Annotated in this window: 49 protein-coding genes (2 of these 49 only partly in view); 20 read left to right on the top strand and 29 right to left on the bottom strand. The window is 65.5% G+C overall.

Features of this window, described 5'->3' with window-relative positions:
* A protein-coding gene (locus AKN83_RS24450) for an OmpA family protein (RefSeq protein WP_050403099.1) crosses the window boundary here: on the bottom strand, nucleotides 1-8 show its 5' end (the start). The gene continues 1387 nt to the left of window position 1, outside the view; 8 of the gene's 1395 nt are visible here — the first part of the coding sequence; the start codon lies at nucleotides 6-8; its stop codon lies beyond the left edge, outside the window.
* Nucleotides 9-177: 169 nt separating this feature from the next.
* Between AKN83_RS24450 and AKN83_RS24445 the strand changes: the two genes are divergently transcribed.
* On the top strand, nucleotides 178-1236 hold the full coding sequence (locus AKN83_RS24445; RefSeq protein WP_050403098.1) for a polysaccharide deacetylase family protein: 1059 nt from the start codon (nucleotides 178-180) through the stop codon (nucleotides 1234-1236).
* A gap of 247 nt (nucleotides 1237-1483) precedes the next feature.
* Complete coding sequence (locus AKN83_RS24440; protein WP_050403133.1) at nucleotides 1484-2284, top strand: SDR family oxidoreductase; 801 nt, start codon at nucleotides 1484-1486, stop codon at nucleotides 2282-2284.
* A 249-nt stretch (nucleotides 2285-2533) separates the two neighbouring features.
* Here AKN83_RS24440 and boxB read toward each other — a convergent pair whose 3' ends face one another.
* The 4 genes from boxB to AKN83_RS24420 form a co-directional block, all read right to left on the bottom strand.
* Nucleotides 2534-3985 carry a benzoyl-CoA 2,3-epoxidase subunit BoxB gene (gene boxB, locus AKN83_RS24435; protein WP_050403097.1) on the bottom strand — a complete coding sequence of 484 codons (1452 nt, stop codon included), beginning with the start codon at nucleotides 3983-3985 and terminating at the stop codon, nucleotides 2534-2536.
* A 12-nt stretch (nucleotides 3986-3997) separates the two neighbouring features.
* Nucleotides 3998-5686 (bottom strand): 2,3-epoxybenzoyl-CoA dihydrolase, encoded by a 1689-nt coding sequence (gene boxC / locus AKN83_RS24430; RefSeq protein ID WP_050403096.1) that lies wholly within the window; start codon nucleotides 5684-5686, stop codon nucleotides 3998-4000.
* 164 nt (nucleotides 5687-5850) lie between these two features.
* Entirely contained in the window at nucleotides 5851-6657 is an 807-nt protein-coding gene (locus AKN83_RS24425) for an alpha/beta fold hydrolase (RefSeq protein WP_050403095.1), read from the bottom strand.
* 291 nt (nucleotides 6658-6948) lie between these two features.
* Entirely contained in the window at nucleotides 6949-8490 is a 1542-nt protein-coding gene (locus AKN83_RS24420; RefSeq protein ID WP_050403094.1) for a benzoate-CoA ligase family protein, read from the bottom strand.
* Nucleotides 8491-8630: 140 nt separating this feature from the next.
* Between AKN83_RS24420 and AKN83_RS24415 the strand changes: the two genes are divergently transcribed.
* Nucleotides 8631-9539, top strand: coding sequence for a helix-turn-helix transcriptional regulator (locus tag AKN83_RS24415; RefSeq protein WP_050403093.1), 909 nt, complete (start codon nucleotides 8631-8633; stop codon nucleotides 9537-9539).
* A 6-nt stretch (nucleotides 9540-9545) separates the two neighbouring features.
* Here the strand turns inward: AKN83_RS24415 and AKN83_RS24410 are convergent, their stop codons facing one another.
* Complete coding sequence (locus AKN83_RS24410; RefSeq protein ID WP_050403092.1) at nucleotides 9546-10331, bottom strand: IclR family transcriptional regulator domain-containing protein; 786 nt, start codon at nucleotides 10329-10331, stop codon at nucleotides 9546-9548.
* Nucleotides 10332-10442: 111 nt separating this feature from the next.
* Between AKN83_RS24410 and AKN83_RS24405 the strand changes: the two genes are divergently transcribed.
* Both AKN83_RS24405 and AKN83_RS24400 read left to right on the top strand, forming a co-directional pair.
* The gene (locus AKN83_RS24405; RefSeq protein WP_050403091.1) at nucleotides 10443-11801 is read left to right on the top strand and encodes an aromatic ring-hydroxylating dioxygenase subunit alpha; all 1359 of its coding nucleotides are present in this window, start codon (nucleotides 10443-10445) and stop codon (nucleotides 11799-11801) included.
* 124 nt (nucleotides 11802-11925) lie between these two features.
* Nucleotides 11926-13362, top strand: a complete 1437-nt coding sequence (locus AKN83_RS24400; protein WP_050403090.1) for a glutamine synthetase family protein — start codon at nucleotides 11926-11928, stop codon at nucleotides 13360-13362.
* 72 nt (nucleotides 13363-13434) lie between these two features.
* On the opposite strand, the gene AKN83_RS24395 is transcribed toward AKN83_RS24400, so the two are convergent.
* The 5 genes from AKN83_RS24395 to AKN83_RS24375 form a co-directional block, all read right to left on the bottom strand.
* On the bottom strand, nucleotides 13435-14163 hold the full coding sequence (locus tag AKN83_RS24395; protein ID WP_063695499.1) for an ABC transporter ATP-binding protein: 729 nt from the start codon (nucleotides 14161-14163) through the stop codon (nucleotides 13435-13437).
* Nucleotides 14156-14923: an ABC transporter ATP-binding protein gene (locus AKN83_RS24390; RefSeq protein ID WP_050403132.1), complete on the bottom strand. Its 768-nt coding sequence runs from the start codon at nucleotides 14921-14923 to the stop codon at nucleotides 14156-14158. Before AKN83_RS24390 ends, AKN83_RS24395 begins: the two co-directional genes overlap by 8 nt.
* A 4-nt stretch (nucleotides 14924-14927) precedes the next feature.
* The gene (locus tag AKN83_RS24385; RefSeq protein WP_050403089.1) at nucleotides 14928-15875 is read right to left on the bottom strand and encodes a branched-chain amino acid ABC transporter permease; all 948 of its coding nucleotides are present in this window, start codon (nucleotides 15873-15875) and stop codon (nucleotides 14928-14930) included.
* Nucleotides 15872-16789 (bottom strand): branched-chain amino acid ABC transporter permease, encoded by a 918-nt coding sequence (locus tag AKN83_RS24380; RefSeq protein WP_050403088.1) that lies wholly within the window; start codon nucleotides 16787-16789, stop codon nucleotides 15872-15874. The genes AKN83_RS24385 and AKN83_RS24380 overlap by 4 nt, the downstream gene beginning before the upstream one ends.
* Nucleotides 16790-16937: 148 nt before the next feature.
* Nucleotides 16938-18122 (bottom strand): ABC transporter substrate-binding protein, encoded by a 1185-nt coding sequence (locus tag AKN83_RS24375; RefSeq protein WP_050403087.1) that lies wholly within the window; start codon nucleotides 18120-18122, stop codon nucleotides 16938-16940.
* A gap of 207 nt (nucleotides 18123-18329) precedes the next feature.
* On the opposite strand from AKN83_RS24375, the gene AKN83_RS24370 reads away from it, so the two are divergent.
* On the top strand, nucleotides 18330-19046 hold the full coding sequence (locus tag AKN83_RS24370; RefSeq protein WP_172803603.1) for a DUF805 domain-containing protein: 717 nt from the start codon (nucleotides 18330-18332) through the stop codon (nucleotides 19044-19046).
* A gap of 81 nt (nucleotides 19047-19127) precedes the next feature.
* Here AKN83_RS24370 and AKN83_RS24365 read toward each other — a convergent pair whose 3' ends face one another.
* Together AKN83_RS24365 and AKN83_RS24360 are read right to left on the bottom strand one after the other, a co-directional pair.
* Nucleotides 19128-20024: an RNA polymerase sigma factor gene (locus tag AKN83_RS24365; RefSeq protein WP_050403085.1), complete on the bottom strand. Its 897-nt coding sequence runs from the start codon at nucleotides 20022-20024 to the stop codon at nucleotides 19128-19130.
* 20 nt (nucleotides 20025-20044) lie between these two features.
* A complete protein-coding gene (locus AKN83_RS24360; RefSeq protein ID WP_050403084.1) occupies nucleotides 20045-20353 on the bottom strand; it encodes a hypothetical protein in 309 nt (102 codons plus the stop codon).
* A 196-nt stretch (nucleotides 20354-20549) separates the two neighbouring features.
* Here AKN83_RS24360 and AKN83_RS24355 point away from each other — a divergent pair, with 196 nt between their 5' ends.
* Both AKN83_RS24355 and AKN83_RS24350 read left to right on the top strand, forming a co-directional pair.
* The gene (locus AKN83_RS24355) at nucleotides 20550-21944 is read left to right on the top strand and encodes a DHA2 family efflux MFS transporter permease subunit (protein ID WP_050403083.1); all 1395 of its coding nucleotides are present in this window, start codon (nucleotides 20550-20552) and stop codon (nucleotides 21942-21944) included.
* 115 nt (nucleotides 21945-22059) lie between these two features.
* Nucleotides 22060-23334 (top strand): NAD(P)/FAD-dependent oxidoreductase, encoded by a 1275-nt coding sequence (locus AKN83_RS24350; RefSeq protein WP_050403082.1) that lies wholly within the window; start codon nucleotides 22060-22062, stop codon nucleotides 23332-23334.
* A gap of 210 nt (nucleotides 23335-23544) precedes the next feature.
* Here the strand turns inward: AKN83_RS24350 and AKN83_RS24345 are convergent, their stop codons facing one another.
* Nucleotides 23545-24771, bottom strand: a complete 1227-nt coding sequence (locus AKN83_RS24345) for an ABC transporter substrate-binding protein (protein WP_050403081.1) — start codon at nucleotides 24769-24771, stop codon at nucleotides 23545-23547.
* Nucleotides 24772-24811: 40 nt separating this feature from the next.
* Nucleotides 24812-26014 (bottom strand): cytochrome P450, encoded by a 1203-nt coding sequence (locus AKN83_RS24340; protein ID WP_050403080.1) that lies wholly within the window; start codon nucleotides 26012-26014, stop codon nucleotides 24812-24814.
* 82 nt (nucleotides 26015-26096) lie between these two features.
* Between AKN83_RS24340 and AKN83_RS24335 the strand changes: the two genes are divergently transcribed.
* Nucleotides 26097-26621: a MarR family winged helix-turn-helix transcriptional regulator gene (locus AKN83_RS24335; RefSeq protein WP_050403079.1), complete on the top strand. Its 525-nt coding sequence runs from the start codon at nucleotides 26097-26099 to the stop codon at nucleotides 26619-26621.
* Nucleotides 26622-26930: 309 nt separating this feature from the next.
* Here AKN83_RS24335 and AKN83_RS24330 read toward each other — a convergent pair whose 3' ends face one another.
* Nucleotides 26931-28793 carry a feruloyl-CoA synthase gene (locus AKN83_RS24330; protein ID WP_050403078.1) on the bottom strand — a complete coding sequence of 621 codons (1863 nt, stop codon included), beginning with the start codon at nucleotides 28791-28793 and terminating at the stop codon, nucleotides 26931-26933.
* Between the two features lie 149 nt (nucleotides 28794-28942).
* Between AKN83_RS24330 and AKN83_RS24325 the strand changes: the two genes are divergently transcribed.
* Complete coding sequence (locus tag AKN83_RS24325; protein WP_430641572.1) at nucleotides 28943-29455, top strand: MarR family winged helix-turn-helix transcriptional regulator; 513 nt, start codon at nucleotides 28943-28945, stop codon at nucleotides 29453-29455.
* Nucleotides 29456-29639: 184 nt separating this feature from the next.
* Complete coding sequence (gene atzF / locus AKN83_RS24320; RefSeq protein WP_063695498.1) at nucleotides 29640-31460, top strand: allophanate hydrolase; 1821 nt, start codon at nucleotides 29640-29642, stop codon at nucleotides 31458-31460.
* A gap of 157 nt (nucleotides 31461-31617) precedes the next feature.
* Here the strand turns inward: atzF and AKN83_RS24315 are convergent, their stop codons facing one another.
* The 10 genes from AKN83_RS24315 to ugpB all read right to left on the bottom strand — a co-directional run bounded on the left by AKN83_RS24315 (nucleotide 31618) and on the right by ugpB (nucleotide 42864).
* Complete coding sequence (locus tag AKN83_RS24315; protein ID WP_050406017.1) at nucleotides 31618-32355, bottom strand: GntR family transcriptional regulator; 738 nt, start codon at nucleotides 32353-32355, stop codon at nucleotides 31618-31620.
* Nucleotides 32356-32383: 28 nt separating this feature from the next.
* Nucleotides 32384-32776, bottom strand: coding sequence for an oxalurate catabolism protein HpxZ (hpxZ, locus tag AKN83_RS24310; protein ID WP_050406016.1), 393 nt, complete (start codon nucleotides 32774-32776; stop codon nucleotides 32384-32386).
* Nucleotide 32777: 1 nt separating this feature from the next.
* Nucleotides 32778-34154, bottom strand: coding sequence for an AtzE family amidohydrolase (locus AKN83_RS24305; RefSeq protein ID WP_157113560.1), 1377 nt, complete (start codon nucleotides 34152-34154; stop codon nucleotides 32778-32780).
* 28 nt (nucleotides 34155-34182) lie between these two features.
* The gene (locus AKN83_RS24300) at nucleotides 34183-34362 is read right to left on the bottom strand and encodes a DUF4089 domain-containing protein (protein WP_050406014.1); all 180 of its coding nucleotides are present in this window, start codon (nucleotides 34360-34362) and stop codon (nucleotides 34183-34185) included.
* 19 nt (nucleotides 34363-34381) lie between these two features.
* On the bottom strand, nucleotides 34382-36184 hold the full coding sequence (locus tag AKN83_RS24295) for a dipeptide ABC transporter ATP-binding protein (protein WP_050406013.1): 1803 nt from the start codon (nucleotides 36182-36184) through the stop codon (nucleotides 34382-34384).
* 79 nt (nucleotides 36185-36263) lie between these two features.
* Nucleotides 36264-37163, bottom strand: a complete 900-nt coding sequence (locus tag AKN83_RS24290) for an ABC transporter permease (RefSeq protein ID WP_050406012.1) — start codon at nucleotides 37161-37163, stop codon at nucleotides 36264-36266.
* Nucleotides 37164-37167: 4 nt separating this feature from the next.
* Complete coding sequence (locus tag AKN83_RS24285; RefSeq protein WP_050406011.1) at nucleotides 37168-38181, bottom strand: ABC transporter permease; 1014 nt, start codon at nucleotides 38179-38181, stop codon at nucleotides 37168-37170.
* A gap of 304 nt (nucleotides 38182-38485) precedes the next feature.
* On the bottom strand, nucleotides 38486-40108 hold the full coding sequence (locus AKN83_RS24280) for an ABC transporter substrate-binding protein (protein ID WP_050406010.1): 1623 nt from the start codon (nucleotides 40106-40108) through the stop codon (nucleotides 38486-38488).
* 230 nt (nucleotides 40109-40338) lie between these two features.
* Entirely contained in the window at nucleotides 40339-41292 is a 954-nt protein-coding gene (locus AKN83_RS24275) for an aminoglycoside phosphotransferase family protein (RefSeq protein WP_050406009.1), read from the bottom strand.
* 252 nt (nucleotides 41293-41544) lie between these two features.
* Complete coding sequence (ugpB, locus tag AKN83_RS24270; protein WP_050406007.1) at nucleotides 41545-42864, bottom strand: sn-glycerol-3-phosphate ABC transporter substrate-binding protein UgpB; 1320 nt, start codon at nucleotides 42862-42864, stop codon at nucleotides 41545-41547.
* Between the two features lie 183 nt (nucleotides 42865-43047).
* On the opposite strand from ugpB, the gene AKN83_RS24265 reads away from it, so the two are divergent.
* From AKN83_RS24265 to AKN83_RS24240, 6 genes are all read left to right on the top strand, one after another.
* Complete coding sequence (locus AKN83_RS24265; RefSeq protein WP_050406006.1) at nucleotides 43048-44037, top strand: TRAP transporter substrate-binding protein; 990 nt, start codon at nucleotides 43048-43050, stop codon at nucleotides 44035-44037.
* Between the two features lie 34 nt (nucleotides 44038-44071).
* Nucleotides 44072-46126 (top strand): sensor histidine kinase, encoded by a 2055-nt coding sequence (locus AKN83_RS24260; protein WP_050406024.1) that lies wholly within the window; start codon nucleotides 44072-44074, stop codon nucleotides 46124-46126.
* Nucleotides 46096-47841, top strand: coding sequence for an ATP-binding response regulator (locus tag AKN83_RS24255; protein ID WP_050406005.1), 1746 nt, complete (start codon nucleotides 46096-46098; stop codon nucleotides 47839-47841). The genes AKN83_RS24260 and AKN83_RS24255 overlap by 31 nt, the downstream gene beginning before the upstream one ends.
* Nucleotides 47838-48575, top strand: a complete 738-nt coding sequence (locus tag AKN83_RS24250) for a response regulator (protein ID WP_050406003.1) — start codon at nucleotides 47838-47840, stop codon at nucleotides 48573-48575. Before AKN83_RS24255 ends, AKN83_RS24250 begins: the two co-directional genes overlap by 4 nt.
* A gap of 111 nt (nucleotides 48576-48686) precedes the next feature.
* On the top strand, nucleotides 48687-51725 hold the full coding sequence (polA, locus tag AKN83_RS24245) for a DNA polymerase I (protein ID WP_050406002.1): 3039 nt from the start codon (nucleotides 48687-48689) through the stop codon (nucleotides 51723-51725).
* A gap of 223 nt (nucleotides 51726-51948) precedes the next feature.
* The gene (locus tag AKN83_RS24240; protein WP_050406001.1) at nucleotides 51949-52584 is read left to right on the top strand and encodes a LysE family translocator; all 636 of its coding nucleotides are present in this window, start codon (nucleotides 51949-51951) and stop codon (nucleotides 52582-52584) included.
* 60 nt (nucleotides 52585-52644) lie between these two features.
* On the opposite strand, the gene AKN83_RS24235 is transcribed toward AKN83_RS24240, so the two are convergent.
* Nucleotides 52645-53271, bottom strand: coding sequence for a glutathione S-transferase family protein (locus tag AKN83_RS24235; RefSeq protein ID WP_050406000.1), 627 nt, complete (start codon nucleotides 53269-53271; stop codon nucleotides 52645-52647).
* 216 nt (nucleotides 53272-53487) lie between these two features.
* Here AKN83_RS24235 and pyrE point away from each other — a divergent pair, with 216 nt between their 5' ends.
* Both pyrE and AKN83_RS24225 read left to right on the top strand, forming a co-directional pair.
* Nucleotides 53488-54051 carry an orotate phosphoribosyltransferase gene (pyrE, locus tag AKN83_RS24230; RefSeq protein WP_050405999.1) on the top strand — a complete coding sequence of 188 codons (564 nt, stop codon included), beginning with the start codon at nucleotides 53488-53490 and terminating at the stop codon, nucleotides 54049-54051.
* Between the two features lie 332 nt (nucleotides 54052-54383).
* The gene (locus tag AKN83_RS24225) at nucleotides 54384-55166 is read left to right on the top strand and encodes a DUF2865 domain-containing protein (protein ID WP_172803609.1); all 783 of its coding nucleotides are present in this window, start codon (nucleotides 54384-54386) and stop codon (nucleotides 55164-55166) included.
* 13 nt (nucleotides 55167-55179) lie between these two features.
* On the opposite strand, the gene AKN83_RS24220 is transcribed toward AKN83_RS24225, so the two are convergent.
* Both AKN83_RS24220 and AKN83_RS41885 read right to left on the bottom strand, forming a co-directional pair.
* Nucleotides 55180-55611, bottom strand: coding sequence for a hypothetical protein (locus AKN83_RS24220; protein ID WP_050405996.1), 432 nt, complete (start codon nucleotides 55609-55611; stop codon nucleotides 55180-55182).
* Nucleotides 55612-56002: 391 nt separating this feature from the next.
* Complete coding sequence (locus tag AKN83_RS41885; RefSeq protein WP_172803608.1) at nucleotides 56003-56227, bottom strand: hypothetical protein; 225 nt, start codon at nucleotides 56225-56227, stop codon at nucleotides 56003-56005.
* Nucleotides 56228-56526: 299 nt separating this feature from the next.
* Between AKN83_RS41885 and AKN83_RS24210 the strand changes: the two genes are divergently transcribed.
* On the top strand, nucleotides 56527-57302 hold the 5' end (the start) of the coding sequence (locus AKN83_RS24210; protein WP_050405994.1) for a glycogen/starch/alpha-glucan phosphorylase. It continues 1735 nt past the right edge of the window; only the first 776 of its 2511 coding nucleotides appear in the window; the start codon lies at nucleotides 56527-56529; the stop codon falls past the right edge of the window.

Raw genomic sequence — 57302 nt, 5'->3', positions numbered from 1 at the left:
CCGTGCATTCAGCGTCCTGCGGGGTCGGGAAGCAGAGAGAAAACAAACCCTTGGCCGGCTGTCAAACCCCAAATCAAGAGCCATGGCGACGGCGCCATATTGGATCGGGATAACAGTTTCTTCAGTGGTCTTTCGCTAAGTTTGTGGCGGAATGCAAATCGGCCGGCCCGTGCCCTCATGAAACAACTCCGCAACACCGTGATCCGTGCCGGGATGGAGGCGTTGTATTTCTCGGGTGCGCATATCCTGCTGCGGCCGATCTTCGCCGGCGTCGGCGCCATCTTCATGCTGCACCACGTCCGCCCGCGCCGCGCCGACGCGTTCCAGCCCAACCATCATCTTGAGGTCACGCCGGACTTCCTGCGCGCGATGCTGACGCATCTGCGCGCGCTCGACGTCGACGTCGTCAGCATGGACGAGGCGCATCGCCGCCTCAGCGAACGGAATTTCGCGCGGCGCTTCGCCTGCTTCACCTGTGACGACGGCTACCGCGACAACCGCGATTACGCGCTGCCTGTGATGCGCGAGTTCGGCGCGCCGTTCACGGTCTTTGTCGCGAGCGATTTCGCCGAGGGCTGCGGTAAATTATGGTGGATCGCGCTGGAGCGGATCATCGCGGCAGCATCGGCGATCGAGGCGCCGATCGGCGGCGTCATGACGCAGATCGACACCGCGACGCCGCAAGCCAAGCGCGTAGCCTTCGGCCGCATGCACGACTGGCTACGTTCACTCCCGGGCGAGAAGGAGATGCAGGCCGAGATATCGGCGCTGTGCGTCCGCCACGGTGTCGACGAGGCCGGCATCGCGCGCGAGCTCTGCATGTCGTGGGACGAGTTGCGCGGCTTTGCCGACGATCCCTTGGTCACCATCGGCGCTCACACCATCACCCATTGCAATCTCGCCAAGCAGAGCGAGACGATCGCATCGTTCGAGCTCGCCACCAGCCGGGCGCGGATCGAGGACGCGCTGCAGCGTCCGGCGCTGCATCTCGCCTATCCCTATGGCGATCGGATCGCCGCCGGGCCGCGCGAATTCGCGCTCGCAAAGTCGATCGGCTTTCGGACCGCGGTGACGACGCGGCCGGGCATGCTGTTTCCCGAAAGCGCCGACCATCTGACCGCGTTGCAGCGGGTCTCGCTGAACGGCAATTACCAGGACGCGCGGCTCTTGCCGGTGCTGACATCCGGTGCCGCCACCGCGGTGTGGAACGGCTTTCGCCGCATCGACGCGGCGTAATACGCGCGCAGGAGATTCCGCTTCAGAATTTCAGTCTTCTCCTTCCCCCTGAAAGGGGGAAGGTCGCGATGGGGGTCAGCCACAAGCGACGATGTCTGGGGAGAGAGCCGATCCCCGCTTGCTCTGCGAGCAAAGCTACCTCCCCTTTTCAAGGGGAGGTAGCAGGCGCTCCGGTTACGCCCCCTCCCTCTCCTTGACTCGATCCCCGGCCGCGCCCAGAACCACAGGCAACGCAATGGAGGAACGCATGTTCAAGGATCTGTTCTCACTGAAAGGCCGCGTCGCACTGGTGACCGGGGGATCGCGCGGCATCGGCAAGATGATCGCAGCCGGCTTCCTGGCGCAAGGCGCCGCGAGGGTCTACATCACCGCGCGCAAGGCAGGTCCCTGCGAGGCCACCGCCCAGGAGCTCACCGCCGCCTATGACGGCGAATGCATCGCGCTGCCGATCGACATCTCGACCGTCGAGGGCTGCGACAAGCTCGCGAGCGAGATCATCAAGCGCGAGCCGAAGCTCGACATCCTGGTCAACAATGCCGGCGCGGCCTGGGGTGCGGACTTCGACGAATTCCCGGAGAGCGGCTGGGACAAGGTGATGAACCTCAACGTCAAGTCGATCTTCTTCCTGACCAAGGCGCTGGCCAAGCCGCTGCGCGCCGCAGCCTCCCCTGACAAGCCCGGCAAGGTGATCAACATCGCCTCGATCGACGGCATCTTCGTCAACCCGATGGAGACCTATTCCTACGCCGCGAGCAAGGCCGCGGTGATCCATCTGACGCGACGGATGGCGACCCGCCTGATCAAGGACAACATCAACGTCACCGCGATCGCGCCCGGCGCCTTCGCATCTGACATGAACCGCGCCGCGCGCGACCAGGCCGAAGCAGTGGCGAAACGCATTCCGGCGAAGCGCATCGGCACCGACGAGGATATGGCGGGCACCGCGATCTATCTTGCCTCGCGCGCCGGCGACTACGTCGTGGGCAACACCATCGCAGTCGATGGCGGCGTGGTCTACGCGACGGCGGGACTGGAGATCGCTGGGTAAGTACGGTATCGCGACAGTCGACCCTAGACGCCGTTCTAACGCCGTCATGCCCCTGCTAGACCGGGGCATCCAATACGCCGCGGCTCCTCAATCCTGCTCTGCTGCCTGGAATACTGGATCACCCGCTTTCGCCTTTCGCGGGTGATGACGGAATGAGCGCACGACGCAAAAAGAAAAGGGGCAAGCCAGGACCTTCTCGGCTTACCCCTTTTCGGCCCCTCCCGGAGGAGAGGAACTGCTAGATGGCGATCAGCTCTCGATTCTCACATATTCGAAATCGCCGGGTTTATTGTCGATGCCGACCTTGGGCGCCGAGATCCAGGAGGCGAACTCGCCGGGTTCGGTCACCGGCTTCATCAGCGAGGCAATGAAGTCGCCGTCCGCGGCCGAGGGCAGCCAGTCGTTCTTGCGCCTGGCCCAGGTGGCGTCGTCGATCAATAGACCGTCGGGCGTCGCATGGATGTCCTTGAACTCGCCGATCTGGCGGTGGAAGGCGGTGTGCGGCACCGCGAGCTTGTAGTCGATGCCGGCGGTGGAGATCACCTTGTTCCAGCGCAGCATGCCCTTGACGCAATCCTGCGTGTAGTCGTCGCGCAGCCGCATATTGAGCGCGGTCAGCGCCGGCTCGTCGACCAGCTTGATCTGGCCGTCCACCATCTTCATGACCGGATAGGTCGAGCTCTTGAGCTGGTGGTCGTCCTCGATCGTGGTTTCCTTGTAGCGGCCCTTGATGCCGGCGTTGAAGGCATTCGCCGCATTGGTCGACACTTCGGAGCCGAACAAATCGAGCGACAGCGAATAGTGCAGGTTCAGCTTCTTCTGGATGGTCGGCAGATCGATGACGCCGAGCGCGCGGACCCTGGCGATGTCGTTCGGATCGGTGATGCCGGCTTCCTTCATCGCATCGCAGGTGCGCTGCACGACGCGGGTGATGCCGGTCTCGCCGACGAACATGTGATGAGCTTCCTCGGTCAGCATGAAGCGGCAGGTGCGCGACAGCGGATCGAAGCCCGACTGCGCCAGCGAGTGCAGCTGCATCTTGCCGTCGCGGTCGGTGAAGTAGGTGAACATGAAGAACGACAGCCAGTCCGGCGTCGCCTCGTTGAAGGCGCCGAGCATGCGCGGCGAATCCGCATCGCCCGAACGGCGGCGCAACAAATCGTCGGCCTCCTCGCGGCCGTCGCGGCCGAAATATTTCTGCAAGAGGTAGACCATCGCCCAGAGATGGCGGCCTTCCTCGACATTGACCTGGAACAGATTGCGCATGTCGTAGAGCGAGGGCGCGGTCTTGCCGAGATGGCGCTGCTGCTCGACCGAGGCGGGCTCGGTGTCGCCCTGGATCACGATCAGGCGGCGCAGCATGGCGCGATGCTCGCCGGGGACTTCCTGCCAGGCCGGCTTGCCGTAGTCCTCGCCGAACGGGATGACGCGGTTCTCTTCCTGCGGTGCCAGCAAAATGCCCCAGCGATATTCGGGCATGCGTACATAGTCGAACTTGGCCCAGCCGCGCGGATCGACCGAATAAGCGGTGCGCAGATAGACCAGCGATTCCTGGAAGCCGTCCGGCCCCATGTCCTTCCACCAGTCCATGTAGCCGGGATGCCAGCCTTCCAGCGCCTTCAGCACCTGGCGGTCCTCGGCGAGATTCACATTGTTCGGAATCTTGGTCGAGTAATCGACGTTCATGATATTCATGTTCATGGCCGTGCTCCCTTAAACTCGCGTCATGTCGAATTGCGCCTTCTGGCCGGTGCCGTAGCGGCGCAGCGCGCCGTCCTCGCCGACCGCGTTCGGCCGCTGGAAGATCCAGTTCTGCCACGCGGTGAGGCGCGAGAAGATCTTGGATTCCATCGTCTCCGGACCGACGAAGCGCAGATTGGCTTCCATGCCGGTGAGCCCGTCGGGCGAGAACGAGGTGCGTTCCTCGAAGAACACGCGGACCTCGTCGTCCCAGTCGATGTCGTCGAGCGCGAAGGTGACGAGGCCGAGTTCCTCGGCCTCCTCAGCATCGAGCGCTTTGCCGATCGCGCCCTGCGCGCGCTCCAGATCCGACGGGTCGGCCTGGAAACGCGATTGCAGCCGGGTCAGGCCATGGCTCATCGGATAGGGGCCGAAGTTCATCGCAGTCAGCTCGATCGCCGGCGGCGGGCGGTTGTCGCCCTGCTTCTGGCCGATCAGCATGTAGGAGCGGTCGGCGGCGAACACGAGCTCGGCCAGGGTGCCGACGAAGCAGGAGCCGGGTTCGACCAGCGTCACCAGCGTGCGCGAGGTGACGTCGATGCGCTTGAGCACGCGCTTCCAGTAATGCCTGACCTCGTTGACCAGCCAGTGCGCCTTGTTGGCTTCCAGGAACGCGTCATAGGACACGACATTGGCACGGTCGCCGTGGCTCTTGAACACCAGCATCGCGATCTCGAGCTCGTTGATGCGCAGATGCAGGATCGCATCGTCGAGCTCGCGGGCGACCTGCAGCGGCCAGAACGCAGCCCCCTGTCCAATCATGCCGTCGATGTCGGCCGGTGCTGTGGTTTCCGGCGCCTTGATCGAGATGGTGGCGATGCGCGCGGCGCGATCGATATCGACACTGACGAAGCCGTAGCGGATCGCACTATCATCGATGGTGCGCTGAAGCGGCGTCAGCGTGATGCCACGGCCCTCGCCGTTGCGCTTCGACTTCGCGGCGAATTCCTTGACGCGCTCGGCGAGCTTGCCCTCGAGCTTGGAGTTCGGTGCGATCTCGTCGACCAGCCGCCACTGCACCGCGCGCTTGCCCTTGATGCCCTCCTCGATGGTGCAGAAGAAGTCGGCGTGGTCGCGGCGCACCTTGCGCTTGTCGACCACACGCGTGAGGCCGCCGGTGCCCGGCAGCACCGCAAGCAGCGGCACTTCCGGCAGCGCGACGGCGGCGGCGCCATCATCGGCCATCATGATGTGGTCGGTCGCGAGCGCCAGCTCATAGCCGCCGCCGGCCGCGGTGCCGTTGACGACGGTGATGAAGCTCTGGCCGGAGTTCTCGCTGGAATCCTCCAGGCCGTTGCGGGTCTCGTTGGTGAACTTGCAGAAGTTGACCTTGTGGGCATGGGTCGAGCCCGCCAGCATGCGAATGTTGGCGCCGGCGCAGAACACGCGGTTCTTGCCCGAGCGCATCACCACGACCTTGACCTCGGGATGCTCGAAGCGCAGCCGCTGCACGGCATCCGCAAGCTCGATGTCGACGCCGAGGTCGTAGGAGTTCAGCTTGAGCTGATAGCCCTCGAACAGGCCGGCGTTCTCGTCGACGTCCATGGTCAGCGTCGCGACGTCGCCGGCGACGTCGAGCTTCCAGTGCCGGTAGCGCGACGGTTCGGTCTGGAAGTCGATGTACTTCGCCCCGCCCGCAAGGACGCGATCGTCACCAGCCATAGGCCACCCTTATCTGTTGTTCGTTAGAAGGTTCGTCGTCGAGGTCCTTATGCACAATAATGCATGTTTTTGACTTCGTCTAGTTCGAAACGCAAAAACATGCATTTTGTTTCATGTTCGCGAAATCGCTCGCTGGGCCAATGGCCTGGCGCCGGCATCAAAGGTCAGGCCGCCAGAGCAGGGTCGTCGCGCAGCGCCGCCTTGGCGAATTCGGTGACCGCGTCCAGTGTCACGGCGGGCGCCTCGCGATGCGGCGAGTGGCCGGCGCCTGGGATGGCCGCGACATCGACCGGGCAGTAGCACTCCTCCTGCGCGATCTCGACCTGGCGCATGGTGCCGTATTGATCGTCCGCGCCCTGCACGATCAGCACCGGCACGCGGATGTAGGCGAGATAGTCGGAGATATCCCAGTCGCGGAATGCCGGATCGAGCCAGGCGTCGTTCCAACCATAGAAGGCGTTGTCGACATCCTTGTGCCAGCGCGCGAGCTTCTCTTTCAGGTTGGTGGTCTCATATGCTGTCTTGATCTCGGCGATCGACTTCACCGAAATGTCCTCGACAATGAAGTGCGGCGCGAGCAGCGCGAGACCGTGCAGGCGATGATCCTGATGCGCGCCGGCATAGATCGCCGCGATCGACGCGCCGTCGGAGTGGCCGACCAAGAGGCCGCGGCGGAAGCCGATCTGATCCAGAACCTTCGGCAGCACGTCGAGCGCTTCGCGATGCATGTAGTCGACCGGACGCGGCAGCTTCGCCGGTGACGAGGCGCCGTAGCCTGCGCGCGAATAGGCGAACACGCCGGCGCCGGTCGCCGCCTGCAGCTTCTCGGGGAAATCGCCCCACAGGCCGACGCAGCCGAGGCCTTCGTGCAGCATCACGAGGGTGGGTGCTGACTCGGGCGACGGGCCGATCATGCGATATTCGAGTTCGGCGCCGTCGATGCTGAGGAAGCCTGTGGGGGAAAGGGTCATATGAAACTCCATTCTCTCAACATGCGAGCGACGCAACAACGGCTCTCTCATTCCCTCCCCCCTTGCGGGGGAGGGGCAGGGAGAGGGGTGCCGCTTGCTCCGCTATGCGACGTTGGGCGGCAACAGCGCTGCACTGTCCGATGGCGTTGCGAGAGTTGCTGATGAGGCAGCGCTTGATCTCAGGCGTCAGCGCGCGGGGCTCACCCCTCTCCCCAACCCTCCCCCGCAAGGGGGGAGGGAGCCCGCTCAGAGTGCTCACCTCACGGAAACTCCTGCCGCTCACCGGACGCCTCAGTGCTTCGCGCCTTCACCGTCCCGCAACTTGAACCGCTGGATCTTCCCCGTCGCGGTCTTCGGCAGATTGTCGACCACATCGATCCAGCGCGGATATTTCCACGGCCCGATCTTCTGCTTGACGTGTTCCTTCAGTGCCTCGTGCAGGCCGGTGGCCGAGCTCTCGGGCCGCAGCACCACATAGGCCTTCGGCTTGAGCAAGCCTTCCGGATCGGCCTCCGGCACAACGGCGGCTTCCAGCACCGCGGGATGGGTGATCAGGGCGCTCTCGACCTCGAATGGCGAGACCCAGATGCCGGAGACCTTGAACATGTCGTCGGCGCGGCCGCAGAAGGTGTAACGGCCGTCGGCATCGCGCGTGTACTTGTCGCCGGTGCGGGTCCACGCGCCCTCGAAGGTGGCGCGGCTCTTGGCGCGCTGGTTCCAGTAGCTCTCGCCGGCCGAGGGCGCATCCACCAAGAGTTCGCCGACCTCGCCATCCGCAACGTCGGCCCCGAGTTCGTTGACCAGCCGCACCTTGTAGCCGGGCACCGGACGCCCCGAGGAACCGTATTTGATGTCGCCGGGCGCGTTGGACAGGAAGATGTGCAACAGCTCGGTCGAGCCGACGCCGTCGAGGATGTCGACGCCGAACCGCGCGCGCCAGGCATTGCCGACTGATTCCGGCAGCGCCTCACCGGCCGAAGTGCAGACGCGCAGGCGATTGCCGCCGGACTGCGCCTTGGTTGCCTCGTCGTTCAGCATTGCTGCGAACAGGGTCGGCACGCCGAAGAAGATGCTGGGATGATATTTGTTCAGCAGCGCGAACATCACCGCCGGCGTCGGACGCTCCGAGTTCAGGATCGTGGAGGCGCCGACCGACATCGGGAAGGTCAGCGCATTGCCGAGCCCATAGGCGAAGAACAGTTTTGCGGCGGACAAGCCGACATCATCCTCGCGGATGCCGAGCACCTGTTTCGCATAGGTCTCCGCGGTCGCGGCCAGATTGGAATGCAGATGGCGCACGCCCTTCGGCATGCCGGTCGAGCCCGACGAATAGAGCCAGAACGCCGGCTCGTCGGCGTGCGTCGGTGCGGTCGCGAATACGTCGCTCTCGCGCGCGATCTCGTCAGACAGCTTCTTGTGGCCGTGCGCATCCTTGCCGGAGACCACGACGTGCTCGAGCTCGGGCATGCGCGCGATGACGTCCTTCACGACGGGCAGCAGCGCTTCGGAGACGAACAGCACGCGGGCACGACAGTCGCCGAGGATGTAGGCGTACTGCTCCGCGGTCAGCAGCGTGTTGAGCGGCACCGGCACCACGCCGGCGCGGATCGCACCCAGGAACACGATCGGAAAATCGACCGTATCCAGCATGATCATCGCGACCCGCTCCTCGCGGCGGACGCCGAGCCGGCGCAGCATGTTGCCGACCCGGCGGGTCTGCTGCTGCAACTGGCCGTAGGTGATTTGCGACACCGTGTCGTCGAACACGACCTTGTCGCCGCGGCCCTCATCGACATTGCGGTCGAGCAGCCAGGAGACTGCGTTGTAGGTCATGACCCGCTCCTCGGACCCAGACGCGCCACGCTTCCCTCTCCTGTGAATTTAAGAATTATAATTCATACAAAGCCATCAGCTCGGCTTGCTGTCAATCCTTATCGGCACTATGTTTCCGAAAACTCGCGTCGCATGGGACCATGACCGCAGCCAACGATCCGGAAGCCGACTTCCTCGAACAGCTCGGCCAGCGCGTGCGCACCATGCGCGCGCTGCGCGGCATATCGCGCAAGGTGCTGGCCAAGGTCTCCGGCATTTCCGAACGCTACATCGCCCAGCTCGAAAGCGGCAAAGGCAATGTCTCGATCGTGCTGCTGCGCCGTGTCGCAGGCGCGATGGGCGCGCATCTCGAGGACCTGATCCCCTCGAGCGAGCCGGTTCCGGACTGGGCCGTGATCCGCGATCTGCTGCGCAAGGCTTCGCCGAACCAGATCGCGCAGGCCAAGGACATGCTCGCCGGCAGCAGCCCGCTGGCGCCGCGCCGCGCCTCGTTCTCCGGCATCGCGCTGATCGGCCTGCGCGGCGCCGGCAAGACCACGCTCGGCCGGATGCTGGCGAAGAAGATCGGCTGGAGCTTTGTCGAGCTCAACAAGGAGATCGAAGCCCAGAACGGCCTGTCGGTCGCCGAAATCATCGCGCTGTACGGCCAGGAAGGCTTTCGCCGCATGGAGCAGGCCGCGCTGACGCAGCTGCTCGCGCGCAAGGAATTGATGGTGCTGGCGACCGGCGGCGGCATCGTCTCGGAGGCGCTGACCTTCGACCTGATCCTGTCGTCGTTCTACACGATCTGGCTGAAGGCCGAGCCGGAAGAGCACATGGCCCGCGTCCGCCGCCAGGGCGATCTGCGCCCGATGGCCGACGACCGCTCGGCGATGGCCGAACTGCGCAACATCCTGGTCAGCCGCGAACCGCTGTATGCGCGTGCCTCGGCGGTGGTCGACACCGCCGGACTCTCGGTCGATGCCGCTGCCACGCGGCTGATCGATTCGGTCCGGCCAGTGCTGCAGAACGAAGCGCGCAGCTTCGGGCTGCGCAGCGTGGCGCTGTAGGACGCGCTACAACAACCGGCTCTTCACATCTTCCGCGCCGTCGCGCAGCAGCGGCAGGAAGCGCTCGAGCAATTCCCTGGCCGGGACGCGATCGACATGCGCACCCATGTTGATGGCGGCAACGATGGTGCCGTCGTAACGGCGCACCGGCACCGAGATCGAGCGGAAATGCGGCTCGGCCTCACGGTCGACCAGCGAGTAGCCCTGCGCGCGATCGGCGATGATGGTGGCGAGCAGTCGCTTCGGATCGGTGACCGTCTGCGGCGTCACGGGATCACGGCGCATCGCCTTCAGCCGCGCTGCGAGTTCGGCATCATCGAGCCGGCCGAGCATCGCGCGGCCCACTGACGTGCAGAACGCCGGCAGCCGGTAGCCGATGTCGAGACCAGCGGAGAACACCCGCGTCGGGCTCGATCGCGCGACGAACACGACGTCGTCGCCGTCGAGCAGCGCGAGCGAACTGATTTCCTGCGCTGCGGTGGCGATGCGATCGAGCACCGGCTGCAGCACCGTCACCACCTGGTTGGATTGCAGGAACGAGCCCGCCAGCGTCAGCACATGTGGCGTCAGCGTGAACAGCTTGCCGTCGCTGGAGACAAAGCCGCCGTGCGCCAGCGTGAACAGGATGCGCCGCGCGGTGGCGCGCGGCAGATCGGCGGCACGCGCCAGATCGCTCAAGGTCGCCGGACCCGAGACAGTGCCGAACACCTGCAATAGGCGCAGGCCGCGATCGAGCGCCTCGACGAAATCCGTCGCACGCTCGTCCTGATCGGTCCGCTTCAGCTTGGGCATGGGGTCCGGCTTTGAACGGTTCAAAAATTGCGCTTGCTGTCCAAATCAGACATGGCATAATTCGCACATTCGTTCAATAGGCGAACAAATCCAAATTCAGGAGACGCCGCCATGATGAGCCAGGAAGCGAACGATCTGATCACCCGCACCAACCGCAAGGACCCCTGCGGAAAGCTGATGCGGATGTACTGGCAGCCGGCGGCGCTGGTCGACGAACTGGAGGGCCCGCGCCCGGTGCGGCCGGTGCGGCTGCTCGGCGAAAACCTGGTGCTGTTCCGCGGCGAGGACGGCAGCTACGGGCTGTTCGATCGCCACTGCGCGCATCGCGGCGCCGACCTCGCCTTCGGCCGGCTCGAGAATGGCGGGCTGCGCTGCGCCTTCCACGGCTGGCTGTTCGACACATCAGGCCAGTGCATCGAGACGCCGGCCGAGCCTGTCGGCTCGCAGCTCTGCAAGGGCATCAAGCAGCGCTCCTATCCGGTGGTGGAGAAGAGCGGCATCCTGTGGGCGTATCTCGGCGACGGCGCCCCGCCGGCATTTCCGGAGCTCGACTGCTTCGTCGCACCCGGCAGCCACACCTTCGCATTCAAGGGCCACATGAACTGCAACTGGCTGCAGGCCCTCGAGGTCGGCATCGATCCGGCGCACGCATCCTTCCTGCATCGCTTCTTCGAGGACGAGGACACCTCGGCGGCCTACGGCAAGCAGTTCCGCGGCGCCTCGGCGGGCAGCGACATGCCGATGACCAAGATCCTGCGCGAATATGATCGGCCGATCATCAATGTCGAGCACACCGAATACGGCCTGCGCCTGATCGCGCTGCGCGAGCTCGACGGCGAGCGCACCCATGTGCGCGTCACCAACCAGCTGTTCCCGCACGGCTTCGTGATTCCGATGTCGACGGAGATGACGATCACGCAGTGGCACGTGCCGGTCGATGACGAGAATTGCTACTGGTACGCGATCTTCACAAGCTATGCGGCGCCGGTCGACAAACAGAAGATGCGCGACCAGCGGCTCGAGCTCTATACGTTGCCCGACTACAAGTCGCGCAAGAACAAGAGCAACGATTACGGTTTCGATCCGCACGAGCAGGCGACCGAGACCTATACCGGCATGGGCACCGACATCAACGTCCACGACCAGTGGGCGGTGGAATCGATGGGGGCGATCCAGGACCGTACCAACGAGCATCTCGGCCAGAGCGACAAGGCGATCGTGCAGTATCGCCGCCTGCTGCGGCAGGAGATCGAGAAGGTCAGCGGCGGCGAGAAGCCGATGCTGTTCCTGGACGAAGCTTCGGCGCGCAGCATCCAGGGCCCCGCCACGATGGACGGCATCGGGCCGACCCAAGGCTGGGAGCTCTACTGGATGGAAGTCGACGTCAAGCGCCGCCGCGGCGCGCCGTGGGCCGCCCCGGTGCCGCGCGAGATCGCCGATAACGTGCATCGTCTGACGGCGGCGGAGTGATGTATCCGATGACCCCACCGTCATTGCGAGGAGCGCAGCGACGAAGCAATCCATGCCTCCGCGTATGCGGACCGATGGATTGCTTCGCTTCGCTCGCAATGACGACTGAGAAAGGAGCGACACCTTGAGCTTCGTGGAGCGTCACGGCCTGTGGTCGGATGAGCAGAAGGAGGCCGCGAACCGCCTCCGCCGCATCGTCGAGGAGAAGAACCTCGAGGTCATCCGCCTCTCATTTCCGGACCAGCACGGCATCCTGCGCGGCAAGACCTTGATCGCAGCCGAAGCGGTGCGTTCGCTGGAAGGCGGCTGCTCGATCACCACGACCATGCTCGCCAAGGACACCTCGCACAAGACGGTGTTTCCGGTGTTCACATCCGGCGGCGGCTTCGGCATGAAGGAGATGGAGGGTGCGGCCGACGTGCTCATGGTCGCCGACCCCACCACGTTCCGCGTGCTGCCCTGGGCGCAGAACACCGGCTGGCTGCTGTGCGATCTCTATTTCAGCGACGGACGGCCGGTGCCGTTCGCGACCCGCAACCTCTACCGCAAGGTGCTCGATCAGCTCGGAAGTCGCGGCTACGATTTCGTCGCCGGCCTCGAAGTCGAGTTCCATCTGTTCAAGCTCGATGACGCCCACATGGCGCCGGAGGATGCCGGCCAGCCCGGCCGGCCGCCCTCGGTCAGCCTGCTGTCGCACGGCTATCAGTACCTCACCGAGCAACGCTACGATCAGATGGAGCCGGCGCTCGAGATCATCCGCCGCGACATCCTCGCGCTGGACCTGCCCTTGCGCACGGTGGAGGTCGAGTTCGGCCCGAGCCAGTGCGAATTCACCTTCGCGCCGACCGTGGGGCTTGCGCCCGCCGACACCATGGTGCTGTTTCGTTCGGCGGTGAAGCAGATCGCGCGCCGCCACGGCTATCACGCGACCTTCATGTGCCGGCCCAAGCTGCCGAACGTGTTCGCGAGCGGCTGGCACCTGCACCAGTCACTGGTGTCGCGCGCCAATGGCGAGAACGCTTTCATGGCCAAGGAAGCCGGCGAACCGCTGAGTGCGCTCGGCCGCGCCTGGCTGGCCGGCCTGATCGAGCACGCCCGCGCCTCGACCGTGTTCACGACGCCGACCATCAACGGCTACAAGCGCTACCGCTCCTATTCGCTGGCGCCCGACCGCGCGATCTGGGGCCGCGACAACCGCGGCGTCATGATCCGCGTGCTCGGCAGCGCCAATGATCCGGCAACCCGGCTGGAGAACCGGATCGGCGAGCCGGCCGCCAATCCCTATCTCTACATGGCCTCGCAAATTCTCTCCGGCCTCGACGGCGTCGACCGCAAGCTCGATCCCGGCCCGTCCGCCGACACGCCCTACGAGACCAAAGCCGCGCTGCTGCCGAAGTCGCTGCGTGAAGCGGTGTTCGCGCTTCAAGACGATCCGTTCTTCCGGCAGGCGCTGGGACCGGAGTTCGTCGACTATTACGTCTTCATCAAGAACGCCGAGATCGAGCGGTTCCAGGCCGAGGTGTCGGACTGGGAGCAGCGCGAATATTTCGAGATGTTTTGACGGCCCACTCTTCCCGTCGTCCCGGCGAAGGCCGGAACGACGTTGAATATGGCGCGAGAGCGATGTCCTAGATCAAATCCCGAGATACTTGTGCTGCAAATCCGGCTCGGCGATCAGCTGCTCGCTCGTCCCGCTCCACACTGTCTTGCCGCGCTCGATGATGTAGTGGCGGTCGGCGATTCGGGCGAGGTTTCCGACGTTCTTGTCGATGACCAGCACCGACTGCCCGCGCCCCTTCAGCATCGACAGGCAGCTCCAGATCTCGTCGCGGATCAGCGGCGCCAGGCCTTCGGTGGCCTCGTCGAGAATCAGCAGCTTCGGGTTGGTCATCAGCGCGCGCCCGATCGCGAGCATCTGCTGCTCGCCGCCGGACAGCGTGACGCCCATATTGCCTGATCGTTCGGCGAGCCGCGGAAACAGCGCATGGATTTTTTCCAACGTCCACGGATCGGAGGCATTCAGCCGGTTGCCCGACGCCGCGACGAGGTTTTCGCGCACCGTCAGGTTCGGAAAAATCTGGCGGCCTTCCGGCACCAGGCCAATGCCGAGTTTTGCAATTTTGTACGACGGCAGGCCGCGCACCGCCTCGCCGGCGAAGCGGATGGCGCCCGACCGCGCGGGTGTCAGGCCCATGATCGAGCGGATGGTCGTGGTCTTGCCCATGCCGTTACGGCCCATCAGCGCGACCATCTCGCCCGACCTGACCTGCAAGGACAGGCCGAACAGCACCTGACTCAAGCCGTAGCAGGTTTCGATCGCGTCGACTTCCAGCAAAGTATCAGCGGTGCTTGTGTCAACCATGGCGCGTCACCGCATGCTGTTCGCCGAGATAGGCGCGCTTGACCTCTTCGTGCTTGCGGATCGCGTCCGGCACGCCGCAGGCGATGACGCGGCCATAGACCAGCACCGTGATGCGGTCGGCCAGCGCGAACACCGCCTCCATGTCGTGCTCGACCAGCACGATGGTGACTTCCCTGCGCAGCTCCTTCAGCAGCGCGACCATCCGCGCCGACTCCGTGACGCCGAGCCCGGCCATCGGCTCGTCGAGCAGCAGAAGCTGCGGCTTGGTGGCGAGCGCGACCGCGAGCTCGAGCTCGCGCTGCTCGCCATGGCTCAATTGCGAGACCACGATATCGGCGCGCTTGCCGAGCCCGACGCGCTCCAGTGCCGCGCGGGCGGTATCGCGCAGATGCCGCTCCTTGCGCGCATTGCCCCAGAAGCGGAACGAGTGGCCGTCATGCGCCTGCGCTGCGAGCGCGACGTTGTCGATGGCGGAAAAATCCTTGAGCAGCGAGGTGATCTGGAACGAGCGTGCCAGCCCAAGCCTGGAGCGCTTGTAGGACGGCAGGCTCGTGACGTCGCGGCCGGCGAAGCGGATGGTGCCGGAATTCGGCATCACCTGCCCGGTGAGCTGGCTGATCAGCGTGGTCTTGCCGGCGCCGTTGGGGCCGATGATGGCGTGCAGTTCGCCCGGCAAAACCTCCATCGAGAGGTTGTCGGTCGCGGTGATGCCGCCGTAGCGGCGCACCAGATTGTCGACGCGCAGCAATGGTTCAGCCAAGGAATCAGCCACGGCTCATCCTCCCGAGCAGGCCCATGATGCCGCCGCGCGCGAACAGCACGATCAACAGCAGCACCGGGCCGAGGATCAGTCCCGAATATTCGGTGAATTGCGACAGCAGCTCCTCGAGCAGGAGATAGACGATCGCGCCCACGACAGGGCCGAACAGCGAGCCCATGCCGCCGAGGATCACCATCACCATCAGGTCGCCGGAGCGGGTCCAGTACATCACGGCGGGGCTGACGAAGTCGGTGTTGTTGGCGAGCAGCGCCCCGGCGAGGCCACAGATCGTGCCCGCGATGACGAAACAGACCAGGCGGTAGCGGTAGGCAGGGAAGCCGATCGCCTGCATGCGCTGCTCATTGGAGCGGACGCCCTGCACCACGAGGCCGAAGCGCGAATTGACAATGCGCCAGATCAGATAGAGGCCGCCGAACAGGCAGCCAAGGCAGAGATAGTAGAACTGCGTGCGGTCGGACAGGTTGATCAGGCCGGCGAAATCGCTGCGCTTGTAGACGGTGAGGCCGTCGTCGCCGCCGTAGCGCGACAGCGCGGAGGCGACGTAATAGGCCATCTGCGCGAACGCCAGCGTGATCATGATGAAGTAGACACCGCGGGTACGCAGCGAGAGCGCGCCGATCAAAAGCGCAAACAGCGCCGAGGCCGCGAGCGCCACCGGCCACTGGATGAAGCCAGAACCAATGCCCTCAGTGGCGAGGATGCCGACCGCATAGCCGCCGATGCCGAGATAAGCGGCATGGCCGAAGCTCATCATGCCGCCATAGCCCATGATCAGATTGAGGCTGGCGGCCGCCAGTGCATAGATCGCGATGCGGGTGAACAGCGTGAGGATGAAGATGTTGCCCGTGGCCGCCGAATAGACCGGCAGCAGCACCAGCGCGGCACACAGCAGCGCCGCAACCGCATTGGAAGCGTTGAGCTTGGGCTTCATCGTTTGGCCGCCGGGAACAGCCCCTCGGGCCGCAGCACAAGGATGATCGCCATCAACAGATAGATCAGCATCGAGGACAGCGCCGGCGCCGCGGTCGAGGCCGCCGCCCCGCTCAAGACCTTGCGCAGCAGATCGGGCAGGAAGGCGCGGCCCATGGTGTCGATGATGCCGACGAAGATCGCGGCCATGAAGGCGCCGCGGATCGAGCCGATGCCGCCGATCACGATGATGACGAAGGCGAGGATCAGGATGTTCTCGCCCATCCCGATCTGCACGGTGAGGATCGGCGCCTGCATCAGCCCGGCGAGACCGGCGAGCGCAGCCCCCAAGCCGAACACCAACGTGAACAGCAGCTTGATGTTGATGCCGAGCGCGCCGATCATCTCGCGGTTGGAGGCGCCGGCGCGGATCAGCATGCCGACGCGGGTGCGCATCACGACGAGATAGAGCATCGCGGCCACCGCCAGCGCGACCACGATGATCATCAGCCGATAGGCCGGATAGTACACGCCAGGGATGATCTGCACCGGCACGGTGAGCCAGGCCGGCAGCGACAGCGCGAGGCCGGCCGGGCCCCAGATCAGCCGGACGGCGTCATTGAAGAACAGGATCAGGCCGAACGTTGCCAGCACCTGGTCGAGATGGTCGCGGCCATAGAGATGCCGGAGCGCGACATATTCCAGCACGATGCCGAGCAGGAGCGTCGCCCCCAGCGCCAGCAGCGCGCCAAGCACGAAACTGCCGGTCCAGGTCACGAAGGTCGCCGCGAAATAGGCGCCCATCATGTAGAGCGAGCCGTGCGCCAGATTGACGAAATCCATGATGCCGAACACCAGCGTCAGTCCGGCCGCCAGCAGGAACAGCAAGAGGCCGAATTGCAGTCCGTTCAGCAGTTGCTCGACGACGAGATACATTGTGAGGCTACGTTATCCCTTAAAAAAACAGCGGCAGTGCATGTTCACCGCCGCATTGCTCGCTGCGTGTCTCCCGCGTCCCGCAAGAGCGGGACGAGGTCAACGAAAAGCAAGGCTCGGGCCAAGATCGCCCAAGATCGTGCGAGGATTATTTCATCGAACACTTGTCGTGGAATTTATCCTGGTCGTCCTTGACGATGGTCGCGACCGTCTTCAGCGACAGCTGGCCGTCGGCGTCCTTGACCACGTCCTGCAGGTAGAAGTTCTGGATCGGGATGTGGTTGTTGCCGTACTTGAACGGGCCGCGCAACGACTTGAAGTTGGCCTTCTCCATCTCCGCCTTCATCGCGTCCTTCTTGGTGAGGTCGCCCTTGACCGCGACGACGGCGCTGTTGATTAGCTGGGCGGCATCATAGGCCTGGGCGCCGTAATAGGTCGGGCGCAGACCAGGATACTTCTTGCGATAGTCCTCCACGAACTTCTTGTTCTCGGCGTTCGGCAGATCGTTGACCCATTCCTGCGCGCCGGGAATGCCGATCGCATTGTCCTTCTGCAGCGGCAGCGACAATTCGTCGACGGTGAAGGCGGTATAGAGCGGGATCTGCGCCTTGATGCCGGCCTGGGCGTACTGGTTGAGGAACTGGACGCCGGCCGCGCCCGGATAGAACACGAAGATCGACTCGGCCTTGGAGTTGCGCGCCTTGGTCAGCTCGGCGGAGAAGTCGAGCTGGCTCGGCCACACCGTGTATTCCTCGCCGACCACCTCGCCCTTGAAGGTGCTCTTGACGCCCGCCAGCATGTCCTTGCCTGCTGCATAGTTCGGGCCGATCAGGAACACCGACTTGACGCCCTTCTGGTTCATGTAGAGGCCCATCGCGGCGGGCGTCTGGTCGTTCTGCCAGGAGGTCGAGAACACGTAAGGCGAGCACAGTTCGCCGGCGAGCTGCGACGGACCGGCATTGGCCGAGATCAGGAAGGTCTTCGAATCGACCGCGGTCTTCAGCGACGCCAGCAGCACGTTCGACCAGATGTAGCCGACAATGAAGTCGACCTTGTCGGACTGCACCAGCTTCTCGGTCTTCTGCTTGCCGACGTCGGGCTTCTGCTGGTCGTCCTCGTAGATCACCTCGACCGGCTTGCCGTCGATCTTGCGGCCGAGATGGTCGAGCGCGAGCTCGAAGGAATTGCGCATGTCGTTGCCGATCACGGCAGTCGGACCGCTGAAGGTCGAGACAAAGCCGATCTTGACGCTGTCAGCCGCCATCGCGGGCTGCGCGAGCGCCAGAGCCGAAATCACGGCCATGGCGCCTGCCAGCCAGAATGCCTTTTTCATATTCACTCCCCTCCTCAACCAAAAATCCCGCCAGGCCCAACCGGGGCTCGGGACTCACGCTTTGCGCGCGTCGTTCTGTGACGTGTTTTGTGCGCGATATCGCAAGTGTGCAGCAAGCATGAACCGACCGCCCCCGATTAGAACCTTCGGCGCATACCCAGCACCGTGCATCATAATTCGCCCAAATCGGCGATGGCAAGAAATATAATGCCGGTTGCGCAGGCAACGATTGTCGCAGGATCGCCTGCCCTCGGGGGCGCTGCAGCAGGCTTTAGCGAATCCGTAAAGCAGCCGGAAACCACTGGCCGGCGAGCGCGCGCGGGCTTCATGGTCCGGAAAGCATCCTTGGGCGACGCTGCCGCCAAAGGGGTGCGTCACATGCTGAATTACATCTTCGGGTTCAATGCCCGAATGGGCCGGTTGGCCTTCTTCTTCTGCACCTTGGTGGCGGGCCTCGGCTTTGTGATGCTGGTCTACGGGATCACGGGCAATGTGCCGCGCGGCAGGACGGACGTGCTGCTGGCGCAGGCATCGAACAGCCCCACATTGATCATCGCCTTCTATGGCCTGCTCGTCGTCTGCTTCATGCTGCAGTCGATGCGGGTGCGCGACATCGGCTGGGATCCGGTCTGCGTGATGGCGGCATGGATCGCCCTCATGGTGCTCGACAGGGCCATTGCCGGACGGTTTCCCGAATATGCGCTGACCTATCAGCACACCGGAACGGTGGTCGGTGCACTCGCCAATGCCGCGATGAACCTCGTCCTGATGTTCTGGCCGGGTAACGGTCATGTCGATGAAGCATCGCCCCTGCCGCGCCAAAGGGGCGGCGATGGCATGTTTGAACGAAGCAGCGCACCGGCCGCGGCCGGCAGCCGCGTGGCGCGGATTGCCAGCGGCGAATTCGGCGGCAAGTCGCGGTAGCTCTTCTTCCCGTCGTCCGGCGAAGGCCGGGACGACCGCGGAGCTTATGGCGAGGTCACTGCTTCACGCGCTGATAGGCGGTCAGCCCTGATCCACCGCCCATTCGGCGCCGTCGATCGCATAGGGCGCGTGGCGAAAGTCCCGGATCGTCGCGACCTTGCCGGCCGACCAGTCGAGCAGCATGAACGATCGCGGCGGCTCACTCTGTGCGTTCGGATCGAACACCAGGATCGCCGGGCGTCCCTCGACCTGTCCGGTCACCAGATGCCAGTCGTCGATCTTGGCATAATTGCCGAAGTAGCGTGACACCTCGGCCTTGCCATTCAGCCGCGCCCGGTTGACGAGCTCGAGCCTGATGTCGTCGACGATCATGGCACGGATGGCGTCGAAGTCGCGGGCGTTGAAGCGGCCGACATAGGCGTTGAGCCTGTTGCGATCGGCCGGCGACAGGCCAGGCCGCGTCGCATCGTCGGGCTCGCGGGCGAACGCACGCAGCTGCGTGCGTCCCCGATACAGCGCGGCCTTCACCGCGGGCAGGCTGAAATCCATGATGCCGCAGACTTCCTGCAACGAGCAGCCGAGCACGTCCATCAGGATCACGCTGGAGCGCTGCGCCACCGGCAGCCGCATGAAGGTGCGCAGGCTGCTTGCAGCGATCTCGCGGCGGCTGACGTCGTCAAGCTCTGCGGCCATCATGTCCACCTCCTCCGAAGAGTGGAGCGCGTCGTGGCGGTTGCGCCGCCTGAGGAAATCGAGCGCGGTGTTGTGAGCGATCCGGAACAGCCAGGCTTGCGGATTCTGGATCGGAGCCGCGGACGCGAAGCCTTCCATCGCCTTGATGAGCGCGTCCTGCAGCACATCCTCGCCGTCGATGACCGATCCGACCATGCGGGCGCAGTAGCGATGCAGCCTTGGCCGCATCGCCGCCAGCAGCGCATCGACATCGGTCGCGGCCGGCGCCTGGGGTGGTGACGTCATGATGGCTCCGCCAGATTGGTTCACGACGCATCCAGCATACGATAGTTTCCGACAATCACAGCACTGCTAACCAGCGGCGGCTCGGCGCAGCGATCGCGAATGCCATCCTGGAAGGCCTGGAAGGCCGCCAGCTTCGGGATCGGGCTCGAGCCGTCGTCGGCTGTTGTCTCGACCATGTGGATGAAGGTGTCGTCCTCAAGCCGCAGCGTCATGTAGCGCACGCCGTCCGGGTTGGCCGCTTTCAGCTCGGCGAACACAGCCGCCACCAGCGCGGCATTCTTCTCCGCCATCTCCGGCTTGGTCTTGTACCTGATCAGGGTCCGTCTCATCGCAACCTCCTTCGCTCGGTTCTGCCCGGCCTGGTTTTGCGGCCCGAACCGGCCGCGTCAGGCTCAAGGACGTCTGCGGATAGCGAAAGGATGCGGTCCTGCAAAAATATTCTTGGGCCGCATCCTTTGCCCATCCCGGTTCGTCCTGGCCTGCGAAGCGGGTCGCAGCCTAGCGGCACGTCAACGGAGAACCACCATGCAGATCCCTGAGCAGCGCTGGGTGCTCGGCCTCACCGCGCTGGCATCCTTCATGATGGCGCTCGACGCCATGATCATGACCACGGCCTTCGCCACCATCCGCGCCGATTTCGGCAGCCCGGTGGAGACGCTGCAATGGACCGTCAACGCCTTCAATCTGACCTTCGCGGTGCTGCTGCTGACCGGCACGGCGCTCGGCGACCGTTTTGGGCGGCGCCGGATGTTCGCGGCGGGGATCGGTCTGTTCGTCGTGGCATCGGCGGCCTGTGCGCTGGCCGGCGATGCCGCGGCACTGATCGCCGCGCGCGCCCTGCAGGGCGCCGGCGCTGCGCTGGTGATGCCGCTGGCGATGGCGATCCTGAGCGGCGCGTTCGGCCGCGAGGAGCGCGCCCGCGCCCTCGGCATCTTCAGCGGCATCACCGGCTGCGCGCTGATCATCGGACCCGCGATCGGCGGCTTCATCACCGAGCATCTCGGCTGGCGCTGGATCTTCTGGATCAACCTGCCGATCGGCCTCGTCGCGATCGCCCTCGTGCTGGCGCGCTTGCGCGAAAGCTTCGGACCGACCGCGCCGCTCGACATCACGGGATTGACGCTGATCGCGCTTGCGGCGCTGGCCCTGGTCTGGGGCCTGCTCCGTGGCAACACCGTCGGATGGGCCAGCGCGGAGGTCGCGTGCACACTGATCGTCGGCCTCGCGCTGGCGGCGATATTCGTGCTGTGGGAGCTGCGTACGACACACCCGATGGTGCCGATGCGGCTGTTCGCGGCACGGCCGTTTGCATCCGGCATCGCTGCGAGCGTGCTGTTCTATGCCGCGATGTATGGCGTGCTGTTCCTGCTGCCGCAGTTCCTGCAGATCGCGCTTCACTTCGACGCCTTCGGCGCCGGGCTGCGGCTGTTGCCGTGGACGGCGACGCTATTTGTCACGGCCCCGATCGCCGGCGCTGCCGTCAACCGGTTCGGCGAGCGCACGCTGGTCGTCACCGGACTTCTGATGCAGGCAATCGGGCTCGGCTGGATCAGCGAGATCGTGAGCCCCACAGTGCCGTATTCCGCGCTGGTCGCGCCGCTGGTGCTCGCCGGCGTCGGTGTCTCGATGGCGATGCCGGCCGCGCAGAACGCGGTGCTGAGTGCGGTCGCCGTCAGCGAGATGGGCAAGGCGTCCGGCATCTTCAACATGGGCCGCTTCCTCGGCGGCATGTTCGGCATCGCGGCGCTGGTTGCGAGTTTCACCGCCAATGGCGCGGCCGATTCGTCCGGACATTTCAGCAGCGGTTTCGTTGCGGCGATGAGCCTTGCGGCGACGTTGTCGCTCATCGGCGCGGTCGCGGGACTGTTCCTGCCGATGCGGCGACGGGTCGTTGCCGCGGCCGCGCCGCAGGATGCGTGAGACGCACAGCGATTGGGTTTCGCTATCGGGTGATCAGGCAATTCGTATTGGAATGAGGCCGCCAATGATTACATAATCAGGCGACGAAGCCGTTCGAAACCGAGGGCGACATCAGATGACGCAAGCGCCGGCCAAACCTCATCGCGTGGTGATCGTCGGCGCCGGCTTCGGCGGGCTGGAAGCCGCCTTCGGGCTCGCAGGCGTGCCGGTCGAGATCACGCTGATCGATCGCCGCAACCACCATCTGTTCCAGCCGCTGCTCTACCAGGTCGCGACCGCATCGCTCGCCACCAGCGAGATCGCCTGGCCGATCCGCTATCTGCTGCGCGACCGGCCCGAGGTGACGACGCTGTTCGCCAATGTCTGCGGCGTCGACGCGGCGGCCAAGCAGGTAGAGCTCGACGACGGCGGCAGCATTCCCTACGACACGCTGATTCTCGCCACCGGGGCGCGCCACGCCTATTTCGGCCATGACGAATGGGAGCCGTTCGCGCCGGGCCTGAAGACGCTGGAGGACGCAACCACGCTCAGGCGACGCATCCTGGTCGCCTTCGAGCGCGCGGAGCGCGAGACCGATCCCGACAAACGCGCGGCGCTACTGACCTTCGTCATCATCGGCGCCGGGCCGACCGGCGTCGAGATGGCCGGCACCATCGCCGACCTCGCCAAGGACACGCTGCCGCAGGACTTCCGTCACATCGACACGCGCAAGGCGCGCGTGGTGCTGATCGAGGCCGGGCCGCGCGTGCTGGCAGGATTTCCCGACGATCTCTCGGCCTACGCGCAGGCATCGCTGGAAAAACTCGGCGTCGAGGTGATGCTGGGCGAGCCGGTCACCGAATGCTCGGCCGACGGTGTGGTGTTCGGCGGCAAGCGGCTGGAGGCGCGCACCATCGTCTGGGCCGCCGGCGTGCGCGCCTCGCGCGCCGCCGAGTGGCTGAACGCGCCGGCCGACCGCGCCCACCGGCTGCAGGTCGAGCCTGATCTGACCGTGCCGGGCCATCCCGACATCTTCGCGATCGGCGACACCGTCACGATCAAGGGTCCCGACGGCAGTCCGGTGCCCGGCATCGCGCCGGCCGCCAAGCAGGAAGGACGCTACGTCGCCGCCCTGATCAAGGCCCGGCTCGAAGGCAAGACACTGCCGCCGTTCCGCTACAAGCACGCCGGCAGCCTCGCGCAGATCGGCAAGAAGAAGGCGGTGATCGATTTCGGCTGGCTGAAGCTGCGCGGCTCACTGGCATGGTGGATCTGGGGCCTCGCCCATATCTACTTCCTGATCGGCGTGCGGCATCGGATCGCGGTAGCGATGAACTGGCTCTGGATCCACACCCGCGACCAGCGCGCCGCACGGCTGATCACCCAGGGCAGCAGCAAGGTCGCGCAGTAGGCGACAGCGAAGCATTGCGCAATCTCCGTTCCGTCATCCCCGCGCAAAGGCTTCGCCCTTGTCGCTGGAGGAGCGCGGAACGCGCGTCTCGAAGGATGAATCGGCCCGGCTGGTGGCCGTCGACCCTTCGAGACGCGCGCAAGAGCGCGCTCCTCAGGGTGACGGAGCTGAGTGTCGCAGCTCTTTCCTCGTGGAAGTGGAACGCCAACCTCACTTCACCAGCGAGCACCCACCATCGGCCAGCGGCCGGAATGCCTGCTCGGCCGGGATGGTCGCGACCAGTCTGTAATAGTCGTAGGGGTACTTCGATTCCTCCGGCTTCTTCACTTCGAACAGGTACATCGGGTGGATGACGCGGCCGTCCTGGCGGATCGTGGTGTCGCCGAACAGTTTGTCGTTACCCTTGAAGGTCTTCATCTGCGGCACCACGACCTTGGCGTCGTCGCTGCCGGTCGCAGCAACGGCGTTGAGATAGGCGAGCGTCGCGGCATAGACGCCGGCCTGGTTGCCGCTCGGCATCTTGCCGTTCATGCCAGGACGCGCGGCGAAGCGCCTTGCGAACGCGCGGGTGCCGTCGTTCATGTCCCAGTAGAAGGCCTCGAGCAGCTGCAGGCCCTGCGCGACCTTGAGGCCCATGCCGTGGATGTCGTTCACGAACAGCAGGAACGCCACCATGGTCTGGCCGCCCTCCTGGATGCCGAACTCGGCGGCCTGCTTCACCGCATTGATGGTGTCGCCGCCGGCATTGGCGAGCCCGATCACCTTTGCTTTCGAGTTCTGCGCCTGCAGCAGGAACGACGCGAAGTCCGAGGTGCCGAGCGGATGCTTGCTCGATCCCAGCACCTTGCCGCCGTGCTTCTCGATGTAGTTGGTCGCCTCGGCTTCGATGCCCTTGCCAAGCGCGTAGTCGACAGTGACAAAATACCAGTCCTTGCCGCCGCGCTGCATCATCGCGGCCGCCGTGGTGTTGCCTGTGGCCCAGGCGTCGTTGACCCACTGAATGGTGTTCGGCGAGCAGGCCTTGCCGGTGAGGTCGGAGCTCGCGGTCGACGACGCCAAGAACGTCATCCTGGAATCGCGCAGGATGGTGTTGATGGCAAGGCCGACGGCCGAGTTCGGCACGTCGACGATGGCGTCGACGCCTTCGACATCGAGCCATTTTCGCGCGATCGCAGAACCCACGTCGGCCTTGTTCTGGTGATCGGCATAGACGATCTCGACCTTGATGCCCTTGCCGCCGCCGCCAAAATCCTCAGCCGCCATCCGCGCGGCTTCCACCGAGCCCATGCCGTTGGTGTCCTGGAAGATGCCGGAAATGTCGTTGAGCACGCCGACGCGCACGACATTGTCGGAAATCTCCGCACGCGCGCTGCCGGCAGCGCAGGCCAATGCCAGCGCAAGTCCGATCCCAAATCGCCCAACCCCAAAGCCCTTCATCTTCTCCCCCTACGTTTCCTTGCCGGTCTTGAGCGACTCGTCAGGCCGCTGTGATCTCGACCGGCAGGCTGCTCAGCCCGCGCAGCGTGTTGTTGAACAGCCGCTTCGGCTCGCCGGCAATTTCAATCTTGCCGACACGACGCGCCAGCGCCGCCATCATCACCTCGCCTTCGAGGCGGGCGACGAGCTGGCCGACGCACATGTGGATGCCAGAACCGTAGCCGACATGACCCGACGTCCGACGCGTGACGTCGTAGCTATCGGGCGCCTCCCAGCGGCGCGGATCGCGATTGGCCGCGGCCAGGAACATCAGCACCTTCTCGCCTTCGGGAATGGTGGCCCCGCCGAGCTCCACCTCGCGGGTCGTAGTGCGGAAGAAAGTCTGGACCGGGCTTTCGAACCGCACGGCTTCCTCGAACGCGTTGCGCGCCAGCGTCGGATCGCCGCGAAGTTTCTGAAACTGGTCGGGGAAGCGGGCGAGGCAGTAGACCGCGGCGCCGATGCCGTTGACGGTGGTGTCGAGACCGGCCGACAGCAGCGAGCGCACCAGCAGCGGCGCCTCGGTCGCGGTGATGGCGCCGCTATCGACATGGGCGTGGATGCAGGCGCCGATGCCGCCAGGGGCGAGATTGTCGCGCTGACACTGTTCGGCGATGTAGCTCTGGTGCGGCGCGGAACGCTCGATCGCCTGCTGGCGCAGCTCGTTCGGCGGCCCGAAGGCATTGAACACAAGACTGGCGTAAGGCAGCAGATGCTCGCGGCCTTCCGGCCGCAGGCCCAGCGCATCCGGGAAGATCGACAGCGGATAGGCTTCCGCGAGGTCCTCGATCGCGTCGAAACGGCGCTTTTCCAGCAGGGCATCGACGCAGACCTCCGCCGCAGCGGCAAATCGCCCGCGAAGCTGCTTCATCACGGTCGCCGACAGCACCGTGCTCAGCACCGTGCGGGTGCGGGTGTGCGCCGGCGGGTCCGCCTCCAGGATCAGGCTCGGCGGCCGCCACGGCTTCTCCCTGGAGAAGTCGCTGAGGCCGACGCCGCGGCTGGAGCAGAAGGTCTCGGGATCGTTCAGCACCGCATGGACCTCGGCGTAGCGCGCCACGCCATAGACATTCCACTTGTCGAGATAGACCACCGGCCCGGCCTCGCGCAGCCGCTGATGGGTGGGGAACGGATCAGCGAAGAATTCGAGCGCGAACGGATCGACGTCGAGATGCGGGACGGACGCACTTTCTGTTGCAGTCATCGGGACCTCCCGCGGTTTGATCTTGTCAACATCGGCAGCATGTCACTTGCTCCCGCACAGTTTCGCAGCGATGATTTGGGAAATGAGCAGCCAGCCCCTCCCCCGAAAGCCCCGCCGGCCTAAACCGGCCGATCCCGCAGATGCCTCCGACGGCCCGCTGCTGGACCTCGATCGCTATGTGCCGGCGTTCATCACCTTCATCGGCAACAAGCTGTCGAACAGCGCCACCGCATTTTACCAGAAGAATTTCGGTGTCAACGTCACCGAGTGGCGAATCATCTCGCAACTGGCGATCGAGCCGGGGATTCCCGCCTCCCGGATCTGCCAGGTGATCGGCTTCGACAAGGGGCCGGTCAGCCGCAACCTCGCGGCGCTGCAGAAGCGCGGCCTGCTGACGATCCGCACCGCGCCGGACGACGGCCGCACCCATTCGATCACGCTGACCGCCCGCGGCCGCGCCATCCACGACAAGGTCATCGTTGCGGCGCTGGAGCGCGAGCGGCGGCTGCTGTCGTGCCTGAAAAAGGACGAGCGCGAGGTGCTGATCGACCTGCTGCGCCGGCTGCACGAGAATCTCGGCGCCGTGACCGGGCCAAGCACGACCTGACCGCGCGGCCGGACCGCGGGCGGCGCCCTGCGCCACCGCGATACTCGCCCGGTTGTCGACGCGTGCCGCTCGTGCGCTGCTGCGCAACATTGTCCTCCCGAATGCGTGGCCGTTGACCGGGCCCTGTCCTTATGGATGCGGAAACTCGCACAGCTTAGTTGCCGTGGCAACTAAGAATCCATGATGCGCTGCGTCGTCGGGTCGCAAGCGGAGCGTTGCAACGCCGCCCTCAGGTCAGGTGAGCACACTGTTCGGGCTCCCCCTTGGCGGGTGAGGGAACCATCCGCTGGTGCGTCCCTTGCGTCGACCTCAGCCCGCGCAGCGGATCGGCTCGGCCGCGGCGTCGTCCTCCAGGATCGCCACTGCCGCGGCGCGACGCGTCAGCACGGCGCGCTGGTTGATGTAGCCCTTGTCGGTGATCTCCCCGCCGTCGACCGAAGCGGGCTCGGCCAGCAGCAGCGCGCGGGTGGCGTGCCCGGAGGAATGACCGCCCTGCGCCTTCAGCCGTGCCAGCCCCTGCCCGATCGCGGACCGAACCGCCGGATGAGCGATCGCCTCCTGCGCGCCCGCTCGCTCAGGCAGTCCTGCGAGCGAACGGCAGGCAGCAAGGTTCGGAAACACCAGGAAGCGCACCTCGTCGCGGCCGTGGCCGGCGACGACGATATCCTGCGCGAGCGGCGCCAGCGCCGCGATGCCGGCGACGCGCAGGGTGCCGACGCTGACCCACGTGCCGGAATTGAGCTTGAAGTCCTCGGCTACGCGGCCGTCGAAGAACAGGCCGAGATCGGGCCGGTCGGGATCAGCAAAGGTGACGGCATCGCCGATCTTGTAGAAGCCCTCGTCGTCGAAGGCCCCTCGGGTGAGTTCGGGCGCCTTCCAATAGCCCGGCGTGACATTCGGCCCCCGCACGCGGACCTCGAGCTTGTCGCCCGACGGCACGAGTTTCAGCTCGGTACCGGGGATCGGCACCCCGATATTGCCGGAGCGCTCGGCGAGAAAGTGGCAATCGGTCGCGAGCGGCGAGGTCTCGGTCGACCCCCAGGCCGACACCATCGGCAGCTTGCGGCCAACCGTTTGCAACGACAATTCTTGCAGCGCGTCCCACAAATTCTGCTGCAGCGCCGCGCCGGCATAGAAAGCGAATTGGGTGCCCGCGAAAAAGCTGCGGCGCAACTCGTCGTCGGTGCGCAGCGCCGCGATCAGCATGTCGAAGCCGCGCGGCACGTTGAAATAGACCGCCGGCACAACGCTGCGCAGATTGGCTAGCGAAGTCGCAAACAGGCCGGGCGCCGGCTTGCCGCCGTCGATATAGAGCGTGCCGCCGTTGCGCAGCACCAGGTTGAAATTGTGGTTGGCGCCGAAGGTGTGGCTCCAGGGCAGCCAGTCCAGGATCACGAGTTCGCCGCCCGAGGATTCCAGGAACGTCCAGATCTGCGCCTTGGCCTGCTGGCTCGAGGTCAGCATGCGCTGGGTGTTGATCACGGCTTTCGGCGTGCCGGTCGAGCCCGAGGTGAACAGGAATTTGGCGATCGTGTCCGGCGTCACCGCAGCAAACGCATTGGCGACCTCCGGCGCTTCAGGCGTCGCCGCGACGGTGCGGAATGGCAACGCATCGGCATCCTCAGGATTGTCACTGACGATGGTCGCGCGATGCAGCGGCGCGATCGCGGCAAGCGCCGCCGCGAACGGCTTTGTGTCGGCGACAAAGATCGCGCCGGGATCGAGCAGGCTGATCATGCTCTTCAGCTTGTCGAAATCGCGGGACATCAGCGAATAGGCCGGCGAGATCGCGGCGGAGGGCACGCCGACATGCTGGGCTGCGAGCGCGAACAGCGCGTGATCGATGCCGTTGTCGGCGAGGATGACGAGCGGCCGCTCGGTGCTCAGCCCTTGCGCCAGGATCCACGATGCGGCCCTCCGTACGATGCCGAGTGCCTCGCGATAGCTGACGGTGCTCCAGGGCAGCTCGGCATTGGCGCGCTCGCCGAGGAAAATGCGATCCGGCGCCTGCCGCGCCCAATGCTCCAGCCAGTCGCCGACACAGCGGGCGCCTTCCTTGAGCGGCGTGGTGGAGCGGACGAGGATGCTGCCGTCGTCGCGGCCGACGGCAACGATGGCGGGCGTGGCGAACAGGTTGCTCGGATGATCTGCGGTGCCGGCCGCCGTCGTCATGGTTTCCTCCTCGCCCGTGTCTGATCGGGATCGCGCCGCAACAGGGTGCGGCGGCGAAGTCCCGGCCGGGCTCTTTGGTCATAATGTTGCGGACATCAATTGTTGTCGTCAACAACAATCTTTCCCTCTCGCCTCGGGCGCGCTAGCCTATGCTCATGGCGAGCCGGCAAAAGATATCGCGCAAGGCGACGGGAACGACAGCGACAATCCGCCGCCGCGGACCCGGCAGCGATGCCGGCGACGACATCGGCCTCGATGCGCTGGTCGGCCACGCCGGCTATGCGGTGCGGCGCTTCCAGCTCTGGATCTTCCATGATTTCATCAAGACGCTGGCAGCGGTCGATATCCGCCCGACCCAGTATTCGGTCATGACCGTGATCGCAGCCAATCCGGGCCTTAGCCAGATGGCGGTCGCGAAGCGGCTCGGGATCGAGCGCGCGCGGCTGGTGCATCTGCTCGACAGCCTGGAAGCGCGCGACTTCGTCAGCCGGATCCCCTCTGCCACCGACCGCCGCTCCCATGCGCTGCATCTGACCGGGCGCGGCAAGACTGCGCTGGCCCGGTTCAAGCGGCTGGCCGCCGAGCACGAGCGCCATGTCGCCGAGAAGATCGGCAAGGAGAACCGCGAGCATCTGCTGCGGATTCTTGCCGGCTTCACCTGATCGATCACGCCTGCTCTAATATTGAGCAGATGCGCGTTGAGGCCGGCTTTCTCCAACCGCCAGCGACCATTTCAAGCACCTGATATCGTGTGGTAATCCGTCGCGCGGCGGGCCCGAGCGAATTGTACACAATGGCACATTGCTTGCTTCGATCAGGCTGCAATTTCCTCGCGGCGGGCATCCGATGCCTTGCCGCGCCAGAGACGAGGCCACCCACGTGACTGAAACTGTCGCCGCGATCGTTGCCGCACACCGCACCTCGACCATGACGCCGGCGCAAACCGTGGCGCGCAGCTACCAGCGCATCCGCGAGCACAACGACCCCGCCATCTTCATCAGCCTGCGCGACGAGCAGGACGCGCTCGCCGAGGTCGCGCGGCTCGCAGACCCGGCGCTGCCGCTCTACGGCGTGCCGGTCGCGGTGAAGGACAATATCGACGTCAAGGGCCTGCCGACCACCGCCGCCTGCCCGGCGTTCTCTTACATGCCGGCGCAAGACTCAAATGCGGTTGCCAGACTGCGCGCAGCCGGCGCCATCATCATCGGCAAGACCAATCTCGACCAGTTCGCCACCGGCCTGGTCGGCGTGCGCTCGCCCTATGGCATACCCAAAAATCCGGTGCGCGGCGATCTGGTGCCGGGTGGATCGAGCTCGGGCTCCGCGGTCGCGGTCTCCGCGGGCCTCGTGCCGCTGTCGCTCGGCACCGACACAGCAGGCAGCGGCCGCGTGCCGGCGATGCTCAACAACATCGTCGGGCTCAAGCCGAGCCTCGGGCTGATCTCGAACGCGGGACTGGTGCCGGCCTGCCGCACGCTCGACTGCATCTCGGTGTTCTCGCTCACCGTCGACGACGCATTGGCCGCGCTTGCCGTGATGGCCGGGCCGGACGACGCCGATCCATTCTCGCGCGACCGGCCGCTTGGGCCGCTCGCGGCATTTCCGGCCAAGCTCAAGCTCGGCATTCCCAAGCGCGGCCAATTGATCTTCTTCGGCGATCGCGAAGCCGAGCAGGCCTATGACGCGGCGTGCAAGCGCTGGCAGACGCTCGGCGCCGAACTCGTCGAGTTCGACCTCGAGCCGTTCTACGAGACGGCGCGGCTGCTCTATGAAGGCCCGTGGGTTGCCGAGCGCTATCTCGTTATCCGCGACCTGCTGGCGTCGTCGCCGGACGCGATCCATCCGGTGACTCGCGAGATCACGATCGGCGGCGCGCGGCCGACCGCGGCTGACACGTTCTCCGCGCTCTATCGCCTGCAGGCGCTGCGCCGCGTCGCTGCGCGCACCTTCGCGCAGTGCGATGCGATCGTGCTGCCGACCGCGCCGACGGTCTATTCCACCGCCGACGTGCTGGCCAACCCGATCGAGCTCAACTCGCGGCTCGGCACCTACACCAATTTCGTCAACCTGCTCGATCTCTGCGGCCTGGCGCTGCCGGCGGCGATGCGGCCCGACGGCGCGCCGTTCGGCATCACGCTGCTGGCGCCCGCCGGCCGCGACGCGGCGCTTGCCGGCATCGGCCGCGTCTTCCATGCCGACACCGGACTTGCCGTCGGCGCCAAGGCGGTGCCGCAGCCGCCGCTGGCCGAAGTGCCGGCGCAGGCCGGCGCCGACGAGATCACGATCGCAGTGGTCGGCGCGCATCTCTCCGGCATGGCACTGAACCACGAACTGACCACGCTCGACGCGCGCCTGCTGGAAGAGACGACCACCGCAGCCGACTACAAGCTCTACGCGCTCGACACCACGCCGCCGAAACCCGGCATGCTGCGCATCGAGGCGGGTGCGGGTCATGCGATCAAGCTCGAACTGTGGGCGATGTCGCCAGCCGCGTTCGGAAAATTCGTCGCAGCAATCCCGCCGCCGATGGCGATCGGCACGATCAGGCTCGCCGACGGACGGCAGGTCAAGGGCTTCATCGTGGAGCCCGCCGCGATCGCCGGCGCGAAAGATATCTCGGCCTATGGCGGCTGGCGGGCGTTCATGGCGGAGAAGGCGAAGGCGTAACCACCTCCCCTTGTCATTCCGGGGCGCGCGCAGCGCGAGCCCGGAATCCATTTCGCGGCAACGACGGTCGCTGGAAGTCCTCTACGTCAGGTGCGGAAGAATGGATTCCGGGCTCGCCGCCTTGCGGCGCCCCGGAATGACGAGAGCTGCGCTAGACCTACACCGACACCGCGTAGGTCTCGTATTCCCCGCGCACCTGCTCGATATGGGCGCGCATCGCCGCCGCAGCACCGATCTTGTCGCCGCGCAGGATGGCGACGACGACGCGGTCGTGCTCGGCGTGGGATTTGGCGAGGCGCCCGAGGTTGCGGAACTGGGCGCGGCGGAACGGCTGCACGCGCACCCGCGTCGCCAGCGTGATCTCGGCGATATAGGCGTTCTGGGAGCCGGAGTAGATCGCGTTGTGGAAGCGCTCATTGACCTCGTGGAAGCGCTCGGGATTGCCGGTGTAGCTCAAGACCCGCAGCTCTTCGTGAACCGCTTCCAGCGCGTGGCGCTCCGCCGGCGTCATCCGCTCGGCGGCAAGGCCGGCGCACATCGCCTCGAGTTCGGCCATCGCCTCGAACATGCCGGTGAGCCGCTCGAGCGACGGCCGCGCCACCACCGCACCACGATGCGCGCGCGCGTCGATCAGGCCGCTGGCGGCGAGCTGCCGCAGCGCCTCGCGCACCGGCGTGCGCGAGACGTTGAAGCGGCGCGCCAGATCGGTTTCATCGAGCCCGGCGCCGGGCGGCAGCGTGCCGCGCACGATCTCGTCGGCGAGCTGCAGCCGCAGTTCCTCGGCGCGGGTGGTCTTGTCGACCAGCGATGAGGCGCGATCGACACGCCGCACCTGCGGCTCCGGCTCGGTGCCCTGTGCCGACGGCGCGCGGGTCGGAAGATCGTCCAGGCTCATGGCTGAAACGCCCTTTCAAGCACGCTGGTCAGGCCCCCTTTGGTTCATCGATGACGCTGACATGGGCGGCGACGATTCTCCAGCCCTCGGGGAAGCGAATCCATGTCTGCATCTGCCGTCCCACCCGACCCGGCGCGCTGTCCCGATAGAACAGCGTCGAGGCGATCGCAGTGTCGCGGCCATAGGTCGTGATCACGGTTCGGTCGATCTTGCGCATCAGGCCGACCGCCGGGCGCCCGGCGCGAAACGCCATGATCTCGGCATAGCCATAAAGGTTCTCGCCGATGCCATAGCGCAGCGTGCGGCTGTCGTTGCGGAACAGCTCGTCGAGCACGGTGACATCGTTCGAGACCAGCGCCTGCTCGTAGCGCTCGAACTGCGCGGTAACCTCGGCGAGCACGTCGGGAAGATCGATTTCCATTCTAGAGTCCTCTTGGCGCGGGAGCCGCCACGACACCCATCTGTTCCAGCGCGTGGGCGACCCGCAGCGCGATATCCTCGCGCCACGGCGCGGCGATGATCTGGACGCCGATCGGCATCGGTTCAAGCGGCACCGGCACGGCGGCCACCGGCAGGCCGATGAAGGAGATTGGCTGGGTGTGGATGCCGATATTGGGGCGGACCGGAAGCTCGACCCCGTCGAGCGTGAAGGTGGCCTGACCGATCTTCGGCGCCACACACGGCGTTGCCGGTGCCAGGATCACGTCGACCGACTGGAACAGCTCGAGCACCCTGGCGCGGAACCAGCGACGAAATTTCTGCGCCCTGTCGACATAGACCGCCGGCACCATCGCGCCCGCGACGAGGCGGTCGCGCACCGCCGGATCGAAATCGTTGGGGCGCTTGCGCAGCCGATCGAGGTGCAGCGCGGCGCCCTCGGTCGTGGTCATGATGAAGGCGGCCGCGCGGGCACGCGCCGCTTCGGGCAGCTCCACGGTCTGCGTCGCGCCGAGCGCCTTGGCAACGCGCGCGACCGCTTCGACCGCCTCCGGCAGCAGATTCTGCTGGAAATAGCCGCCGGCGATTGCAACTCGCAGCCCACCGATGCCCTCGGACAGCAGCGGCACCGTCGGCTCGACCGCTCGCGCGACGCAGGCCGGATCCTCAACGTCGGGCCCCTGCATGACGTCATAGGCGAGCGCGAGATCTGTCACGCTGCGCGCAAACGGGCCGAGGTGATCGAGGCTTGCGACGAACGGAAACGAGCGCGCGCGCGACAGCCGGCCATAGGTCGGCTTCAGGCCGAACGTGCCGCAGAATGACGACGGCACCCGGATCGAGCCGTTGGTGTCGGAGCCGAGCGCGATCGGCACCAGCGCGCCGCCGACGGCGCTGCCGGAGCCGCCCGAGGAGCCGCCGGCCATCCGCGTCCGATCATGCGGATTGCGCGACGGACCGTCATGCACGTTCTCGCCGGTGAAGTCGTAGGCGTATTCGCCCATATTGAGCGCGCCGACCAGCACGGCGCCGGCCGCTTCCATCCGCTCGATCAGCGTGGCATCGCGCGGGGACGGCGGCAGATCGCGGTTGATCTTCGAGCCGGCGCGGGTCGAGAGGCCTTTCACGTCGAACAGATTCTTCACGGCGAAGGGCACGCCGGCAAGCGGGCCTGCCGATTGGCCCGCCGCGATCGCGGCATCGACAGCCTTGGCTTGGCTGCGCGCGAGATCGGCGGTGACGTCGGTGAAGGCATTGAGGACCTTGTCGTGCGCTGTGATGCGTGCGAGCGCAGCCTCGGTGGCGGCGAGGGCCGTGAGCTTGCGGTTTGAGACGGCCTGCGCGATTTCGGCGGCCGACATGGCAGTGGGAGTTTCGGACATCGCGATCTCAGGTCGAATAGACGGCGGCCGACACGAGCTCATCGGGCAGCGGGAAGTCATCGACCAGCCGCGCCAGCCGCAGCGCGACCTCGAGATTTGCCCGCACCGCCGGACGCCAGGCGTCTTCCAACGGCAACCCCATCGCGTTTGCGATAGCGCTCACATAGTCGTCGAGTTGATCGGCCATTTCGCTCCCAATGTGTTTCTCAACAGACCGGCAACGGCGGATGCGGGATCGCCGTGAGCAGCTCCCTTGTATAGGCATCCTGCGGATTGCCCAAGACATGTTCGGATGTGCCCTGCTCGACGATGCGCCCCGAGCGCATCACGATGACGCGATCACACAGCAGGCGCACCACGTTGAGATCGTGCGACACGAACAGATAGCTCATGCCCATCGACTGCTTGAGATCCTGCAGCAGATTGAGCACCACCGCCTGCACCGAGACGTCGAGTGCTGCGGTCGGCTCGTCGAGAATGACGAGCTTCGGGTGCAGCGCAATCGCGCGCGCGATGCCGACGCGGGCCTTCTGGCCGCCGGACAGTTGATGCGGAAAACGATCCAGCAGATTGACCGGCAGGCCGACCAGCCGCGCGAGCTCCTCGCAGCGGTCGCGCAGCGCGTCGCGCCCCCTGATATCGCCGAGCTGCATGATCGGGTCGGCGATGGCGCGCGCCGCGGTGAAGCGCGGGTTGAGGCTGTCGGTCGGATCCTGGAACACCATCTGGATCTGGCTGCGCCGCGGCAGCCGTGCGAAGGACTGCGGCGCGATGGCGCCGATGTCCTCGCCGTCGAACATGATGCGGCCGGAGGTCTGGTCCAAGAGCCGCATCACCATCATCGATGTCGTCGACTTGCCGCAACCGGATTCGCCGACCAGCCCGACGCTCTCGCCATGATCGACCGAAAAGCTGATGCCGTCGACGGCGCGGAAGATGTCTTCCTCGACCGGCGGCTTGCGGCCGAACAGCTTTGTGAGCACCGAGCCTGCGCCCTGGCGGGGATATTCTTTGACGAGCTTTTCGACGGAAAGAAGCGGTTGCATCCGCTCCCTCTCCCCGCTTGCGGGGAGAGGGTTGGGGTGAGGGGGACTCTCCACGAGCACAGTGCTTGGAGAGCCCCCCTCACCCGCCACGCTCTGCGTGTCGGCCTCTCCCCGCACGCGGGGCGAGGCGGAAGAGTCTTCCTCCGGGAGCAGATCGCGCAATGACACCCCGAGCCGCGGCGTCGCGCGCATCAGCTTCTTCGTGTAGTCATGCTGGGGCGCGGCGAATATGTCGGCGGACTTCGCGGTCTCGACCACGCGGCCCTTCTCCATCACCACGACGCGGTCACAATAGGCCGCGGCGAGGCCGAGATCGTGCGTGATCAGGATCGTCGACATCGCCCGGCGCCGGGTCAGCTCCACGATCAGGTCCATCACCGCCTTCTGGGTGGTGACGTCGAGGCCGGTGGTCGGCTCGTCGGCGATCAGAAGCTGCGGGTTGCAGGCCAGCGCCAGCGCGATGACGACGCGCTGGCACATGCCGCCGGAGAGTTCGAACGGATAGGCGTGATAGCGCTCGCGCGGGCGCGCGATCTTGACCTGCTCCAGCGCCTCGATCGCGGTCTCGCCGCGATCGGTGACCTGCGCCTGCTGCACATGCTGGCGCAGCACGTCCTCGATCTGGTGCCCGACCTTGCGGATCGGATTGAGGGCGGCGCGCGGGTTCTGGAAGATCATCGAGACTTCGCGGCCGCGCAGATCGCGCATCTGGCTCTCCGAGGCTGCCTTGACGTCGATGCCGGAGAACATCACCGAACCCTCGGCGATCCGCCCCGCCCGGTCGAGGATGCGCATCACGGCATAGGATGTCACCGACTTGCCGGAGCCGGACTCGCCGACGATGCCGACGGTCTCGCCCTTACCCACGGAGATGTTGACGTGCTGCACCGCCTTGACGATGCCGCGACGGGTGGTGAACTCGACGGTGAGGTCCTGAACGTCGAGCAGCGGCTGGGCGGTCATGGCCGCCTCTCACAAAATATCGAAAACAACCCCATGCACAGTAGTGAAACGGTAATAAGACACCGCACTGAGACGGTCATCACGTCCTCCGCTGCGGGTCGACGATGTCGCGCAGGCCGTCGCCGAGCAGGTTGAAACAGAACACCGCGACCATCAGCGCAAGGCCGGGAAACAGCGCGATCCACCATTCGCCTGAGACCATGAAGCCGGCGCCCTCGGCGACCATGATGCCCCACTCCGCAGTCGGCGGCCGGACGCCGAGGCCGATGAAGGACAGACCCGCGGCATTGAGGATCGCATAGCCCATGGTCAGCGACATCTGCACGATCATGATCGGCATGATGTTGGGCAGGATGTGCCCGAGCAGGATGCGATACTCGCCATTGCCGGAGAGCCGCGCCGCCTGCACGAAGCCGGCGTTGCGGCGGACGTTGGCTTCCGCGCGCGCGACGCGGGCATAGAGCGGAAAGTTCACGATCGCGGTCGCGATGATGATGTTCTGCACGGTGTTGCCGAGCGCAGCGACGATGCCCATCGCCAGCACGAACAGCGGGAACGCCATGATGGTGTCGGCGATGCGGCCGACGATGCGATCGGTCCAGCCGCCGAAATAGCCGGCGGCGATGCCGGCGAGCCCACCCATCAGGAACACCAGTACCACGGAGGCGACCGCGATGAAGGTGTCGAGCCTGGTTGCGACGATGACGCGGCTGAAGATGTCGCGGCCGAGCTGGTCGGTGCCGAACCAGTGCGCGGCGGACGGCGGCTTCAATGCAGCCGCGGTATCCGAGGCGAGCGGATCGTACGGCACCACATAGGGCCCGAACAACGCGGCGAACGTGATCAGGATCAGAAGCGCGAAGGCAAAGCCGGTGACCTTGTTCTCGCTCAGGACATAGCGTGTCTGCTCGATGATCGCGGCGAGCCCGGATGTCCGCGCAGGACCGACAGGCTCGACTGTTGGCGCAACGGAGCTCATGGTTTCACCCCTCCAGCCGCACGCGTGGATCGATCACGCCATAGAGGATGTCGATCAACAGATTCAGCAGCACGTACATGACCGCCATGGTGAGGACAAAGCCCTGCACCGGCGCGAAGTCGGAGGCGATCAAAGCCTCGACCGCGTAGGAGCCGATGCCGGGCCAGGCGAACACCTTCTCCACCAGCACATTGGCCCCGAGCAGGAAGGAGAACACCATGCTGAGCGTGGTGATGACCGGCAGCATCGCGTTGCGAAACGCGTAGGTGACGATCACCTTGCCGGGCGACAGGCCGCTGGCGCGCGCGGTGCGGACGAAATCCGACGCCAGCACCGCGAGCATCGAGGCGCGCGTCATGCGGGCGATCGGCGCCAGCGAGAAGATCGCCAGCGTCACCGCCGGCAGGATCAATTGGCTGAACGCCGAGCGAAACGCCTCGAAGTCGCGCGCGATCAAGGTATCGATGAGATAGAAGCCGGTGACGGTCGGCGGCGCACTGTAGAACACGTCGAGCCGGCCGAGCGGCGCCGGTGCCCAGCCGAGCCGGAAATAGAACAGATAGACCAGCACGAGCCCGGTGAAGAACACCGGCAACGACACCCCGGCCGTCGTGGTGACGCGGCAGAGATGGTCGATCCAGGAGCCCGGCCGCGTCGCCGCCAGCACGCCGAGCGGGATCGCGATCACGATCGAGACCACGAGGCCGAGCAGCGTGAGCTCGGCCGACGCCGGCAGGCGGTTGCGCAGTTCGGCCGCGACCGGCTGGCCCGTGGTGAGCGAGGTGCCGAGATCGCCATGGGCGAGATCGCCCGTGTAGCGGACGAACTGCTCGATCAGCGGCTTGTCGAAGCCGAGCTTCTTCCTGATCTGGTCGACTGCCTCCTTGGTCGCCGCGGGCCCTGCGAAATACGCCGCGGGATCGCCCGGCAGCGCACGGGTCAAGAGGAACGTCACGATCACCACCCCGATCAGCGACGGGATCGCGAACAGCAGCCGCTTGCCGATCAGGGACAGCATGGCTTGCTCCCAACGGCATCAGGCAAAGCCGCAACGGGACTGGTAGGGCTCCCTCCCCCCTTGTGGGGGAGGGTTGGGGAGAGGGGTGCCGCTTGCTCCGTCGCCAGACGGAACGCACCTCTAGTCCGCGCGTGATGCAGCGAATGGTTCGGTGTGATCTCGCCTAACGTCGTCCTTCCGAGTACGCGGCCTACCCCTCTCCCCACCCTCCCCCACAAGGGGGGAGGGAGCCTGAGAGGTGTGCTCACCTCACCTGACGTAGCGTTTGAGAGAGAAGCGAACATGGTCCACGCACTCATCCATCTCACCCCTTCGCCATCGCGCGATAGTCCAGCCGGCGGTGGAACCAGTATTGATAGCCCGAGATGTTCTTCTGCATCGCGACGTTGACGAACGGCTGATAGAGCGGGATGCGCGGGATGTCGGCGAAGGCGAGATCGACGAAACCCTTGACGTCGGCGTCGTAGGCCGCGGTGTCGCCGGTGGCGGCCGCGATGCGCGCGCCGTCGATGAGCTTGTCCATCTCGGGCGACTTGTAGCTCATCGTGTTGAAGATCGAATTGTTGCCGTGATAGCACCAGTAGAAGAAGTACTCGGGGTAATCGAGCCAGCCCGAGAACACGTTGGTGAACAGCGGCATCTCCTTCTTGGTGAGCTCGGTGCGCCAGTTGGCGCCGGGAACTTTGTTGATCGTGGTCTTGATGCCGAGCTGCGCGAGGCTCTCCTGCACCAGCACGCAGAGCGGCTCGTTGACCCCGGCAAAATTCAGGTCGAACGAGATCGTGGTCTCGAAGCCGTTGGCGTAGCCGGCCTCGGCGAGCAGCGCCCTGGCCTTCTCCATGTCGGTGAAATACTTGGTCGGCTGCGGCCAGGCGACCTCGGTCGGCTTGTCCTTGGCTGCGCCGAACATCGGGTTGGCGAGGCCGAACAGCACCGCGTCCATGATTTTTTGGTACGGCATCGCATAGGCCATCGCCTGCCGCACCTTCGGATTGTCGAACGGCGGCTTGGTGACGTTCATGCCGATGTACTGGATGCCGTTGGAGAACGGCAGCGAGACCACGTTGAGCTTGCCGTTCGCCTTCATCTCCTGGAAATCCTTGAACGGCAGTTCGTAGGAGATATCGGCATCGCCGCGCTCGAGCAGCGCACGGCGGTTGCCGGCCTGCGGCACCATGCGCCAGATCACGCGCTTGATCTTCGGCAGGGGACCGCAGACCCATTCGTCGTTGCGCTCCATGATGACTTCGGTGCCGGCGGTCCATTTGGTCACCTTGTAGGCGCCGGAGCCCGCGGTCTGCTGCTTGGTGAATTCGAGCCCCCAGGGGTCCTTCTCGCTGGCGTTCTTCTTCACCAGCTCGGAGTTGACGACGCAGGGCACGATCACGGCGAGGTCGGGGATCGTCAGTCTGTCTTTCTTGATGAAGTCGACGCGCACCGTGTGGTCATCGACGACAACGAACTGCTCGGGCTTGGTCAGCGAGCCCGCGCTCATCTGGAAGGTCGGGAAGCCGCCGACGCTGACGGCACGGTCGAGCGACCATTTGACGTCCTTCGCCGTCACCGGCGTGCCGTCGTGGAATTTGGCGTTCTTGCGCAGCTTGAAGGTGACCGACATGTCGCCGATGTTGAAATCCTCGGCGAGCTCGGGCTTGAACTTGTCGCGGTCGTAATAGGGCACGCCGCCCGGCCCGCTCTTCATCTCGTGGCTGATCAGCCGGTCGTAGCAATTCCACGACACCTCATAGCCGGGCACGTTGGTGCCGACGCCGTGGATATCGAGATTGTTGGGACCGCCTTCGGAGACGATCAGCAGCGTCTCGGCGCGCGCGTCGGCCTTGGCCGGCGACCAGATCGCAGGCGCGGTCGGCGCCAGCGCCCCCGCTGCCAGCCCAGACACCGATTTGAGGAAATCGCGACGCTTCATGTGTTGCTCCAACGCCCTTGAGAACGGCCTTGGAACTCAGATCGCAAGGATTGTGCCAACCCTTAACGAAACCTTATGAGGCACTAACTCGCTGGAAATGTTGAAAAAATCGCCGAGGATATTTCGTTCGGAGTCGACCAGCATGGCATGCATTGCATACAAAGGAGAGCCATCTGCTCAATAGATAAGCAGATCGCGAGCGCTGCTCGCTTTCTGGCCGGCGACCGATGTCAGTCCGACCAGATCAACTCCTGCAGCTGCACGAGATCATCGACCCGGTCCGGCCAGCCCGCGATGCAGATGTGCCGGAGCGGATCGCTGGCCGAGTGCAGCATCATCAGCGCCATCAGCCGCCGCTTCAGCGCGAAATTCACCGCGCTGCGCGGGATGCCGAAGCCGTCGAACAGGCTGCGCACGAGGCGGGGATGCCCGGCGGCCATGAAGGCGCTGGGACCGAGCAGGTCGTACTCGCCCCACCCCGTCCGCACGTCGCCGAAGTCGAACAGGCCGGCGACATACCAGCCATTGGACCGGCGGCCCAGCAAAAAGTTCTCCGGGATGTACTCGCCGGTCAGGATCACCGGCGGCGCGTCCATCGGGATCAATTGGGCAGCGTCGCGCAGGAGATCGTCGAGCGAGCTGAGGAATTTCGCCGGCAGGCCGAGCCGTTCGTGCCGCGCCCGGCACTGCACGATCTGGCCGCGCATGAAGGCCTCCCAGCGCGGCTCGATCGCCAGCAGGCTGCCGGGCGGCACGCGCTGCACCTCGGCAATCACGGCGCCGATCTCGCCGAGCACGCGCTCGCGCTCGGCTTCCGGCAGCGATGGCCAGACCTCCGAGCCGACGGTGCCGGAAAGGCGCGTGATGACGAGATAGGGCCAGCCGTCGCGCTCGCCCTCCGCAACGAGTTCGGGGATCGGAATGCCGAGCCGTCCGCGCAACTCGGCGAGCGCGCCGCGTTCGGACACGCATTGCGGACGCAGAAACGGCGGGAACAGCTTCAGGATCAGGTCACCGTCGAGCCCGACGACGAGGTTGGTGCCGGTCGAGAACACGTGCGGATCGTCGCAGGACAGCCCGTGGCCGTCTGCGATGTCGCGCACCACCGGCAGCCAGCGCGAGGTGTCGCCGCGCCAGGCGCGATAGGTGTCGTAGGTGGTAATGGATGGGAGCCGAACGATCATTGCAAGCTTTGTAGCCCGGATGGAGCGCAGCGTAATCCGGGATTCTGCGCCAACTGAAGCACCGGCCCCGGATTTCGCTTCGCTGCATCCGGGCTACGAACTCTTCTCCTTCCCCCGGAAAGGGGGAAGGTCGGGATGGGGGTCTGCCGCAGCCGACGCGGTAAGTGGAGAGAGCGGATCCCCACCCGCTTTGCTCTGGCGAGCAAAGCGACCTCCCCTTTTCAAGGGGAGGTTAAGACAACGCACAGCCCCTCATCGGTCCGGATTGGCGCGCTCGAACTGGCGCAACAGACGGTTGCCGCGGTCGACGGCGTTGTCCATCGCGGCCTGCGCCGAACGCTTGCCGGAAAACACCTGCTCGAGCTCCTCCTCGATCACGTCGCGGATCAGGACGAACGAGCCGAGCCGGACGCCCCTGGACTTGTCGGTCGGCGGCTTCAGCGTGACCTCCTCGATCGAGATCGAGGCGCCGGGATTGCGATCGTAGAAGCCCTGGGTGCGGCTGAGATCAAACGCGGCGCGGGTGATCGGCAGATAGCCGGTGTTCTGGTGCCAGGCGGCCTGCACCTCCGGCCGCGACAGAAAGCCGAAGAATTTCGCCACCCCGGCATATTCGGCGCGCGGCCGGTCGCGCAGCACCCACAGCGTCGCGCCGCCGATGATCGAGTTCTGCGGCGCGCCCTGCACATCGGGCTCGTACGGCATCATGCCGTAGCCGACCTCGAATTTCGAATTGGCCTTGATGTCGGCGCGCGTGCCGGACGAGCCGATGAAGATGCCGCACTCGCCCTTCTGGAAGCGCGGCTCGGCTGCCTGGCCGCGGCCGCTGTAGTCGAACGACTTGTCGGCCTGCCATTTCGCGAGCTGCGCGATATGGCGCACCACGATCGGGTTGTTGAAGACCAGCTGCGCGTCGAGACCGGCAAAGCCGTTGCCCCTGGTGGCGATCGGCAGATTGTGGAACGCGGAAAAGTTCTCGACATTGATCCAGGATGGCCATGACGTGGTGAAACCGCACATTGCGCCGGCCGCGCGCAGCCGCTTCGCCATGGTGCCGAGCTCCGGCCAGGTCCTCGGCGGCTGGCTCGGATCGAGCCCGGCGGAACGGAACAGATCCTTGTTGTAGTACAGGATCGGCGTCGAGGCGTTGAACGGGAACGACAGCATGTTGCCGTCGACGTCGGCATAGTAACCCGCCACCGCAGGCAGATAGGCCTGTGGCGCGAACGGCTCCGATTGATCGCGCATCAGCTCGAACACCGGATAGATCGCGCCGCGCGCCGCCATCATGGTTGCGGTGGCAATCTCGTTGACCTGAACGATCGCCGGCTGGCTGCGCGAGCGGAACGCGAAGATCGCCGCGGTGACGGTCTCGGTGTAGTTGCCCTTGTAGGCGGGCACGATCCGGTAGTCGGATTGCGCGGCGTTGAAGTCGGCAGCCAGCTTCTCGAGCTGCTTGCCGAGCTCGCCCGACATCGCGTGCCACCACATGATCTCGGTCGTCGCCTGCGCTGGTGCCACAAGCAGAAGGGCCGCGACGACGAGATGCAACAGCTTCAAGGCGAACTTCACGACGAGTCGTTCCCGGATGCCAACACGCGCTCATACGGCGCCACAACCGCAAATTCAACCGACACCGCAGGTTGCAGCGCGGGTCTAGCGTTTGCCCGATGGGCGAGCCAGCGCCATTCTGCTAGAATGCGTTGAACCTTTTGCTCCCGCCCTGGACACAAATCACAAGGGGAATTGTAACCAGTGTACCGCCGCGCCGGCCTTTCGCGGACAATAACGCTTGCCGTCGCGCTGTTATGCACAGCGGTCTCGGCGAGTGGTTTTGCGCGCGAATTCCGCACCGCCGATACCCAGAATGAAGACTATCCGACGGTCCAGGCGCTGAATTACATGGACCGCCTGATCACCGAGCGCACCGGCGGCCGGCACCGCATCGTGGTCTTCCATTCCCGTCAGCTCGGCGAGGAAAAGGAGACGCTGGAGCAGACCCGGGCCGGCGCCATCGATCTGAACCGGACCAATGTCGCGCTGATCGGAACCATGGTGCCTTCCGTGAACGTGCTGGCGATGCCGTTCCTGTTTCGATCCCTTGAGCACCTGCAGCATGTGCTGGATGGACCGATCGGCAACGACATCCTGAACAGCCTCGAGGCCCACGGCTTCGTCGGGCTGACCTTCTACGATTCCGGCGCCCGCTCGATCTACAACAGCGTCCGCCCGGTGCGCTCGCTCGACGACCTCAGGGGGCTGCGGCTGCGGGTGCAGCAATCCGAACAGATGTCGGACATGATCCGCGCGCTCGGCGCCCAGCCGGTCGAGATGGCCTACGGCCAGGTGCAGACCGGGCTCGCCAACCGGCTGATCGATGGCGCCGAGAACAACTGGCCGTCCTTCGTCACCACCGGCCACTACAAATACGCCGGCTACTACACCCTGACCCGGCACACCGTGAGCCCCGAAGTGCTGGTGATGTCGCGCAAGGCCTGGGCCAGCCTGACGCCGGACGAGCAGATCATCTTCCGCGAGGCCGCGCAGCGCTCCAGTCTTTACATGCGCGAGAAGTGGCGTGAGCTCGAGGAGCGCTCGCGCAAGCAGGCGGAGCTGGCCGGCGTCACGGTCGTGACCGATTTCGACCGCAAGCCGTTCGAGGCGGCGATGGCCGGCATCTATGCCAAGGCGGAGCGCGATCCGGCAATAGCAGCGCTGATCGAACGCATCCGCAACGTGGAGTGACCGGATCTTGGACGCGCCCAAACAGGACGGGACGATGCGACGGCGGGCGGCCTTTGGGCCGCAGGGCCGTTTCCGCATCGTCCAGTTGCTGCGCGCGGTGCCGATCCGCTGGCGCATCCTCTCGATCGCGCTGCTCAATTCGGCCGTCGTGGTGGTGCTCGCGGTGCTGATCTGGAACGGCTCGAAGGTGCTCGGCTCGGCCTGGGACGATGTCCGCCAGGTGCGGGAATCCGACAAGATCCTGGCCAAGCTGGAAAGCGAGACCAGCCGCCTGCAGAACCTGATCCATCGCTACATCAACCAGCCGAGCCCGGACCTGTTCGCGGAAATCCTGCTGCTCCGCGAGGCCGTGCTCGGCACGCTGACCAACCGGGCCTCGACCGACCCAATGCTGTCGGGCTCGGTCGAGCAGCTGGAGCGCGTCACCAGCCGCTTCCTCGACGGCTTCGGTGAATTGCGCACCGTGCAGACCAGGATCTCCAAGACCTATGACGAAGAGGTGCTGACGCCGACCAAGGACATGGCCGGCCTCTATTCGATCATCGAGGGCGCCACCGGCCATCGCGACGCGCTGATCTGGCCCGCGCTCGGCAAGTCGCGCGAGGCCTTCACCTCGCTCCTGGTCGCCGCCAACGCCTACTACCTCTCGCTCGCCTCCTCGTCGGCCGAGGAAGCCCGCCGCAACATCGATACCATCGAGAGGACGATCCCTGTCATGACCGATCTGGCCGAGAACGATCTGCAGCGCATGGCGCTGGCGCGGCTCAAGGTCAAGACCGCCGAGCTGCGCGACGGGCTCGCCAAGCTCAGCGAACAGCTCACCAACCGCACCGATCTCTTGCGCAACTCGATCGACGCCAGCCAGGCCGATGCGATCGGCGCGATCGACGATCTCTCGGTGAAGATGCGCCAGCGCGAGCAGAAGGCGCAGGAGACCTTCGACAGGACGCTGACGTCGATCTCGCGCCGGGTGCTGTCGATCGCCGTGATCTTCCTCGGCGTCATCATGTCGGCGGGCGTGATGATCGCATTGTCGATCCGCCTGCCGCTGGCGCAGATCCTGACCGCAATGCGCGCGATCACCTCGGGAGACCTCGACCGGCCGGTGCAGGGCACGTCGGCCAAGGACGAGGTCGGCGCCATGGCGCGCGCGGTCGAGGTGTTCCGCGAGAACGCCATCGCCAAGCGCAAGACCGAGGACGAGCTGCGCACCGCCAAGGAAAAGGCCGAGAGCGCGCTGCTCGAGCTCAACACCGCGCAGCAGAACCTGATCGATGCCGAACGCCTCGCCGCGCTCGGCGGCCTCGTTGCCGGCGTCGCCCACGAGGTCAACAATCCGATCGGCATCAGCCTGACGGTCGCCTCGAGCTTTGCCCGCCGCAGCGAGATGTTCGAGAACGACCTCAAGACCGAGCCGCTGCGCCGCTCCAGGCTCGACGAATTCGTGCGCGCATCGCGTGACGCATCGCAGCAACTGGTCTCGAACCTGCAGCGCGCCGGCGAACTGATCCAGTCGTTCAAGCAGGTCGCGGTCGATCGCTCGCATGCCGAACGCCGCCAGTTCGCCTTGAGCGAAGCGACCGACCAGATCGTGGCGAGCCTGCGGCCGGTGCTGAAGAAGGCGGCGATCGCGCTGTCCGTCGATGTGCCCGATGGGCTCCTGATCGATGGCTATCCCGGCGCCTATGGGCAGATCTTAACCAATCTTTTCCTCAACGCCGTCAATCATGCCTTTGCCGACGGCCGCTCGGGCAACATCACGATCTCGGCGCGTGGCCGTGGCACCGATGATGTCGAGATCATCTTCGCGGACGACGGGGCTGGCATGACGCCGGACGTGCAGCGACAGGCGTTCGACCCGTTCTTTACGACACGCCGCAACGAAGGTGGCACGGGCCTCGGCCTGCATATCGTCTATAACCTCGTCACCCAGCAGCTCGGCGGACGCATGATGCTGGAGTCAAGGGTAGGACAAGGCACCACTTTTCGCATTATCATGCCCAGGATCGCCAAGGGCGAGCCGACGATCACTGACGCAGCAGCCGACGGAACCAGTCAATGGCCGAACAGGACGATGTCCTCCAACTGATCGACGACACCGAGAGCCCCCCGGAGGACTCGCCGGTACGGAAATGGAAGATCGCCGTGATCGACGACGATCACGCCGTCCATGAAGGCACCCGTTTTGCGCTCAGCGACTACAATCTGAACGGCGCGACGCTGGAGATCCTGTCGGCCTACTCTGCGGCCGAAGGCCGCACGCTGATGCGCGACAACCCCGACATCGCGGCCGTGCTGCTCGATGTCATCATGGAGACCGACGTCGCCGGCCTCGAGCTCGTCGAATACATCCGCAACGAGATCAGGAACGAGACCGTGCGCATCATCCTGCGCACCGGCCAGCCCGGCCAGGCGCCGGAGCGGCGCGTCATCGTGCAATACGACATCAACGACTACAAGGCGAAGACCGAGCTCACCGCCGACAAGCTGTTCACCTCGCTGACCGCGGCGCTGCGCAGCTATCAGCAGCTCGAGCGCATGGTGCAGACCAGGCGCGGGCTCGAGATCATCATCGACGCGGCCTCGACGCTGTACGACTTCAAGTCGATGCAGCGGCTGGCCGAGGGCGTGCTGACGCAACTCGCCTCGCTGCTCAATGTCGATTGCGCGGGGATCCTGGTGCTGCGCGACGACGGCAACGCCGCCGCCTGTGATTTCTCGGTGCTGGCCTGCTCGGGCTGCTACAGCCGCTTCATCGGCACGACCTCGTCGAAGGCGCTCGATGCCGATTTGCGGCACATGGTCGAGGAAGCATTTCAGCGCCGCAAGAACGAGTTCGCCGACCACCGCAGCGTGCTCTATTCGCGCACCGGCAGCGGCCGCGAGGTCGTGGTGCTGCTGCAGGCCGAGCGGCAGCTCTCCGACACCGACCGTGCGCTGGTCGAGATCTTCTCCAGCCGGCTGTCGATCGCGTTCGACAACGTGATCCTGTACCAGCAGCTGCACGAGGCCAACACCCAGCTCGAGGACCGTGTCGCGCAGCGCACCCGCGCGCTGAGCCAGGCCAACCGGCGGCTGTCGGCGCAATGGCTGCGGCTGCAGCGCGCCAACGGCTTCAAGAACGAGATCCTCGGCACCGTCGCCCACGACCTGAAGAACCCGCTCGGCGTGATCCTCGGCCGCACCGAGATGCTGACCGAACTGATCGGCGCCGGCTCGCCGAAGGAGAACGTCACCGCCCAGGTCGAGCACATCAGGGACGCCACCAGGCGGCTGACCTCGATGGTCGACCATTTGATCTCGGATGCGATGGCCGACGCCTTCGACATCACCATCCGCCGCGAGCCGGTCGACGTCGCGGCGCTCGTCAACGAGGTCACCGAGGCCAATCTGCCCTCGGCGGTCAACAAGCAGCAGAGCATCTCGGTCTCGGGGCCGCAGCATTTCGTCACGATGTGCGATGCCGACCGGATCCGCGAGGCGATCGACAACCTCGTCAGCAACGCCATCAAGTACTCGCCGATCGGCGGCAAGATCACGATCGCGGTCAGCCACGAGGGCGACGACACCGTGATCCGGATCGCCGACCAGGGTCCCGGCCTCAGCCCCGAGGATCTCGGCCGGCTGTTCGGCCGGTTCCAGCGGCTGTCGGCCAAGCCGACCGCGGGCGAAAGCTCGACCGGGCTCGGCCTGTCCATCGTCAAGCGCATCATCGACATGCATGGCGGCCATGTGACCGCCCAGAGCCCGGGCCCCGGACAGGGGTCAACCTTTACGGTTACACTGCCGGCGACAGAGACATGAACCAGAACCCGCATATCTTCATCGTCGACGATGAGGCGCCGGCCCGCGAGATGGTCGGCGATTACCTCAAGATGCACGGCTTCGGCGTGACGCTGTGCGACGGCGGCAAGAGCCTGCGCAAGGAGATCGAGAGCAACACGCCCGATCTCGTGGTGCTGGACCTCAACATGCCCGAGGAGGATGGTCTGTCGATCATTCGCGACCTCAAGAGCAAGATCAACGTCCCCGTCATCATGCTGACAGCTACTGCCAGCCCGATCGACCGTGTGGTCGGGCTCGAGCTCGGCGCCGACGACTACGTGGCAAAACCCTGCGAATTGCGCGAGCTGATGGCGCGCATCCGCTCGGTGCTGCGGCGGAGCGGGCCGGCGAAGACGGCCGCGCCGGAACCTTCCAGCGCCAAGGCCGAAAAGGAGCAGCTGGTGCGGTTCGGCACCAAATGGCTCGATCTCGAGGCCCAGGCGCTGCGCGACGACGAGGGCAATGAGCACCCGCTGACGGCCTCCGAATTCGGCCTGCTCAAGGTGTTCGCCGCCAATCCGAAGCGCGTGCTGTCGCGCGAGCGGCTCCTGGAACTCGCCAATGCCCGCGACGCCGAGGCCTTCGACCGCGCCGTCGACCTGCGCATCATGCGCATCCGCCGCAAGATCGAATTCGACCCGACCAAGCCGTCAGTGATCCGCACCATCCGCGGCGGCGGCTACCTGTTCTCCCCGACCGGGGACAAGGCGTAGTCTTTCTCGACGTCGTCCTGGCCAAGCCAGGACGACAAATCGTTGTGTGGCGCGGGCGGATTCAACGACACTAAGGCTGTCAATCCGCGCAAAAATCCCTAAGTTTCGGCCATGCCGAAAACAGCCTCCAAAGACCCCGCCAAGCCCGCCCCGAAGACCGCAGCCAAGCCCGTCGCCGCCAAGCCGGCGGCCAAGGGCGACCATATCTTTTTGGTCGACGGGTCGGGCTACATCTTCCGCGCCTATCACGCGCTGCCGCCGCTGAACCGCAAGTCCGACGGGCTGCAGGTCAATGCCGTGCTCGGCTTCTGCAACATGCTGTGGAAGCTGCTCCGCGACATGCCGGAGGACAACCGGCCGACCCACCTGGCGATCGTGTTCGACAAGTCGGAGATTACGTTCCGCAACAAGCTGTATCCCGACTACAAGGCGCACCGGCCGCCGGCGCCCGACGATCTGATCCCGCAATTCGCTCTGATCCGCGAGGCGGTGCGCGCCTTCGAGCTGCCCTGCCTCGAGCAGGTTGGCTTCGAGGCCGACGACCTGATCGCGACCTATGCGCGGCTCGCGACCGAGCGCGGCGCCACCACGACGATCGTGTCGTCCGACAAGGATCTGATGCAGCTCGTCAACGACAAGGTCGTGATGTACGACACGATGAAGGATCGCCGCATCGGCCGCGACGAGGTGATCGAGAAATTCGGCGTGCCGCCCGAGAAGGTGGTCGAGGTGCAGGCGCTGGCCGGCGATTCCACCGACAACGTGCCCGGTGTGCCCGGCATCGGCATCAAGACCGCCGCACAACTGATCATCGAGTATGGCGACCTCGACCAGCTGCTGTTCCGCGCCGGCGAGATCAAGCAGCCGAAGCGGCGCGAGGCGCTGCTCGAGAATGCCGAGAAGGCGCGCATCTCGCGCCAGCTGGTGCTGCTCGACGACAAGGTCGAGCTCGAGGTGCCGCTCGACGACCTCGCCGTGCACGAGCCCGACTCGCGCCGGCTGATCGCCTTCCTCAAGGCGATGGAGTTCTCCACCCTCACCCGCCGCGTCGCCGAGTATGCGCAGATCGATCCGGCCAATGTCGATGCCGATCCCGGCAACAAGAGCGGCGCCAGCGTGTTCTCGCCGCTGCCGCCGTCGGATGTGACGCCCACACCGGGCGACGCGCCGACAGCGGCCGCGGCACCACCGGCGAAGACCAAGCCGACCGGCGCGCGCGACGACAAGAACTCCAGCCTGAAGGGCACGCCGGCAACGCTGGCCGAAGCCCGCGGCGAGGCGATCCGCAAGATCGGCTTCGATCGCAAGGCCTACCAGGCGATCGGCAATCTCGATCAGCTCAACGCCTTCGTTGCGCGTGCGCACGACAACGGCACCGTCGCGATCGAGGCGATGTCGGAATCGATCGACCCGATGCAGGCCGAGCTGGCGGGACTGGCGCTTGCCGTCGCGCCCAACGACACCTGCTACGTCCCGCTCGGCCACCGGGAGGCCGGCGGCGGCGCCGGGCTGTTCGATGCCGGCCTCGCACCCGGCCAGATCAAGACCGCCGATGCGCTGAAGGTGCTCAAGCCACTATTGGAGTCCGCCGGCATCCAGAAGGTCGGCTTCAACGTCAAGTTCACCGCGGTGACGCTGGCGCAGCACGGCATCACGCTGCGTAACATCGACGACGCGCAGCTGATGTCCTACGCACTCGATGCCGGCCGCGGCTCGCATGCGCTGGAGGCGCTCGCCGAGCGCTGGTTCGGCCATGCCGTAGTCAATTACGGCGGCCTCGTCGGCAGCGGCAAGGGCAAGCTGACCTTCGATCAGGTCACGATCGACAAGGCGACCGAATACGCGGCCGAAAGCGCCGACGTGATCCTGCGGCTGTGGCGCGTGCTGAAGCCGCGCCTCGTCGCCGAACGGATGACGACGGTCTACGAGACGCTGGAGCGGCCGCTGGTCTCGGTGCTGGCGCGGATGGAGCGGCGCGGCATCTCGATCGACCGCCAGGTGCTGTCGCGACTGTCGGGCGATTTCGCCCAGACCGCGGCGCGCGTCGAGGCCGAGATCCAGGAGATCGCCGGCGAGCCAGTCAATGTCGGCAGCCCGAAGCAGATCGGCGACATCATCTTCGGCAAGATGGGGTTGCCCGGCGGCACCAAGACCAAGACCGGCGCGTGGTCGACCACCGCGCAGGTGCTCGACGATCTCGCCGAGCAGGGCCACGAATTCCCGAAGAAGATTCTTGAGTGGCGCCAGGTCTCGAAGCTGAAATCGACCTACACCGACGCGCTGCCGACCTACGTCAATCCGCAGACCCATCGCGTGCACACGACCTACGCACTGGCCGCGACCACCACGGGCCGGCTGTCGTCGAACGAGCCGAATTTGCAGAACATCCCTGTTCGTACCGAGGACGGCCGCAAGATCCGCCGCGCCTTCATCGCAACGCCCGGCCACAAGCTGGTGTCGGCCGATTACTCCCAGATCGAGCTGCGGTTGCTCGCCGAGATCGCCGACGTGCCGGTGCTGCGCCAGGCATTCCGCGACGGGCTCGACATTCACGCCATGACCGCCTCCGAAATGTTCGGGGTGCCGATCAAGGACATGCCGAGCGAGGTGCGGCGTAGAGCCAAGGCGATCAATTTCGGCATCATCTACGGCATCTCGGCGTTCGGTCTCGCCAACCAGCTCGGCATCGCGCGCGAGGAAGCCTCGGCCTACATCAAGAAGTATTTCGAGCGCTTCCCGGGCATCCGCGCCTATATGGACGAGACCAAGGACTCGTGCCGCCGCAACGGCTATGTCACCACGCTGTTCGGCCGCAAGATGCACTACCCCGACATCAAGGCGTCGAACGCCTCGGTGCGCGCCTTCAACGAGCGTGCCGCGATCAACGCGCGGCTGCAGGGCACCGCGGCCGACATCATCCGTCGCGCCATGATCCGGGTCGAGGACGCACTCGCCGAGAAGAAGCTCTCGGCGCAGATGCTGCTGCAGGTGCATGACGAACTGATCTTCGAGGTGCCCAACGACGAGGTCGCGGCGACGCTGCCCGTCGTGCAGAAGGTGATGCAGGACGCGCCCTTCCCCGCGGTGATCCTGTCGCTGCCGCTGCAGGTCGACGCCCGCGCCGCCAACAATTGGGACGAGGCGCATTAGAGTCCGCCTCTCCCTTCATTCCGGGGCTCGCCGCAGGCGAGAACCCGGAATCCATCCATCCACAAATTACGCCGCCTGATGGATTCCGGGTTCGTGCTTCGCACGCCCCGGAATGACGACAAGAGACCGGGTGAGGTGCAAACCACATTGCTCCGAGAGCAATTCCTGCATGGCCGCTCAGCGGGCGACACGCTAAAAACGTGTATCCCTTGCGAGACCCGTCATGCCCCACACATCCGCTCTGCTCGGCTTTGCGCTCGTCTGCCTCGGAATGGTGCTGACGCCGGGGCCGAACATGATGTACCTGATCTCGCGCTCGATCACGCAGGGGCCGGCGGCCGGCATCGTCTCGCTCGGCGGCGTCGCGCTCGGCTTCGTGTTCTACATGCTGTGCGCGGCATTCGGCATCACCGCGCTGCTGTTCGCTATTCCCTATGCCTATGACGCGCTGCGCTTCGCCGGCGCCGCCTATCTGCTCTGGCTGGCATGGCAGGCGCTGAAGCCGGGCGGCCGCTCGCCGTTCCAGGTCAAGGCGCTGAAGGTCGACGGCCCGCGCAAATTGTTCGCGATGGGCTTCCTGACCAATCTGCTCAACCCGAAGATCGCGATGCTCTATCTCGCGCTGCTGCCGCAGTTCATCGATCCGGCCGGTGGCAGCGTGCTGACGCAGTCGCTCGCGCTCGGCTCGATCCAGATCGTGATCAGCGTCAGCGTCAATGCGATGATCGCACTCGCCGCCGGCTCGATCGCGGTGTTCCTCGGCACCCGCCCGACCTGGCTGCTGGTGCAGCGCTGGCTGATGGGCACGGTGCTCGCCGGGCTTGCGATGAAGATGGCGCTCGAGGCGCGGCGGGCGTGATCAGTACCGTCTCCCGCAAGGGGAGCAGGGAAGTAAGCGCGTAGGGTGGTAGAGCGCCCCTCAATCCAGCTTCGCTTCCATCCCCCGCTTCGCCGCCGGGCGGGCCATCAGCGTCTCGTACCAGCGCTTGACGTTGGGGAAGTCGGCCAGATCCACCTTGTGGCGCGGATGGCGCCAGGCCCAGCCGAGAATGGCGAAATCAGCCACCGAGAGATCGCCGGCGACGAAGTCGCGGTCGGCAAGCCGGCGGTCCAGCACGCCGTACAGCCGCCGTGTCTCGGTCATGTAGCGCTTCAACCCGTAGGCGCGGTCCTGCTCGTTCTCCAGCGCGATGAAATGGTGCACCTGGCCGGGCATCGGGCCGAAGCCGCCCATCTGCCACATCAGCCATTCATAGACCGGGATCCGTTCCGCCAGCGGCTTCGGCAGGAACTTGCCGGTCTTCTCGCCGAGATAGAGCAGGATCGCGCCGGACTCGAAGATGCTGACCGGCTTGCCGCCGGGGCCGTCCGGATCGACGATCGCCGGGATCTTGTTGTTCGGACTGATCGCAAGGAAGGCGGGCGCCATCTGCTCGCCCTTGCCGATATTCACCGGGATCACCTTGTAGGGCAGCCCCATTTCCTCCAGCGCCACCGAGATCTTGCGGCCATTGGGCGTGTTCCAGGTGTGCAGCTCGATGGTCATTTCCGCTTCCCTCGCAAGTGTTTGGCCGGGTGTTTGGCGCTTGCTTTAGGGGGAAGCCGGCAGCCGCACAACCCGCGCTTTCCGCACACGGCTGCGCTGAAATGGCGGCATCCCCACTGTTGACGGCGGGATTTACCCGCTGGAATGTGCGCCGGACCGCCGATAGATTGCCGGCCGCCTCAAAGCCCCCAAAGAACCCCTATAGGGAAAAAGCCTTTGTCCAAATCAGCCTCCCGCGCCCGCCTCGCCGAGATCATCCGCAAGCGTTCGTTCGGCCGCGGCGAGATCACGTTGGCGTCGGGCCGCAAGAGCGACTTCTATTTCAACCTGAAGCCGACGATGCTCGATCCTGAAGGCGCAGCGCTGCTCGCCGAGCTCACCTATGAGGCGCTGAAGGACGACAAGCTCGATTTCGTCGGCGGGCTCGAGATGGGCGCGGTGCCGCTCGCCGGCGCCATTGCGCAGCTGTCCTGGCTGAAGGGTCATCCGATCGCGGCGTTCTTCGTGCGCAAGAAGCCGAAGGAGCACGGCGCGCGGCTCGCCGTCGAAGGGCTCGCCAAGGGCGAGACACTCGCGGGCAAGCGCATCGTGATCGTCGAGGACGTCACCACGACCGGCGGCTCGGCGCTGAAGGCCGTGGAAGCCGTGCGCGAGGCCGGCGGCGAGATCGCGCTGGTGTTCACCATGGTCGACCGCGAGGAAGGCGCGACCGAGACGTTCGCCGAAGCCGGCTTGCCGTTCCGCGCGCTGTACAAGGCCGGCGAGTTCCTGAAGGACTGAGGGCTTTTGCTCCCCCTCTCCCCGTTCTTACGGGGAGAGGGTTGGGGTGAGGGACTGCGTCCACGAATCGTGTGTGCCGTGGGACCTGTACCCCCTCACCCGGATCGCATCTCGCGATGCGATCCGACCTCTCCCCGCAAGCGGGGCGAGGTGAGGAGGAGTTCGCGCGCGTCCGCCTGCTTCTTGTGACGACGTCACGCTCGATCAATCGCTCGTTTACCATCCCGTCTTAAGGTGAATTCGCCGGGGCAGCTTGTCGCCGCGGCGTGGCGCGTCGGGTGGAGTTGGCGTTGCGTACAGAGTTGAGTGATCGGCGCGTGCGGCGCCGCGTGATGCTTGCCGCCGCTGCGTTCGCGGGTTCCGTTCTGGTCGTGCCCGCTCCTGTCTCGGCCGAAGGGCTGTTCGACTTCTTCTTCGGCGGTTCCCAGAAGCAGCAGGGCCGGCCGGCCCCGCCGCAAGCCAATTTCTTCGCCGATCCGTTCGGCCTCAACCAGCAGCCTGAACGGCAGCAGTCTGCGCCGACCTCGGCGCCGCGCGTGGCCGGGTCCGGACCGGCCTATTGCGTGCGCAGCTGCGACGGCAAGTATTTCCCGCTGACGCTGCGCGGCAACGCGACGCCGGCGCAGCTCTGCCAGGCGTTCTGCCCGGCGAGCGCGACCAAGGTCTATTACGGCAGCCATATCGACAGCTCCGCCTCGGCCACGGGCGAGCGCTACACCGACAGCGAAACCGCCTTCGCCTATCGCAAGGCGCTGCGCGCCGATTGCACCTGCAACGGTCGCGACCCGGCCGGGCTCGCGCCGGTCGACCTTGCGCTCGATGCCTCGCTGAAGGCCGGCGACGTGATCGCAACCACCGACGGCCTCGTCGCCTACACCGGCATCCGCGTCGGCAACGAGCAGTCGTTCGACTTCACGCCGGTCGCCTCCTATCCCGGACTGACCGCGGCGGTCCGCGCGCGGCTCGGCGAGATGAAGGTCGCGCCCGTCAGCGCCGAGATCGCCAGCGACGCGCCGCTGCCGGAAACCAGGAGCGATGTCGCGCCGCCGGCGCCCTCGTCGGTGGTGCCAAAGGGCCAGGCCGCAAAGCCCGCCAAGCGGGCCGAGGTGGACTGACCGGCGCAAGCCCTCAGCGCGCCACGATCACGCCGATCACATTCGGTGCGGCCATGTATTTCTCCTCGATCGCGGCCCGTGCCGCGGCGCGGTTCTCCGGAGTGAGGATGCCGCGCTTCTCGGCGAGGATCATCCAGCAATAGCCCCACCAGTCGGTCAGCATGCCTTGATCGTCGACGAGGTCGTAGCCCTGCTCGGCCGCGAAGATGCGCGCATGCGCCTCATCGAGCGTATCGAGCCAGGCATGATCCTCCAGCGAGAACAGCTCGTCGCTGAAATCATCGGTCGTGTAGCCCCAGATCGACATGCAGACCGCGTTGAACTCGCGATCGAGCTGGTCGTCGTCGATCGGCTGGCGCCGCGAGGCCTGGTGCAGCCGCGACAGCGACCGCGCGAAATCGGCAATCCGGGTCAGGGCGAATTGATCAAAGGCGATGGTGGACATGTAGTCCTCGCGGAGACTTGGAGACCATAGATATTGTATCGGCGCAGGCACCGAATCACAATGATATATCAAAGGCTTGCCAAAGTGTTCTTAATTCGTTCTGATTGGTTTATGGATCGTCGTTGTTGGTCGTCGTCCTGGCGAAGCCAGGACGACGATGTGGCGCGAGCGAGCATCATCGCCCCGCCACGCGCGTATGCCCCAGACGCAATTCGGGCCGCTGATCAGGTCAGCGGCCCGTTGAATACTGCTTCGGTATGAAATGCGTCGGAGCTGAAAAATGTGCCCGCCCCACGAGCGACAGCTGTGTTTGTAAAGAACTCGTTAAGTCCTGGAAATCCGTACCACTCCGGTGTTCCCAACGGGCGCGAAGCTGCGTTGCGCGGCTCGTTCAATTCGCGGCGGACAGCAGTCTGTCGCCGCAGGCATTCGCATAGAACTTGCCGCCGCATTGCCGCTTGATGGCGGCACAGCGCGCGGCCGGCGATGCGTTCTGCGGCATGCTGAAGCCGCAAGTCAGATCATCGGCGCTGCGGCCCGGTCTGCCCGCGGCATAGGCTGCGCTAGTCGCCGTGATGCACACCACGAGCAATGCCGCGGCCGCGATCTCGATCAGGAGTCTCGGCGCATCCACCGCTAAATCGTCGCGAAAACTCGCTCTCCACCGCCAATCGTAGCACCGATGCGGGGAGGCCCAAAAGGTTCCCGGAGCGGCCCGGTCCTTGCATAAAATCTCGGCAGCGCGGCGTACGGCCTTGTTCCGGACGGTTTCGATTGCCATGCAACGCGCGTATCATTGTGTGGAGCATGATCGGGAGGCGCGGACATCGGAGCTTCCGGGGGCCATGCTCGAACAAGGCGATGAGATCGTGATGCTCGCATCATGATCGATCTGAACGGCAGGGATTGGGCGTTTTGCACGAACAAACAAACTACCCGGCATTGAACCAGCCGATCGACGAGCTGGCGCTGGCCGAGATCAAGGGCGCGATCCTCGCCAAGCTGCGGCTTGCGATCGGCAAGGATGCCGGCATGGCGACCCGGCGTGACTGGTACAAGGCGGCGGCGCTGGCGCTGCGCGACCGCATCGTGCACCACTGGCTGACGGCCGAGAAGCAGAGCTACGACGCCGGCGCCAAGCGCGTCTATTATCTCTCGCTCGAATTCCTGATCGGCCGCCTGTTCACCGACGCGCTGAACAATATGGGATTGCTGCCGCTGTTCGAGGCGGCGCTCGGCGACCTCGGCGTCGACCTCTCCGACCTGCGCAAATGCGAGCCGGACGCCGCGCTCGGCAATGGCGGCCTCGGGCGGCTCGCGGCCTGCTTCATGGAGAGCATGGCGACGCTGGCGATCCCGGCGACCGGCTACGGCATCCGCTACGATTTCGGCCTGTTCCGCCAGATCATGAATCAAGGCTGGCAGCAGGAATATCCCGACGAATGGCTCGCCTTCGGCAACCCCTGGGAATTCCAGCGGCCGGAGGTGGTCTACAACGTCCATTTCGGCGGCACTGTCGAGCATGTCGACGAGCGCGGCCGCGACCGCGCCACCTGGCATCCGGCGGAAACCGTCGAGGCAATGGCCTACGACACGCCGATCGTCGGCTGGCGCGGCCAGCACGTCAACGCGCTTCGGCTGTGGTCGGCACATGCGCCCGACCCGCTCAAGCTCGACGTCTTCAACACCGG

Origin of the sequence: Bradyrhizobium embrapense, from assembly GCF_001189235.2 — a bacterium.
GTDB lineage: Bacteria > Pseudomonadota > Alphaproteobacteria > Rhizobiales > Xanthobacteraceae > Bradyrhizobium > Bradyrhizobium embrapense.
This window is presented reverse-complemented; position numbering and strand designations above follow the sequence as displayed.

What these genes read in the sequence shown, in the direction of transcription:
- AKN83_RS24445 (WP_050403098.1), top strand. Translation starts at nt 178, where the DNA reads ATGAAACAACTCCGCAACACCGTGATCCGTGCCGGGATGGAGGCGTTG.
- AKN83_RS24440 (WP_050403133.1), top strand. Translation starts at nt 1,484, where the DNA reads ATGTTCAAGGATCTGTTCTCACTGAAAGGCCGCGTCGCACTGGTGACC.
- boxB (WP_050403097.1), bottom strand. Translation starts at nt 3,985, where the DNA reads ATGAACATGAATATCATGAACGTCGATTACTCGACCAAGATTCCGAAC.
- boxC (WP_050403096.1), bottom strand. Translation starts at nt 5,686, where the DNA reads ATGGCTGGTGACGATCGCGTCCTTGCGGGCGGGGCGAAGTACATCGAC.
- AKN83_RS24425 (WP_050403095.1), bottom strand. Translation starts at nt 6,657, where the DNA reads ATGACCCTTTCCCCCACAGGCTTCCTCAGCATCGACGGCGCCGAACTC.
- AKN83_RS24420 (WP_050403094.1), bottom strand. Translation starts at nt 8,490, where the DNA reads ATGACCTACAACGCAGTCTCCTGGCTGCTCGACCGCAATGTCGATGAG.
- AKN83_RS24415 (WP_050403093.1), top strand. Translation starts at nt 8,631, where the DNA reads ATGACCGCAGCCAACGATCCGGAAGCCGACTTCCTCGAACAGCTCGGC.
- AKN83_RS24410 (WP_050403092.1), bottom strand. Translation starts at nt 10,331, where the DNA reads ATGCCCAAGCTGAAGCGGACCGATCAGGACGAGCGTGCGACGGATTTC.
- AKN83_RS24405 (WP_050403091.1), top strand. Translation starts at nt 10,443, where the DNA reads ATGATGAGCCAGGAAGCGAACGATCTGATCACCCGCACCAACCGCAAG.
- AKN83_RS24395 (WP_063695499.1), bottom strand. Translation starts at nt 14,163, where the DNA reads ATGGTTGACACAAGCACCGCTGATACTTTGCTGGAAGTCGACGCGATC.
- AKN83_RS24385 (WP_050403089.1), bottom strand. Translation starts at nt 15,875, where the DNA reads ATGAAGCCCAAGCTCAACGCTTCCAATGCGGTTGCGGCGCTGCTGTGT.
- AKN83_RS24380 (WP_050403088.1), bottom strand. Translation starts at nt 16,789, where the DNA reads ATGTATCTCGTCGTCGAGCAACTGCTGAACGGACTGCAATTCGGCCTC.
- AKN83_RS24375 (WP_050403087.1), bottom strand. Translation starts at nt 18,122, where the DNA reads ATGAAAAAGGCATTCTGGCTGGCAGGCGCCATGGCCGTGATTTCGGCT.
- AKN83_RS24370 (WP_172803603.1), top strand. Translation starts at nt 18,330, where the DNA reads ATGCCGGTTGCGCAGGCAACGATTGTCGCAGGATCGCCTGCCCTCGGG.
- AKN83_RS24365 (WP_050403085.1), bottom strand. Translation starts at nt 20,024, where the DNA reads ATGACGTCACCACCCCAGGCGCCGGCCGCGACCGATGTCGATGCGCTG.
- AKN83_RS24360 (WP_050403084.1), bottom strand. Translation starts at nt 20,353, where the DNA reads ATGAGACGGACCCTGATCAGGTACAAGACCAAGCCGGAGATGGCGGAG.
- AKN83_RS24355 (WP_050403083.1), top strand. Translation starts at nt 20,550, where the DNA reads ATGCAGATCCCTGAGCAGCGCTGGGTGCTCGGCCTCACCGCGCTGGCA.
- AKN83_RS24350 (WP_050403082.1), top strand. Translation starts at nt 22,060, where the DNA reads ATGACGCAAGCGCCGGCCAAACCTCATCGCGTGGTGATCGTCGGCGCC.
- AKN83_RS24345 (WP_050403081.1), bottom strand. Translation starts at nt 24,771, where the DNA reads ATGAAGGGCTTTGGGGTTGGGCGATTTGGGATCGGACTTGCGCTGGCA.
- AKN83_RS24340 (WP_050403080.1), bottom strand. Translation starts at nt 26,014, where the DNA reads ATGACTGCAACAGAAAGTGCGTCCGTCCCGCATCTCGACGTCGATCCG.
- AKN83_RS24335 (WP_050403079.1), top strand. Translation starts at nt 26,097, where the DNA reads ATGAGCAGCCAGCCCCTCCCCCGAAAGCCCCGCCGGCCTAAACCGGCC.
- AKN83_RS24330 (WP_050403078.1), bottom strand. Translation starts at nt 28,793, where the DNA reads ATGACGACGGCGGCCGGCACCGCAGATCATCCGAGCAACCTGTTCGCC.
- AKN83_RS24325 (WP_430641572.1), top strand. Translation starts at nt 28,943, where the DNA reads ATGCTCATGGCGAGCCGGCAAAAGATATCGCGCAAGGCGACGGGAACG.
- atzF (WP_063695498.1), top strand. Translation starts at nt 29,640, where the DNA reads ATGCCTTGCCGCGCCAGAGACGAGGCCACCCACGTGACTGAAACTGTC.
- AKN83_RS24315 (WP_050406017.1), bottom strand. Translation starts at nt 32,355, where the DNA reads ATGAGCCTGGACGATCTTCCGACCCGCGCGCCGTCGGCACAGGGCACC.
- hpxZ (WP_050406016.1), bottom strand. Translation starts at nt 32,776, where the DNA reads ATGGAAATCGATCTTCCCGACGTGCTCGCCGAGGTTACCGCGCAGTTC.
- AKN83_RS24305 (WP_157113560.1), bottom strand. Translation starts at nt 34,154, where the DNA reads ATGTCGGCCGCCGAAATCGCGCAGGCCGTCTCAAACCGCAAGCTCACG.
- AKN83_RS24300 (WP_050406014.1), bottom strand. Translation starts at nt 34,362, where the DNA reads ATGGCCGATCAACTCGACGACTATGTGAGCGCTATCGCAAACGCGATG.
- AKN83_RS24295 (WP_050406013.1), bottom strand. Translation starts at nt 36,184, where the DNA reads ATGACCGCCCAGCCGCTGCTCGACGTTCAGGACCTCACCGTCGAGTTC.
- AKN83_RS24290 (WP_050406012.1), bottom strand. Translation starts at nt 37,163, where the DNA reads ATGAGCTCCGTTGCGCCAACAGTCGAGCCTGTCGGTCCTGCGCGGACA.
- AKN83_RS24285 (WP_050406011.1), bottom strand. Translation starts at nt 38,181, where the DNA reads ATGCTGTCCCTGATCGGCAAGCGGCTGCTGTTCGCGATCCCGTCGCTG.
- AKN83_RS24280 (WP_050406010.1), bottom strand. Translation starts at nt 40,108, where the DNA reads ATGAAGCGTCGCGATTTCCTCAAATCGGTGTCTGGGCTGGCAGCGGGG.
- AKN83_RS24275 (WP_050406009.1), bottom strand. Translation starts at nt 41,292, where the DNA reads ATGATCGTTCGGCTCCCATCCATTACCACCTACGACACCTATCGCGCC.
- AKN83_RS24260 (WP_050406024.1), top strand. Translation starts at nt 44,072, where the DNA reads ATGCGACGGCGGGCGGCCTTTGGGCCGCAGGGCCGTTTCCGCATCGTC.
- AKN83_RS24255 (WP_050406005.1), top strand. Translation starts at nt 46,096, where the DNA reads ATGGCCGAACAGGACGATGTCCTCCAACTGATCGACGACACCGAGAGC.
- AKN83_RS24250 (WP_050406003.1), top strand. Translation starts at nt 47,838, where the DNA reads ATGAACCAGAACCCGCATATCTTCATCGTCGACGATGAGGCGCCGGCC.
- polA (WP_050406002.1), top strand. Translation starts at nt 48,687, where the DNA reads ATGCCGAAAACAGCCTCCAAAGACCCCGCCAAGCCCGCCCCGAAGACC.
- AKN83_RS24240 (WP_050406001.1), top strand. Translation starts at nt 51,949, where the DNA reads ATGCCCCACACATCCGCTCTGCTCGGCTTTGCGCTCGTCTGCCTCGGA.
- AKN83_RS24235 (WP_050406000.1), bottom strand. Translation starts at nt 53,271, where the DNA reads ATGACCATCGAGCTGCACACCTGGAACACGCCCAATGGCCGCAAGATC.
- AKN83_RS24225 (WP_172803609.1), top strand. Translation starts at nt 54,384, where the DNA reads ATGCTTGCCGCCGCTGCGTTCGCGGGTTCCGTTCTGGTCGTGCCCGCT.
- AKN83_RS24220 (WP_050405996.1), bottom strand. Translation starts at nt 55,611, where the DNA reads ATGTCCACCATCGCCTTTGATCAATTCGCCCTGACCCGGATTGCCGAT.